The organism is Eudoraea adriatica DSM 19308, from assembly GCF_000382125.1.
Taxonomy (GTDB): Bacteria; Bacteroidota; Bacteroidia; order Flavobacteriales; family Flavobacteriaceae; genus Eudoraea; species Eudoraea adriatica.
Window position 1 is genome coordinate 229,287 of sequence record NZ_KB907548.1, and the last position, 57,671, is coordinate 286,957.

Genomic DNA, 57,671 nt, shown 5'->3' on the forward strand with positions numbered 1-57,671 from the left:
TCCTGGTGGGAAAAAGGTTATGATTTTGCAAGAACTAAAAATGTGGAACTAAGTGCTATTGAACCGGAACAATAATTTATATACTATCAGAAAATTACCAGATTTCTCCAATTTCCTTTTTTACAAAGGCGAGCGCCGTTGCAGAAGGAGATTGTTTTTCCATAGTTTCATTTAGAATGTCTTCACGCAATTTATCAGCAGAGTCAGATTCAGACATACCGGCTTTTCTTATAGCTTGAATGGTTGCGTTTTTAGCAGCCTTTATAATATTCCAACAATCGTCACTCATGTAGATCTGTTGGGATAAATTGTGATCGAATTCGTTTTCAATAGTCCGGATCAATAATTGTTCATATGCATTTTTATCCGCAGATTTTGGTCTTACTCTTACTACAAGACTTGGTATTGCGATGCGTTCTAAAAACAGAGCCATACGCTCATAGGCCTGTAAGCGTATCGGCATGGCATTTTTTTGAGAATCTTTATGAAGTAAAAACCTTCTGCGACCTTCCTCATTTCTTGTATGTAATCTAAAGAAATAGAAAGCTACGGCTCCCGTAACCACAGCAGGCAATAAAAATGCGAAAAGTTGAAAAATTCCGTCCCCAGTCATGTTTTGGTAATTTAGTTTGGTTTATGGATGTAGAACGCTAGAATATTCAAAAAATTATAGCTATGTTTTTATCTCTTTAAGCAAGCTGTATTTAAACAATGCAAGAGCATGCCTGCTTTTATTTCTTCATATTTTGTCTTAACCTTAGGTAGAACAAATTAAAGTCGGGATGTAGCCTGATAAACAAAGATTTAGCCAGATCGGTTTTTCTGGACACTCCGATTCTTTCTGGCTTTATTTCAGCCGTATTTCCGATAATGGCAGTGACAGCCGCAGCCTTAGAATATACATTTTCCCAGCTGTTATCATCCTCTGTGTGGAATTCAAGGGTTACAGCCATTTCAGGATTTGCCTTAACAACTCCGGCTATTTTGTTGAGTATTTCGGTAGCAGCTCCATCTAGTATAATACTGTTTGGGTCAGCACCAAACAAAGTGGTATTATCAAGGATTACCGTTACGGCACCACTTTCTACTTTAATATTTGCGTTTTCACCAAGTGTTTGCTTGAAATTAGTAAGTACCAGTAAAGAAATTGAATCATTGCTAGTCAAAGCGTCATTAATAAACTTCAACTCTCCTTCTTTCTTCCTCAGGGCCTCCATGACAACACTAAGCTTGTCCTGTCTTTGACTAGCCTGCCCCGTAAAGTTATTTAGATTTTCCAGTAATGTAGCGTTATTCTCTTCCAGACCTTTCAATTGGCTTTCAAAGGAATCTGCTCTGGCCTGGCTTATTTTTTCATTTTTTTTAGATTCTATAAGTTCAGCCTTAATACTTTCCAATTCGGCATTCAAACTGTTAACCTGGGCTATAAGTTCCTTCTTATTCTGAGCGTGCAACGTACTTCCAAGCAGCAATAAAAAAACTAATGATAGCGTAATTCTAATCATGGATATTATAAATTAATTATAAAACAGGAATATATTTTTCTTTAAATGAAACACAAAAATAGTCTATTTAAATATTTACCAATTTGTCTTTGTGAATTAATTGTATTTCAAAACAGGTAAGTTATCCAAATAATGTTTTATTCTTTACCGTTGAAATTATTTCAATTAGTCATATTCAGGTAATCAAGACTCATTTCCGTAAGTGTTTTTACTCCCAAAATCAATCCGCTGTCATCAATAATAAAATCCGGGGTATGATGAGGGAATGATTCAGTAGTTCCGGGTGTCATTCCACCTAAGAAAAAGAAAAAACCAGGGATTTCTTCCTGAAAATAAGAAAAATCCTCGGCACCAGTAATAGCTTTTTGAATTTGAATATTTTCCTTGCCACCAACACGTTGCATGGTAGGCAACATTTTAACTACCAGATCCGGATCATTGTATGTAATGGCAGTTGATGATTTAATATCTATTGTGGCATCACCGCCATAAGCTTTGGCTATTGCAGGGACCATTTCCTCCATTCTGCGATTGATCATTTTTTGCATGTCGTAGTCCAGGGTGCGGATAGTTCCAATTAGTTCTGCACTTTCCGGTATAATATTAAAGCGAACCCCGCTTTTAATTTTGCCAACTGAGATAACTGCCGCTTCATTCGTAAGATCAGATTCTCTGCTAATGATTGTTTGCAATCCATCAATTATTTTGGCACTAATAAGGATAGGATCAACACCTAGCCATGGTTGGGAACCGTGACTTTGTTTTCCTTTTACATTGATCACAAAACGCTGTGCGGCAGCCATTGTACCACCCGACTTATATCGAATAACACCTGCCGGGATTTCAGATTTAATATGCAATCCAAAAATTGCATCTACATCAGGGTTTTTTAAAACACCCTCCTTGATCATCAACAGCGCACCACCCTCTTCCCCGGGAGGAGCTCCTTCCTCCGCCGGTTGAAAAATAAACTTTACCGTACCTTTTACCTTGTCTTTGTTTTTCGATAAAACCTCGGCAACGCCCATTAATATAGCGGTGTGCGTATCATGTCCGCAGGCATGCATAACACCCACCTGTTCCCCAAGAAATTCAGATGTGACCGTAGACTTAAATGCAAGATCATTGCGCTCAGTCACCGGTAATGCATCAATGTCTGCCCGTAGTGCCAGAACTTTTCCAGGTTGTCCCCCTTTTAAAATTCCAACAACTCCGGTATGCGCTACTCCGGTCTGCACGGCAATGCCCAATGAATTTAAATGTGCGGCAATTTTTTCCGCAGTCTTAAACTCGCGATTGGATAACTCCGGATTCTGGTGTATTTCCCTTCTCCACCTAATCACTTTTTCTTCAATACGATTATAATCATCGGATAAATCGGTTCCCTGGGCCAGAACCATTGTTCCAATAAGTAGAAATAGTGTACAAATTAAGTTTTTCATAGTATTAAAATTTTATTAGTCGATAACCATCATCCTGCAGCTGAATTAATGCCGTCATGGCAGATAAAGCCAACTCAACGCCATCAATAGTATCTGAAACAGGTACATTACGAGCAATTGACGATTGACCGCAAAGCACAACTGTAACTCCGGCATCCAAAAGTTTTTTAATTAATTCTTCATTCGGATTGTCCGTATCGAACCGACTTCTGTATTCTGAATTTTTCAAAAGATCTTTAGTAGCCATATTGTGAACCACAAGTGCAATTTTTAAATTTGAAAGTGGTACGCCACTTTGTGCATGCATATTTAGAAAGCGAGCCGCAGTTTCAATGCTTCTGTTCAATTGATCAGGAGTTTCAGGGGTATTCATAATATCAAATACCGCCTTGTATTCTTTCGAGGGATAGGTTTTGAAATCTGGGTTCTCAATGCTCCAAACCTCTCCATATCCTGTAATAATGGGGCCAGATTCTTTTATTTGTGAACAAAGAGGCGTGCAGAACAGCAGTAGGACACTTGAGAGACATAAAAAAATGATTTTTACCATATAGTTCATTAGAATTTCTAAATATATTCAAATTGTCTAAAATACGAAGTCAAAGTACATAAATAATGTTCCTCACTTTTTCCTGAGGTTAATTATGGCTAAATTCACACCATAAAATACCAATGTTTTGAATACATTTCTGGATGAATTAAATGATGCCCAAAAGGGTCCTGTTTTACACAAGGAGGGACCCCTAATGGTTATTGCAGGTGCCGGTTCGGGCAAAACCAGGGTACTTACCTACAGAATTGCTCATTTAATGGGGCAAGGTGTTGATCCATTTAATATTCTGGCTCTCACATTTACAAATAAGGCCGCAAGGGAAATGAAGAAGCGAATCGCTGATATTGCCGGAAGCTCTGAAACAAAGAATTTATGGATGGGTACATTTCATTCCATTTTTGCCCGTTTGCTTCGATATGACGGGGATAAATTAGGATATCCAAGTAATTATACTATTTATGACACCCAGGATTCACAGCGATTAATTTCATCGATAATTAAGGAGATGGGATTAGATAAGGATATTTATAAATACAAACAAATTCAGAATCGTATTTCATCTTACAAAAACAGCTTAATTACGGTAAAAGCTTATTTCCAGAATCCCGAATTAATGGAAGCAGATGCCATGGCCAAGCGTCCAAGATTAGGGGATATTTATCAAAATTATGTGGACAGGTGTTTTAAGGCAGGAGCAATGGATTTTGATGATTTGCTTTTACGGACCAATGAATTATTGAGCCGTTTCCCGGAAGTTTTAATGAAATATCAGGAACGGTTCCGTTATATTCTCGTAGACGAGTATCAGGATACCAACCACTCACAGTATCTGATTGTAAAAGCTCTTGCAGACCGGTTTCAGAATATTTGTGTTGTGGGTGATGACGCCCAGAGTATTTACTCATTCAGGGGCGCCAATATCACAAATATCCTGAACTTTCAAAGAGATTATGACGATGTTGCGGTTTATAGGTTAGAACAAAATTACAGATCTACCAAAAACATAGTCAATGCTGCAAATTCTATTATTGCGAATAATAAGAATCAACTGGAAAAAGTTGTGTGGACAGCTAATGATGAGGGCACAAAAATAAAACTTCACAGAAGTATCACAGATGCTGAAGAAGGAAGATATGTGGCAGGTTCCATTTTTGAAAACAAAATGCAAAACCAACGTTTAAATAGTGATTTTGCAGTGCTTTATCGAACAAATTCCCAATCTCGTGCAATAGAAGATGCCTTGCGTAAAAGAGATATTCCGTACAGGATCTATGGGGGACTTTCCTTTTATCAGCGAAAAGAAATCAAGGACTTGTTATCTTATCTTAGGTTGGTAATCAACCCAAAGGATGAAGAGGCCTTAAAAAGAGTTATAAATTTCCCTACTCGTGGAATTGGGCAAACCACAGTGGATAGGCTGACGGTGGCGGCAAATCATTACTCAAAATCTATTTTTGAAGTAATGGAAAATTTGGATAAAATTGATTTAAAAATTAATTCTGGCACGAAAAGAAAACTCGAAGATTTCACCAATATGATTAAGAGTTTTCAAATAATGAACAATAGTGCAGATGCCTTTACCCTGGCCGAGCATGTTGCCAGGAAAACAGGCATACTCCTTGAATTCAAGAAAGATGGGACCCCTGAGGGTATTGCCCGTATGGAGAATATAGAGGAATTACTAAATGGTATCAAAGACTTTGTAGAAGGGCAAAGGGAATTGGCAGATGCAAAAGGAGATCTAACGGAGTTTCTGGAAGATGTGGCCCTGGCCACGGATTTAGATAAAGACACAAGCGATGAGGATCGTGTTGCCCTAATGACCATTCACCTTGCAAAAGGTTTGGAGTTTCCATTTGTTTATATAGTTGGTATGGAAGAGGATCTTTTCCCTTCTGCAATGAGCATGAATACAAGAAGTGAATTGGAAGAGGAGCGCAGGCTATTTTATGTGGCTCTGACCCGTGCCGAGGAACAGGCATATTTAACCTATACGCAAAACCGATATCGCTGGGGTAAATTAATTGATGCCGAACCCAGTCGTTTTATTGAAGAAATTGAGGACAGATATATGGAGAACCTTACTCCTGTAGATTCATATCGGTATAAACCCTTGATAAATACTGATATTTTTGGAGAAATTGATAAGTCTAAACTTCGAACGACCAAGCCGGAAAATGGTGTTCCGCCCGGAATAAAAAAACCAAATGAAAATCAATTACGAAGACTTAGAAAACTTAAACCGGAATTAGCCAAACCTATTGGAAATAGCAACCCTTTAGATCCAAATCTATCAGCTGGGGCTTTGGTAAATCATACCCGTTTTGGCCGTGGCAAGGTATTGAGGGTAGAAGGAGCAGGCAACGACAAGAAAGCAGAAATACAATTTGAAAAGGGAGATATAAAAAAGTTGCTGCTTAGATTTGCAAAGCTTGAAATAATTGGTAATTCGTCTAACGCAAATAGAAATTGATATTTAGGCAGGCATTGCTCCATTAAGAGTGTTATTGCTAATCCATGATTATTTCATGTTATATTTGAAAAGAATCTTTAATTATGTCATTTTATGTATAAGAAGATAATTATTCTTTTTGTAGTTTTCCTGACAGGTTGCAGTAAGAGCAGTGCACAAGAAGAAAATCAGGGAGAGGCATCCGCACCTAGAGATATTGGTGGTGTTCAGGATGTGAATGCACCTGAATATTGGGATAAGGCGGTTTTGGTTTGGCAGGATGAATTTGATGGAGATTTGTTATCAAGGGAGAATTGGGTTAGTGAGACGGGGTCTAATGGTTGGGGCAATAATGAACTTCAGAATTATACGGAAGACGAAAATGTACTGGTAAGTGATGGAACATTAAAAATAATAGCAAAGAAAACAGAGCTAACTCCCGGAACTGTGGGTTACACTTCTGCCAGATTAAACAGTAGATCCAGTTTTAAATATGGCAGAATGGAGATCAGGGCAAAAATTCCGGAACATAAAGGCAATGGTTTATGGCCGGCTTTATGGATGCTGGGTTCAAACATTCAAACTGCCGGATGGCCTGCATGTGGTGAAATAGATATTATGGAGTACGTAAGTTTTGATCCTAATCAGACCCATTTTTCCATTCACAGTGTTGCTAACAATCATAAGGACGGAACCCAGGTAACTTCCGGTCCGGTTTTTCTGGAGACTATAGAAGAAGAATTTCATAATTATGGAATTCTGTGGACAGACAAATACTTGAAATTTTATATAGACGATATAGATAATATTAAGCTTCTATTTCCTCGCCCGGCTATTTCCAATGCGGATAACTGGCCTTTTTCAGGATCATTCTACTTTTTAATGAATATTGCTGTGGGAGGTGATTGGGGAGGATTAGAAGGTGTTGACAATAGTATTTTTCCGGCAATTATGGAGGTAGACTATGTAAGGGTTTATCAGGTAAAGTAATATTCCGGTTTAATATTGGAGCATTAACCACTAATTATTATTCCTTTAAATATCTTTTAAGTAAATGGCCGAATTCATTAAGATATATGAGCAGAACCCTAATCCAAAAGAAATTAATAAGGTGGTATCTATCCTTCAAAAAGGAGGCTTAATTATATACCCTACGGATACCGTTTATGGACTAGGCTGTGACATTACCAACACAAAGGCTATGGAAAAAATTGCCCGAATTAAGGGAATTAAACTGGAAAAGGCCTACTGGTCATTTGTTTGTGCAGACCTTAGTAATCTAGCCGATTATGTCAGGCAATTAGATACTCCAACATTTAAAATCCTTAAACGCGCCCTGCCCGGTCCATATACTTTTGTCTTGCCCGGCAGCAGCAAATTACCCAAAGTATTTAAGAAAAGAAAAACGGTAGGGATAAGGGTTCCTGATAATAATATTGCAAGGGCTCTTGTTATGGGTCTGGGTAATCCTATTATTTCTACTTCCATTCGAGATGAAGATGAGCTTTTAGAATATACAACGGATCCAGAATTGATATTTGAAAAATGGCAAAATTTGGTAGATGTTGTAATTGATGGCGGTTATGGGGGTAATTTAGCATCCACAGTTATAGATCTGTCAGGAGATGAACCAGAAGTAATCAGGGCAGGGAAGGGAGACCCAAATATTATATAAAAAACCGCGGTTCTTAACCGCGGTTTTTTTTAAATTTATTATAAATGAATTTTAATCGTTGATCGCGGGATCTTTCATGCCTTCCTCGATCATGCTATAAAACTGATCAATTTTCGGAAGGACAACAATTCTTGTTCTTCTGTTTTTAGACTTTTCTGTTTGAGAAATCGGAATATACTCAGCTCTACCAGCAGCTGTCATTCTAGTAGGATCTACGCCATAATCGTTCTGTAAAACACGCACAACAGCAGTTGATCTTTTTACACTTAAATCCCAATTATCTAATAACACACCTTTTCTGTAAGGAACATCATCAGTATGTCCTTCAACCATAAATTCAAAGTCTGGTTTATTATTTACAACCTTAGCAACCTTGCCTAAGACTTCTTTGGCTCTTGCGGTAAGATTATAGCTTCCGCTGCTGAATAATAACTTGTCAGATATTGAAACGAAAACTACACCCTTTTCAACACTGATTTCTATATCCTCATCATCAAGATTACCCAAAACTCCTTTCAGGCTTTGAACCAATGCCAGGTTAACCGAGTCTCTTCTTGTTATGGCGTTCTGTAACTTACGGATGGTAAGATCTTTTTCCTGTAGGCTCTCTAAAGATTTCTCAAGGTTTTCTGCACCCTTAGTTGTTAGCGTAGTAAGGTTACCCATATTATTTATCAGTTCCTGATTATTTGCTTTGAGAAAAGCATTTTGATCAGTCAGTGTTTGTAACCGAGCGTCTGCAGTAGCCTTTTCTTCAAGACAGGAATTTAACTTCACTGTCGCTGAATTTAAAAGATCCTGAGTTTCTTTTTGTTTAGTCTCCAATTCAGCATATTTCTTCTGAGATACGCAAGATGACAGAAGAACTGCCATTCCTAAAAAGCCTAGAATAAGTTTTTTCATAATACTGTTTATATAAAATTAATTATTTGTTTAAATCACCTTCCAATTAATACAAGGTAAAATTATAACATTTGATTTCCTTTAATTTTCAAAATTAGTTAATCTTTTACTAAAATGTTAAAATTTCTTATATGATCTACGAAATAGGACCATACAATGGATTTTGTTTTATAATACTTTGTGACAAAATTGGCTTTTTCCCTTTTTCGATACATTTTAACAAAATGCCTGTAATAGCTCAAATGTGCCCTGAGAATAGCCCAACAATGAGCGGGCTTTAATTGGATAATAAATCGAATAGCGGCGATACCATCCAGGATCAGGCGTATAAAAACTATGGGAAAGGCCTTTTTTCTGGGAAGATTTTTAGTTATTGAATAGAGGGAGTTTCTGAAATTTAAAAAGGTTTTTTTGGGGTTCATATTGCTGAGTGTTGAACCTCCAAGATGGTATATGTGCGATGCTCCAACATAGTAGATCTTTAATCCTTTATTTTGTGCCCGCCAACATAAATCCACTTCTTCCTGATGTGCAAAATAATCCTCATCAAATCCACCCAGGGCGTGAAAGACGTCACTTTTAATAAACATACAGGCGCCTGTTGCCCAAAAAATTTCAATAGTGTCATCGTACTGTCCTTCGTCCTTTTCTATCGCCTGGAAAATACGGCCCCTGCAGAACGGGTATCCAAACTTATCTAAAAATCCACCACAAGCTCCTGCATATTCAAAATAATCTCTACGTAATAAGTCGAGAATCTTAGGTTGAATTATCGAAGCTTCGGGAAGTTTCAGAAACGTTTCTTTTACCGGTTCCAGCCAGCCGGGGGTAACTTCCACATCGGAATTTAAAAGGCAATATATATCTGCATCAACCTCTTTTAAAGCGTCATTATATCCTTTGGCAAATCCGTTGTTTGAACTATTTTGTATTAGGTTTACATTGGGAAAGTTTTGCCGCACAAATGCTACAGAGCCATCCGTAGAGGCGTTATCTGCTACATAAATATCGGCATCACCGGAATATTTAACCACCAGAGGTAAGTATCGCTCCAGGAGGGCTTCTCCATTCCAATTAAGTATGACGATCGCAAATTTCAAAACGGTTGCAAATTAACGGCTAAAATCAGGAATTTGCCTTAAAAAAGAATATTTTTCTTCTTCATAGTTCATTTTACAATAAAAATGATCCAAACCATTGGACACCATGAGGTATTCCGACTGCATTTTCAGATTATAGCGAGCGATCTGATCGAAAACTACCTGTGAGATTTTGATATTTGGTGATTTACATTCTACCAAAATATGGATACTACCATCCGTATTGAAAACTACTACATCATATCGTTTTTTTAAACCATTTAATGACAAAGTTTTTTCAACATTAATTAAAGAGGTTGGATATTTCTTATCCATTGTAAGAAAATGAATTACATGCTGTCGAACCCATTCTTCCGGCTGGAGGCTTACAAACTTTTTGCGTATAATATCAAAAATCTGCTGCTTATTTTCGCTACTTTTGAATCTGAAAGGGTAACTCGGAAAGTTGAGAGATAACATGGGACAAATTTGGCAATTTTTTTTGGATGGAAGAAGTAAAGCAGATTGTAAATAGCATCCGAACCGGCATCATAAGCCCTATATATTTTTTAATGGGTGACGAGCCCTATTACATTGATAAAATAGCTCAGTTTATCAGTGATAATGTTCTAACTTCGGAAGAGAAAGGGTTTAATCAAATGGTGCTATACGGTAAGGAAACCTCATTAGAACAGGTTTTGGCGAATGCCAAAAGATACCCAATGATGTCAGAAAAGCAAGTTGTAATTGTGAAAGAGGCCCAACATTTATCAAGAAATATTGAAGACTTATGCCCTTATGCCAAAAACCCGCAAACTTCAACTGTACTTGTATTTTGTTATAAATATAAGAAGTTAGACAAGCGGAAAAAATTACACAAAACTCTTCTTGCCAATGGTAATGTCATTTTTGAAAGCAAAAAGCTATATGAAAATCAAGTTTCAGATTGGATAAGGCTCATGTTAAAACAGAAAGGCTATGCTATTTCACATAAAGCAGCAATTCTGCTGGTTGAGTACCTGGGGACAGATCTCAGCAGAATAAATAATGAATTGGAAAAATTACAATTACTACTGCCGGATAAAACCGAAATTGACCCCGCTCTTATTGAAAAGCACATTGGTATAAGCAAAGACTATAATAATTTTGAATTAAAAAAAGCGATAGGAGAAAGAAATGTTGTTAAAGCTACGCGAATTATAAATTATTTTGCCCAAAACCCAAAGGATAATCCTTTTGTTGTTACGGTGAGTCTTCTGCATAATTTTTTTACACAGTTGCTTCAGTACCATGGATTAGCGGACCATTCTCCCAAAAATGTATCTTCCGCCCTGCGTATTAACCCATATTTTGTTAGTGAGTTTCAAACTGCTTCCAGAAATTATCCAATGAAACGAGTTAGCAATATTATTACGTATTTAAGGGAATTGGACTTAAAAGGAAAAGGGGTAGGGGCATATAATATTTCTCATGCTGATCTTCTGAAAGAACTCCTGGTAAAGATAATCTAGCAAATTTATTTTTTATCTATACTATAGCGACCCGGCCCAAGTAGGATTATCGCAACAAAAATGACCAAATAGATCAGCGCCATTTCTTTCCTTCCGAAGGGATCCGGACCATGTACAATAAATGCCGCAACGGCCATTATAATAACAATTGGCAAGGCTGCCCAACGGGTTTTATAACCAATAATGACAAGAATAGGGCAGATAACCTCCCCAATTGTTGTAATAAACAGAGAAGGAGTAGGGCCTATCCCAATTGGGTCGGCAAATTGAAAATCGCCACCCAATAGTTTTTGTAATTTTGGAATACCATGTGACAAAAGAAAAGCAGAGGACAAAATTCTGAGCAACGCCAGGCCAATATCACTTTTAAGTTTTTTAGTCATTCATTTTAAGATTGGAGTTCTAAATTAAGCTTTTTTTACTAAATCATAATTATATGGTTGTGATAGTCCTTTAAAAACGAGATAGCCAATTGCAATAAAGAAGCCCCTATTTATAAATCACAATTGAAAATACAGGCTAAGTAATAATACCGGTTTGACTTAATAAAATCTTTGACTTTATAAACCAGGTAGCGTATTTCCTGAGGATACCCCTTTAGCGGAGTTTTGGATATTCAACAGGGTTAGCCTCATGCATGATATGATATGCCTTTTCAAATATATCCTCTGCATTAGGTTTAGAAAAATAGTCTCCATCGGAAGCATAGGCCGGTCTGTGAGCTTTTGCGGTTAGGGTTTGTGGAGCGCTGTCTAAAAATTTGTACGCCCCCTGACGCTCCATAATATCCTGCATAAGATATGCAGCACATCCTCCTGGCACATCTTCGTCAATTATCAAGAGTCTGCTCGTTTTTTTAATACTTTCCAGGACAGTATTAGAAAGGTCAAAGGGCAGTAAGGACTGTGCATCAATAACTTCCGCATCAATTCCTACTTCTTTTAACTCCTGTGCTACATTTTGCACTATTCGCAATGTAGAACCGTAAGATAAAAGGGTAATATCTGAACCTTTTTTAACAATTTCAACTACACCAATAGGTGTGCAAATTTCACCAAGATTAATTGGTTTGTCTTCCTTAAGTCTGTAACCATTTAAGCTTTCAATAATTAATGCAGGTTCATCACTCTTCATAAGTGTATTGTAAAAACCAGCGGCTTTGGTCATATTCCTTGGTGCCAGTATATAGATTCCCCTAAGGAAGTGAATAATACCACCCATTTGTGAACCAGAGTGCCAAATGCCCTCTAAACGATGCCCCCTTGTTCTTATTATTAAAGGCGCTTTTTGTTTGCCAACTGAACGATAAAGTAAGGTTGCCAGGTCATCACTAAGAGTTTGCAGGCCATATAAAAGATAATCAAGATATTGAATTTCAGCTATGGGTCGAAGTCCCCTTAGCGCCATTCCAATTCCCTGGCCAATGATAGTTGCCTCTCTTATTCCTGTGTCGGCGATTCGTAATTCCCCATATTTCTGCTGAAGACCTTCCAACCCCTGATTTACGTCGCCAATAGCCCCGCTATCTTCTCCAAAAACAAGGGCTTGGGGATATTTTTCAAAAAGCTTATCAAAATTATCCCTGAGAATAATACGCCCGTCCACCTTTTCTCGCTTGTCACCAAATAAAGGTTTTATTTCCTCAATATTAATTGCTTTGTTGGGTAATTCGCTGTAGAGGTGAGAGCTGAACTTGATTTGAGAGTCCTCAAGGAAATGTTCAACCCATTTGAGTAAGGCATCTTTTTCTTTAGAATTTTCTCCAATCACATAACGAAGGGCCTTCCTTGAATTTTTAGCCAAATCCTTTTTCAGTGGTTCTTCCACAGCGATAAGGTCATTCTTTATTTTAGTTATAAATGCTCTATTTGGAGAATTTAAAGCAACTTTGTTCAACAATTCTATTAATTCTTTCTTAGCCTCTCTGTGTGGAGACAGGAATTCTGTCCAGGCCTCTTTTTTTGCGTTTCTGACCTCCTTTTTAATAGCTGCCTCTATAGCTGATAGAGAGTCATTATCCGTAATTTTGTTTTCAAGTATCCACTCCCTGAATCGTTTGTTGCAGTCATTTTCTTTTTCCCAAAGCAATCTATCCTCACTTTTATACCTTTCCTGTGACCCCGAAGTTGAATGTCCCTGTGGTTGAGTCAGTTCAGTTACATGGATCAATACAGGGATATGCTCTTCCCTTGCCAGCTCTGAGGCATTCTCATAAGCATGAATTAGCGCGGTGTAATCCCAGCCTTTTACCTTTAGAATCTCGAAACCCTTATTATTTTCATCCCGTTGGAATCCTTTAAGGACTTCAGAAATATCTTCCTTGGTAGTTTGAAATTTTGCAGGTACAGAAATTCCATATTGATCATCCCAAACGCTGATAACCATTGGAACCTGCAAAACTCCTGCTGCATTGAAAGTTTCAAAAAAATGTCCTTCAGAAGTACTGGCGTTGCCTATGGTACCCCAGGCTACTTCATTTCCATTTTTGGAAAATTTGGCGCTATCAATTCCTCGGACATTGCGATAGATTTTAGAAGCCTGTGCCAGCCCAAGAAGTCTGGGCATTTGGCCTGCCGTAGGAGAAATATCCGGACTACTATTTTTTTGAGCAGTGAGGTCTTTCCATGTTCCGTCTTCATTAAGGCTATAGGATCCAAAATGCCCGCCCATCTGCCTTCCTGCACTCATTGGCTCCTTTTCAATATCTGTAGTGGCATAAAGCCCATGAAAGAAGTCCTTAGCACTAAGCTGTCCTAAAGCCATCATAAAAGTCTGATCTCTGTAATAGCCGCTTCTGAAATCACCATTTCTAAAAGACCTGGCCATCGCCAATTGCGGCAACTCTTTGCCATCTCCAAAAATTCCAAATTTGGCTTTCCCGGTAAGAACTTCTCTTCTACCTAAAAGACTACACTCGCGGCTGGTGATTGCTATTTCATAATCTTTTAAAATCTGTTCCCTAAAATCCTCAAAGGAAATATCGTCGCTGGTTTGTAATTTTAAACTCATTAAGGAAAGATTTGTAGCAAAAATAGGAAAACAGTATCATTTTTACAATCAAAAAAAATGGTTTTTTGTTAACAGATAAATAAAAAATACGTCAAAAAATCAGATGTAATTACAAATAATTTAAAAAAAAGGAAATATTTTAAGAATAGTATAATTTCTAAAACCACTTTCTGGTGAAAAGGCCTATTAAAGTTTTAGGGCTTAGTGTAATTACAAATCTAATTCTTTCAGCATAGTTCGGTTGTGCAATCTCCCAACCATTACTGGAATAAACAGGGAAATATAATTCAAAATAATCTGTAAGCAAATTAAGACGAACACCGGAGTCGTACACAAATCTAGCAGGCTGATTTTTATTTTTTATGAACCCCAGATCCCCGTACAGTTCTACCCATCTCCAAATATTTACACTAGAATTTGTAGTCGCTATCCAGTCGTTTGAAAAAGGGTTCTCCAACTTAGATTTAAAACCACCTTCCGCAATAATTAGCTGCTGACTCCAAATTCCAGAATCCTCTGATCTTCCCAGATAATTATAGTCAAATAAATAATCTGTAGGCCGGTCCAGGGCAAAACTGAAGTAATCCCCTGTGGTATTGTTTCTCAAAAATTTACCGGCAAAAAAACGAAAGTTAAATTGTGTGTTGTTTTCAAATAGCTTACGGTACTCCAGATTAAAAGCTAATTTGGAAAAATCGCTGGAATACTGGGCGTCTAAAAACCATTTAAAATAATCTATAATCCCGTTATTTGAATTCGTAAATCTTGCATTGAGGACGCTATAATCAGGATCAGTTTCTATATCGAGACTTGGATCTATAGTCCTGAACACATTTACGTATCTAAGTGTAAGTGATTTCCTTTTATTGGATATGAGGTCCGCAGGACGCCAGCCCAGTCTTATGGTTGGCGTAAATGTGCTATACCGGGAATTTGTCTGAAAGTGGGAAGAAGAACCCCGAAGTTCATAGTTAGTAACGTAAAATCCGCTTTTACCGTGATAATGCCGGTAGTTAAGTCTTCCGGATCCCACTAAAGTTTTTTCCCTGAAAGAATAGGCTGGTGCAACATCAAAAATAAACGGCCTTTCTAAAAGGGTTTTGTTTGTAAATCTAATACCCGGACTTAAACCATCATAAATATTAAAGTTTAAAATGGGCATATAAAAGATTTGATTGTAATAAGGGTCTTCTGCATCCTTAAAAAATTGAAATTTTAATTTTTTATTACTGATAAAGAAGCCTTTGAGTGTTTTCCAGTTATCTCGCTGATTGAATTCCGGGATAGTCTGGTCGTAGTTGAGTACTAGTCTTTTTTCCAAATTACGGGGAACGGTAAAAGTTTCTTCCGTTTTAATCCCTGTAAACCAATATTTGGATACCACCTCATTGTCTCTCAATCCAAATAAGGATATTGGAACTTCAGTTCCTGTTTTGTTTTTAAGGGTTATATAAAGAGAATCCTGGGTTTTAACAACATTGGAAATCTTGTAATCAATACGGTCATCTGTCTCCACATAGGTCCTAAAAAACCAATCTATGTCCTTCTCCGAATTCTCTTTTAAAATTTGCTCAAAATCCGAAGGTTTAGCAGGACTCAATTGATATTGTTTATAAAACTCTTTTATGGATTTATCTATGCTTTCAACACTTGTATAATCTGCCAAATAAGCCAGTCCTAAGCCTGCTTTATACGTATTGGCTATTTTTTGATTAAACTTTATTAAAGAATCATTTGGGGTTGTAAGACCTTGATCAAGGTTTTTTCTTGCTGTAAACATGTAAAGAAAGGGATATTGCTCATTGTAATCCATTTGGGCCAAATGAAATCCTTTGATAAGCCAACCCTTTGATAATTTCCCTAATAATTTTTGATCGGGATAAAATTCCTCTACGAATTTGATCATTAAATAATTGATCACTGCATCACTTACCCATTTTTCCTTTCGGGGATTAAGAAAGATCGTTTCTTTTATATAATTGTTCAGTGCAGTTTTTAAAAATGAAATTTCAAACTGAAATTGGTTCTCATAGGGGCGAATAAAAGATGGCAATTGATTTAATCCATAGGTCGGATTCTTATTAAAATCCTCCTCACTTACAAGAAGTTGCTCATAGGGAAAGTCTCCCAGATTGTCATGAATAAAGCGCGAAATCCGATGGATGGAAACCCCTTGTGAAATTTCATCATACTTGGTTCTCCTCAGGTCAGTAACCACTAGCAGTTCTGGTGTGACATGTTTTGTGAACTTCTTTTGTGCATTAAGAATAATATAGCTACTCTTTCTACTTACTCCTTCCAGAGTGGCTACTTGTTTCCCCGGATAAGAAGTAATATCTACCTCCTTAAAATTGGTGCCCAAAAACAAAGAATCAGGATAGCTGAATATAATATTACTATCTGTAATTCCTGTATAGAGGTCTTCAAGATTTTTGTTTGAATATAATTGCCATTCCCCATTGTAAACGGCTGGGGTGAGATACCAATCCTTTAAATAATAGCCACCTATATTGTTATAACCAAACGAAGTATATCTATTTGGAGGCAATTTGACAGTATAGGTAAAAAATAATTTAGTTGAGCCGCCGGGTGCAATAGGAGCGTTCAATTCAACCTTAATTAAATCGCGACCTGAAGTCCGGGTCCAGGAGATTGCCCGGTATTCGTCATCAACTATACTGAAAATAGAAGTCCCGCCCCGATCTTTTTCTTTGGCCAAATGAAGACTTTTCTTAAATTCCTCCGCGAAGCGTTTGGCAAGGGCCGTGCTCTTATCAGAATAAGCGTTTGCCCAATCATTAAAATAAAGAATTTTAAGAGTATCCTTGGAATCATTCAGATATTCAAATTCCTGTTGAATATTAATTTCTTTAGTTTCGGATTCGAGGGAAGCTTTTAAGCGGTTATTATGTTGTGCAGAAATGCCACCAAAACCAAATACAAAATATAGTATGGTAGCGATTTTTAAATAACCTGCAAAGTGCTTTGGAAACATATATGAATTAGAAATTTGGGCTAAGAGTATGGCCTTTGTAGAATGCGTCAATAATTTCCACTACCTCTTCTTCCGTGTCAACAATTCGAATTAAGTCGAGGTCTGTCTCACTAATATTTCCCGCATTAAGCATGGTGTGCTTGATCCACTCTATCAAGCCTTTCCAAAAGGATTTTCCGACCAGGATAATTGGGAATTTACCAATTTTATTTGTTTGAATTAAGGTAATGGCTTCGAATAATTCATCGAGCGTGCCGAATCCTCCGGGTAAAACCACAAATGCCTGTGAATATTTTACAAACATTACTTTTCGAACAAAGAAATAATCAAAATCCAGGCTTTTGTCATCATCAATATAAGGGTTGTCATTTTGTTCAAAGGGAAGTTCTATATTCAATCCAACAGACGTTCCCCCGGCTAAATGTGCTCCTTTATTACCAGCTTCCATGATGCCCGGACCGCCACCTGTAATAATACCGTAACCGGCTTCAGAAACTTTTTTGGCAATACTGACTGTGAGTTGGTAATAATTAGCATCTTCTTTGGTTCTGGCGGAACCAAAAATTGTTACGCATGGTCCAATTGCACTCATTTTTTCAAACCCATTTACAAATTCACCCATAATTTTAAAAATGGCCCATGAATCATTGGTTTTTATTTCAACCCATCCTTTAGGGTGCTTATCTTTCCTCATATTCTTTTTTTTTACTTACAAATAAATGGCATGGAATTATTGATTTAACTTCGTAATTCTAATTTCTGATTTTTTAAATCAAATTCCTTATTAAGGTAAAATGCGGTATAGCTTTTATCATCTTTTGCAACTTCTTCGGGAGATCCAGCTGCAACTATCATGCCGCCACCGCGTCCTCCTTCATAACCAATGTCAATTATATAATCTGCCATTTTTATGACATCCATATTATGTTCTATAACCACAATGGTATTGCCTTTATTTACTAGTTTGTTTAAAACTTCCATTAGCACCCTGATATCCTCAAAATGAAGTCCGGTTGTGGGTTCATCTAAAATATAGAAGGTGTTTCCCGTATCTCGTTTAGACAATTCTGTTGCTAGTTTTACCCTTTGCGCTTCACCACCTGAAAGGGTAGTGGATTGCTGCCCTAATGAAATATAACCCAGTCCAACATCCTGAATGGTCTTTAGTTTTCTATGAATCTTAGGTATTTGATCGAAAAAGATAACTGCTTCATCAATAGTCATTTCAAGAATGTCGGCAATAGATTTTCCTTTGTATCTAATTTCCAGAGTTTCCCTGTTAAAACGCTTACCATTGCAGGTTTCGCATTCAACGTATACGTCTGGCAGAAAATTCATTTCTATTATTCTTAATCCGCCACCCTGACAGGTTTCACATCTGCCACCTTTTACATTGAAACTAAAACGGCCGGGTTTATAGCCCCGAATGGCGGCCTCCGGTGTTTTGGCAAACAGAGAACGTATTTCTCCGAAAACACCTGTGTATGTGGCGGGGTTAGACCTCGGAGTTCTTCCTATTGGCGACTGGTTAATATCTATTACTTTATCAATATTTTCAAGCCCTTTTATAGCGGTATAAGGCATTGGTTTTTTTACACCATTAAAATAATGTGCATTCATTATGGGATAGAGCGTTTCATTAATCAGAGTAGATTTGCCACTACCTGAAACACCTGTCACTGCGATCATTTTTCCCAAAGGGAATTCAACCGATATATTTTTCAGATTATTCCCTGTGCAACCTATCAGACTTATACTTTTCCCATTTCCTTTTCTTCTGGTTTCCGGAATGGGAATCTCCTTTTCTCCAGTAATAAATTGTGAAGTCAATGTATGTTGATCAATAAGTTCGGCCGGAGTCCCTTCTGATATTATTTCACCTCCGTGTTTTCCTGCATAGGGACCAATATCAATGACATGATCTGCATTTTCTATCATATCACGGTCATGCTCAACAACAATCACAGAATTACCAATATCTCTAAGTGATTCCAATGATTTGATAAGACGATTGTTGTCGCGCTGATGCAGTCCAATACTGGGTTCATCCAGGATATATAAAACACCTACCAGCTGAGAACCTATTTGCGTCGCAAGCCTTATTCGCTGCGCTTCTCCACCGGAAAGCGACTTTGAACTCCGATTCAGTGATAGATAATCAAGACCTACGTCTAACAAAAACTTTAATCTGGATTTGATCTCTTTTATGATCTCTTCAGCAATCTTTCTTTGATTTCCTTCTAATTTAGAATCGAGTTGATCAAAAAAGCGTGCGAGATCAGAAATATCCAGTTCACATAATTCTGCAATATTCCTGTCCTCAATTTTATAATAAAGTGATTCAATCTTCAATCTTGAACCATTACAGGCGGGACAGGTTCTTTTATCCATAAAATCCCTTGCCCAGCGCTTAATTGAGCTCGAAGTTGCCTGATGATACTGGTTTTTTATAAAGTTAGCTATACCCTCATAATCTATATGGTAGGACCTTTTTACACCCAGAGTTTTGGAATCAATTTCAAACTTTTCGGAGCCACCATATAAGATGGTCTTAAGGGCTTCATCCGGAATGTTTTTTATGGCATCCGTAAGATCAAATTCGTATCGCTTGGCTATGGTTTCTAGTTGTTTAAATGCCCATGACTTTTTATATTCACCAAGAGGTGCAATACCTCCCGACTGGATAGATAATTTTTTATTTGGAAAAATTTTATTTTCGTTTACCTCAAAAACATGGCCCAACCCATTACATTCTTTGCACATGCCCTTGGGAGAATTAAAGGAAAACGTATTGGGCTCGGGTGTGGGATATGAAATCCCTGTGCTGGGACACATTAAGTCCCTGCTGAAATATCTTGGGATTGATTCGCCTTCTTCTAGAACCAGTAAAACATTATCGCCGCTGTACATGGCCGTATTAATTGATTCAGAAAGTCTTTTGTTTAAATTTTCATTGTTATCGATTTTCAGTCGGTCAATTACGATTTCGATATCATGTGTTTTATACCTGTCTACTTTCATTCCCTTGGTGATATCCATGATATTACCATCAACCCTAACTTTTACAAAGCCCTGTTTTCCAATTTGTTCGAAAAGTTCCCGATAATGTCCTTTCCTTGATTTAATTACCGGTGCAAGTATGTTTATCCTTTTTCCAAAATAACTTTCATTAATCAGTTCTTTAATTTTATCATCACTATAGCTTACCATTTTTTCGCCGGTATTGTAACTATAGGCATCGGATGCCCTCGCAAACAATAATCTAAGAAAATCGTAAACTTCGGTAATTGTTCCTACGGTAGAGCGCGGTGATTTGGAAGTTGTTTTCTGTTCTATCGCGATAACAGGGGAAAGTCCATCAATTTTATCCACATCCGGACGCTCCAGACCTCCTAAAAACTGTCGTGCATAAGAAGCAAAGGTCTCTATATAGCGTCGCTGACCTTCAGCATAAATAGTGTCAAAGGCCAATGAAGATTTACCACTTCCTGAAAGCCCGGTAATTACGACCAGTTTCTCTCTTGGGATGGTTACGTCAATATTTTTCAAATTATGAACGCGGGCACCCTTTACTTCAATATTCTCTTCGTAATTTATCATGGAATCAGACAAAGTTGCAAAGGTACGTTTTTGACGACTAAAAAGGAAGCCTGGTTTATTTTGATTTTGTTAAAGAGTTGTAGATGAGCAATTCCCAATTTCATTCCTGGTAACCTATTCCATAAATAGCCTGGGGTGCGGATATAACATACTATAAGATGACTGAAAATACCGGATGCAATTTTTCCTTGCCTTTAATTTGGCGCAAAAGGTTGTAATGCTTACAGCGGTAAATTACAGATTGGGTATATGGCATAAATAATTTAATATTTCAATAAATAGCTATTTAAGGTTTGGAGCCATTGCTTATTTCACATAAAATATCTTCTAAACTATTACACTGCCTCCAGCTCTTCCTCATATTTCCCGGGCTGTTTGTTTAATTGATGTGTACGTGAATTATCAGAGATTAAAGATTTAACAGGGTTTTTAGCAAAATAAGCATTCCACATCTCAATAGCACCACTTGTATTGGTTTGAAAAGAATTGTTGAAGGCTCCGTAATTCGCAACTATTTCCATTGAATCTAAAGTTATTAATTGAATATTATGAAGGTCATAAAAAAGCCCATAGTTGCGTTTTATGTCATATATTACCCATTGCCTGTCTCTAAAATTAGATCTGAAATGCTTTGATACAAGCGGCAGCAAGTTAAATTCCGGTCTGGAAATACTATAGTGAATTCCATCTGTGGAGACATTAAACCTCATGAATGCCTCCATCTGACTTTTCTTTTTACTCACCATATTTGCCAAATGATTTATTTTAGAAGCCATATCCTCAGCTAAACCCAAATGACCCGGAGAATCTTTAGCTACTATTTCTTTAATGTATGAATAAAGCAAATATTCAATACCAGCTGTCTCGCTCAGAAAGGCAAAATAAATATTTTTCATTACGTGATTGCTTCTTCGGCTTATGCCATCCCAAACGCGTTTTGCTTTGGGAATCTGGGTCAAAATTGTTTGTGTATCCGTAAACAATCCTTTTTGTGCTTCATTTTTTCTTTGAATGTTAACAACATTGATTTTTTCATCAAATGCAATAAACACAGAAGTTAAAAAACCATTAAAACTTCCATCATACACCAAAATTTTTTCTTTTTCCATAACGTTTAAAACAGGCTTAGTTGTTTGCTCATAGAATACTCAGATATATTTTCAGATATCTTAGGTTTAACTCTCAATGGCTTCTTATTTTTTTTTGCTTCTCTAAAACTTATTTTAGCAAAGCTATCATCAACTCCTCTTTGTGCCCACTGGCCAAGTTTTTTGGAAATAATTTCATCTAGCATAACTACGTTAATTTGTATATAATCCAAAAATATGGAAAAAATCCTAAATTAGGAAATATTCCTAATTAATTTTGGATATATTCCAAATTTTGTATCTTTGGGTACCGTGAATTCGAAAATGTTCGGTGATAAGAATACCCAAATGGACTTTTAAAGGGCATTAAGAAAGAATCCGGTTTTCAATTTATGTATATAGGGAAAATATAAAATAAAAAATATGGGTGTAGAAAATGAGCTTACCATTAAGCGATTTATAGAAATAAGACGTGATTTGGGATATACGCAAACCGAATTTGCAAGTATCCTGGGAATTCCCAATACAACGGCCGATATAGAAAGGGGTCGCACCAAACTTTCCGGCAAGGTGGTCGTTGAATTGTTAAAACAATTTAAGGTGAATCCACTGTGGTTGTTCGGGGATAGTAATAATCAACATTTAAATTATTCGGGAACGAGCGTTATCCCAAAAGTTGTTACCGTAGATTCCTCTGATAATGACAATATGATATTGGTAAATGCAAAGGCGGCCGCAGGGTATCCTCAAAATATTCAGGATACAAGCTGGTATAAACAACTACCGGCATTCGATCTTCCGCTTCCTGAATTCAGAAACGCTACCTACAGGGGCTTTCAGGTTGAAGGCGATAGCATGCTGCCTAATTTGCAGCCCGGGGAATGGGTTTTGGCTAAGGCTGTGGAAGGACTGGATGATCTTAATCCAAACAAGATGTATGTGGTGGTTCTTCACGATGCAGTATTGGTGAAGAAGATAGAGAAATTGCCGGGAAACTCAAAGATTCTTTTAATATCACTCAATGAAATCTATCCACCTTATGAAATAGTGGCCGAACAGATTCAGGAACTTTGGCAGGTGAGCAGCAAAATAACTTTTGGTGTAGATGCTACTACGGAAAAAGGCTTGCTTAGACAGTTACAGGAATCTATGGAGGAGTTAAAAAATCAACTTAAAAAATAACCAGCGTAAAAACAGTGTTATTTAGTGGAGAAAAAACTGCGAATCCAAACCTGTTCAGATCTAAAAACCTACCGCAGTATCATCACCCCGTTTATCTGCACCACCTTCAAGACTGCCGTCTGGTAAAACCAAAATTGCATCTACTTTTCCCAAAATTGGTGTTGGCTCTTGATTAATATGGTACCCTTTGGATTCTAGTTCCTTTTTTAACTCTTCAGAAAAACCTTCCGTTTCAAAGACAATATGGTCTGGCAGCCATTGATGATGGAATCTAGGTGCATTTACGGATTCCTGCATACTTAAATTAAATTCATAGGTATTTAGAATGGTCTGGGCAACGGCCGTAATTATGGTAGACCCCCCTGGCGAACCTACGACCATCCACAGTTCACCTTCTTTTTCAACAATAGTCGGCGTCATTGAGCTCAGCATTCGTTTCTCAGGGGCTATGGAATTAGCTTCAGCGCCGATAAGACCAAACATATTTGGCACTCCCGGTTTGGCGCTGAAATCATCCATTTCATTATTTAAGAAGAACCCTAATTCATCACAATAAAGTTTAGACCCATATGCCCCGTTTAAGGTAGTGGTTACTGAAACAGCATTTCCCATCCGGTCAACAATAGAATAATGGGTAGTCTCATTACTTTCCACAATTTCTATTTTGCCGTGCTCTACTTTACCGGAGGGTGTGGCCGCTTCAAAAGAAAAATCCTCCATACGGCTTTTTAAATAATTCTTACTTAATAAAACATCGAGAGGAATAACAACAAAATCCGGATCACCCAGGAAAAAGTTTCTGTCGGCATAGGCTCTCCGTGCGGCCTCGGTAAACAACTGAATAGATTTCGTGGAATTATGACCAAAGTCAGCGATGTCATAGGGCTCAATCATTTTAAAGATTTGATTTATCGTTACCCCGCCACTGCTTGGCGGACTCATTGAAATTATCCTTAAGTCTTTGTAATTGAATACTATAGGTTGTCTCCATTTAGCCTCGTACCTGGCCAAATCCTCCTCGGTTACATATCCGCCTTTTTCCTGTATAAACCTGGCAAGGATTTTGGCAGTTTCTCCTTTGTAGAATTCATCCCTTCCATTTATTGCTATTCTCCTCAAAGTATAGGCAAGGGCAGGATATCTAAGGGTATCCCCTGCATCACATTTATTATAAAATAATGTATTTTCCCCATTCACGCTTATAATCTGATCCCTATACTTCTCAAGTCTGGCGGCTTGTTTTGCCGTAACCTCAACCCCTTGCTCAACAAGTTCTATTACAGGGTCTATAATATCCTTTATAGGTAAAGAACCAAATTTATTATGTACTTCAAAGATTCCGGCTATGGTTCCCGGAACACCCGCACCGCTTGCACCAATGGTACTCATCCCCGGAATAACATTACCCAGAGAATCCAGATACATATCTTTATGAGCCGACAATGGCGCTTTTTCCCTATAATCAATACCGCCTATATTGCCATCATTTTTTCGGTATACCATAAAACCACCACCACCTAGATTGCCGGCAAAGGGATAGGCCACCGCCAAAGCAAGTTCAGTTCCAACCATTGCATCGAAAGCATTCCCTCCTTTTTGAAGTATATCTGAACCTATTTTTGATGCCTCTTTACGCGCGGATACTACCATGGCATTTTTGCTCACCACACCAGTTGGCGGATTTGGTTGCTTTTTACATTGTGTAAAAAGGATTAGCGCGAAGAGCAGAATTAGTATTCGCATATTGAAATATATTTTTGTTTCGAAAAGGCTTCCAATTCCTTAAAAAAAGCGGTGAACTCAAGCTCAAATGAATCATAGTCTTTTTCCAGATCAAGAATGGCATAATTCATTTTACTCCTATTATTGGTCCTTCTGTTCATCCCGCTTAAAACCCTGCTTATCCCATCCATTTTGGCATAATTGAGGAGCCAGTTATCGCTTATCATATAAGGAATCATTCGTTTAGTGCCTTCAGGCAGAATAGTAACATTTTCTTTCAGTAGATCGTAAAAATTTTCTACAAATAGTTCCAAAGGAATATCTGAATATTGCTTCCAGTTCTTCGCTAAAAAATGATCATAAAAAATATCAACTATTACCTGGCTATAGTGACTGTAATTTTTATGTAATCTTTTGCTGCTGGTTTTAGCTACAGGGTGCGAATCCGTATAAGTATCTATTTCCCTGTGTAATAATATACCTTTTTGTATCCTGTCCGGCAGGTGTTTGTATTTATTGCCTCTTATGCTGTCTGCAATAAAGTTTCCAATGGTTATTTCATCATCTCCAAAAGAGAGATATATATGTGCTAAAAAATTCATTTACCACGAATATAATCTTCACAAAGGAATTTACAAATTTGGAATGCAAGTTAATCAACAGGACGTGTATATTTGCAAAAACAATTTAGACGCCTATGACATTAATAAAATCGATATCGGGAATACGGGGAACAATAGGAGGGAAGCCAAATGAGAATCTCACTCCCATAGATACCGTAAAATTTGCGGCGGCATATGGCACATGGCTTAAGGAATATTCCAATTCTGATAGCTTAAAAGTTGTTGTTGGGAGAGATGCCCGTCTTTCAGGGGAAATGATTCAGAATTTGGTAGTGTCTACATTAGTTGGACTTGGAATCGATGTCATAGACCTTGACTTGTCTACTACGCCTACCGTGGAAATAGCCGTTCCTTTAGAAAAAGCACATGGCGGTATTATTCTTACTGCGAGTCACAATCCCAAACAATGGAATGCACTGAAACTATTAAATGAAAAAGGGGAGTTTCTAGATGCCGCTCAGGGGGCAATTATTCTGGAGTTGGCAGAAAAGGAAGATTTTCATTTTTCTGAGGTTGATGACCTTGGAACTATCACCAGAAATAACGCCTATATAGATATACATATCGATGAAGTCCTGAAATTGCCTTTAGTTAATGCAGATACCATAAAAAAAGCCGGCTTTAAGGTTGTTGTAGATGGAGTTAATTCTACCGGAGGTATAGCAATTCCAAAATTACTGGAAACTTTAGGGGTAGAAGTAATCAAATTATATTGTGATCCTACAGGTCATTTTCCTCATAATCCTGAGCCACTAAAAGAGCATTTAGGAGATATTTGTGAGCTGGTTGTAAAGGAAAAAGCCGATTTTGGAATAGTTGTCGACCCGGATGTAGACCGCTTAGCGTTTATTTGTAATGACGGAGAAATGTTTGGCGAAGAATATACCTTAGTGGCTTGTGCAGACTATGTACTTGGAAAAACCAAAGGAAATACAGTATCCAATTTATCTTCTTCCAGGGCACTCAGAGATATTACCATTAAGCATAATGGTATTTATGAAGCTGCAGCCGTGGGCGAGGTGAATGTTGTAAAAAAAATGAAAGCCACCAATGCCATTATTGGGGGTGAAGGTAATGGCGGAATTATTTATCCATCTAGTCATTATGGCAGGGATTCGCTTGTAGGTACCGCCTTATTCTTAATGCTTATGGCGGAGAAAGGAGGTTCGGTCAGAGAACTCAGAGACAGTTACCCGAGTTACTTTATGAGCAAGAAAAAAATTCAATTAACCCCTGCTCTCGATGTTGATAGGATATTGGTTTCAATTTCAGAAAGCTACAAAGACAACGAAGTCTCAACGATAGACGGGGTAAAAATAGATTTTGAAGAAAGTTGGGTGCACCTTAGAAAGTCTAATACCGAACCAATTATTCGAATATATACCGAAGCAAAGACTCAGGCCGAAGCTGATTCCTTAGCAGAGAAAATCATAAGTGAGATAAAGGTCATAGCCGGTATATAAGATAAATAATTTGGACCGGCTTAGTCTGAATCCTCCGTTTTAAAGATATTCTGCAGGTACTTTATCTCTGTGTTTCCACCTGCGGTGTGTCCATAAATAATAAGCAGGATTCTTCAATATTTCTTCTTCGGTAAGGCGCAGGAACTTGTCAGTGATTTCATTCTCTTTGGTCTTACTACCTTCTACTGCAATTGGAACAAATTCAGTATTATAATAACCACGTTTTACCTTGGTAACTTTTGCAAAGACAACGGCATGATTATACTTTCTGGCTAATATTTCAGGGCTATTGTACACGGGAACCTTAATATTCATAAATTCCGTCCAGTATTGCGCAAGGTGCGCCTGCGGGGATTGATCACTCACAATTCCGTATACTCCTTTAATTCCTTTTTGATGATTGCGTGCCATTGTGATTACAGTCTCCCTCTGGGAAATTGGTGTTGTACTCCAAATACCCCTGATTTTTTTAATCAACCTGTCAAAATAGACATTGCCAATTTTTTGATAGATGGCAAACCCCTTAGATTTTAAATAAACATTGACTATGATACTCCACTCCCAATTTCCATAATGCGGAAACAAGACTAGTATACTGCGTTCTTTTTCCAAATCAAGCAGCAAATCAATATTTGGCAACGCGTAACGCTTCTTTAATTCTTCTTCGCTGATATTCATGGTTTTAATGGTTTCCAGAAACATATCGCACATATGCTTATAAAATGCCCTTTGGATACTTTTTTTCTCTTTTTCACTTTTGTCAGGAAAAACCAGGGTCAAATTTTTATACACCACTTTTTTTCTGTAACCCACAACCCGGTAAACCAAAAAGTAAACCAGATCGGAAAAAAAATAAAAAAGCTTGTACGGCAGCACAGATATTAACCATAAAAACGGATAGGCAAGAATATATACAAGAAGTTGCATGCTCGAAATAAATATGGGCAAATATAGCTATATTTGGCGCTTAATTAAATTGGCAATTTTATGAATTTACATCTTGCTACAATTGCAATAATGGTTGTAAATGTTTTGATATCCCTCAAAGGTTTCAACGATGTATTATTCTTTGATCGCTATAAGTTTGCAATTGGGGCCATAAAGGCCGGCCAGCGCGATAGAATGGTTACTTCAGGATTTCTGCATGTAGATATTTCCCACCTCTTCATGAATATGTTTACCTTATATTTCTTTGCACCTGTGGTAATTAGCTGGTTTGGCTGGGAAAAATTTTTAATTATTTATTTCATTAGCTTAATTGCAGGTAGTTTACTGGCGCTTTTCTTTCATAAAGATGAGCCTTTTTATAGTGCTGTAGGAGCCAGTGGGGCGGTCACGGGAATATTGTATGCGGCTATATTGCTTCAGCCAGATATGCGTCTTGGCATTATGTTTATACCAGTACCTGTCCCGGCCTATATTCTGGGTCTGGCCTATATGTTGTATTCCATTTATGGGATGAAAAAACGCCTGGGCAATATCGGGCATACTGCCCACTTTGGTGGAGCCATAGGCGGTTATGCCACAAGTTTGTTATTTAAACCAGATTTAATAATTACAGATACGCTTATGGTGATAATTCTGGCGGTTCCCATAATAATTCTGTTTATTCTCGAAAAATTAGGTAAAATTTAAAAATAGAAGTTCTGAAAAGTAAGTATAAACTTACGCTAATATCAGAAATTACAAGATATCTGCTATAAATCTTACCGTTGGTCGAAAAAAGCCTTCATTTCATATACCTTTTTTGTTCTTTTGTCGTTAATTAATTGCCCAAATTAGTTAAATAACCTACAAATGTTCCATAGAACCCCCTGTTTACTTTTAGTGATAATAGTCTTTTTTGTATCCTGTAGTGACGAAACCACGGTATTCGTTGACGAACAGCAGGAGAATCTCATTCTGGAAAATGATTTTGCTAAGTTAAGCGGCAGTATTAATTTCGAAAATTCCGGGGTACTGGATATTTTTGAAGATGAACAGCTTACAAACAAGCTATACTCGGCTGACAAAGCCGATGAAGCGGGAGATTATCCATTTTCACTCGTTGCGCAGGTAAATCCGCCAAGGATCGGGGGGAGTACGGTTTTGACTGCATCACACGTTGATGTTGAAGGAGATTATGCCTATGTCTCCTACAACAAGGCAGGTGAAGATTATTATGGAGCCATTGATATTGTAAACGTGACAGACCCGCACAATCCTGTGGTAACTTCACGACTCATCTATTTAAATTCCGATATTAACTCGTTAAAATATTCAAACGGATACCTGTATGCGGTTGGGGGTCTTAATAAAGAAGCATCTTTTACAGCTACTTCCAGCTCATTTGTAACTAAAATAAAAATTAATGCCGGAGGCAGGATGGATTTAAGTGCCGGAATTCTTTATGGTTACCAGCCTGGTGATAATGCAACCGATATAGAGGTCAACGGCAAGGAAGTTTATGTTACCAGTGGAAAAAACGGTTCTGTTACTATATACGACGTAAAAGATTTTACTGTTAAAAACGAAGAATTATTCTCAGACTTGCGTTCATTGGCATATGACAACAACAAGGTGGCCATACTGGATGCAGACTTTGGCTTACGCATTCTGGATGATAATTTAAACACGGAAAAGGAAATTCCAATTAGTTCCGACTTCGGCACATTTACTAAAAGAACAGTTGATTTTTTGGATGATAAAATTGTTGTGGCCGAAGGTAGCAAAGGGGTTGGTTTATATTCGTACAGTTCTGGCACACTATTACAGTATATACCAATAAGTATTGATCCCAATAAGGAAGTAACAGGTGATATAGTCAATAATGCCGTTGCTTTTAATAAGGATGTAATATTTATGGCCAATGGTGGTGCCGGACTATCCTTATCTGAAGATAGAGGCCCTGGTGCTTCACCGTACGGAGTTTTAAAGATCGATGGTTCAGTGAATTATGTAGAATCAAAAGGAGACTATGCTTTCGCCGCTTCAGGAGCAGAAGGTCTGCAAATCATTAAATTAAATAGATTGTCACAAAGTCTGGCAGGGACTTGTGCGACGCTAACGGAATATGATGGCACATCTAAACTTGTGATCAACCAGGGGCAGGATATTGCCTTTAGAGGAGCAAAGCGATTTAATTCTATACAAGTAAGCGGTTCCTTATTAATGTGCGGTTCCTGGACAGTTAAGAATGATGTTGATATAAAAAGCAATAGCGGCCTTCTGGAAATGAATGGCAATCTTTTGGTGGGCAGGAATAGGGATAGGAAAGAAATTAATATTGAGGAAGGTGCTACCTTGCGTATTGAAGGAGATCTTACTATTTATGGCGATTTGGATTTAAAAGACGGATCTACAATAGAATTTATTGGTTCTGATTCCGTAGTCAATATTTTTGGCGAGGTTAAAATTGGTGAAAATGTCACAATAGCCGGTGAATTTGACGATGTTCAGAATAAGTTTTAAGACCTATTGGACTCCATTAAAAAACCCTGATGCGATAAGCATCAGGGTTTTTTACTATTTTATATTATAACTAACTATTGAAGTAATTCACTGATTTTATTTTCTAATGCCGTTCCTCTTAAATTTTTAGCAATGATGATTCCATTTTCATCCAGGATGAAAGTTGCCGGGATCGACTTTACATTATAAAGTTCTGCTATTTCATCAAAATATTTGACATTTGAAACATGGTTCCATTCCAAACCATCATCTTCGATGGCCTTAGTCCAGTCTTCAAAGCGCCTGTCTAAAGAAACCCCCAGAATATTCAGACCTTTGTCGTGGTATTTTTTATAAACCTGAACCACATTGGGGTTTTCGGCCCTGCACGGTTTACACCAGGCTGCCCAGAAATCTACTATGGTTACTTTGCCCATCACATCCGTTAAAGCCAATTCATCTCCGGAAGGAGTAGGAGCAGAAAAATTTGGCGCCTTTACACCGATTGAGGTACTTACAAGCTTATCCAGACTAGTCTTAATTCGTTGACCGACAACAGTTTCCTTAATATTAGGAGTAAGCGCATCATACAATTCTTTAATTTCCTTTTCGGGAAGCACTTTTGTTTTCAGGACTTTTTCAATAATCAAAGCAGAAATCAGTGCTTCAGGGTTTTCCTTAGCAAATTTAAGTTCGTAAGTTTTAGCTTCTTCCTGTAATTCAAAATATTCATCCCTTAAGGAGGCCATGGTAGCCGTGTCCTGAATGGCAGAAGCATTCCGCATTTCATCTGACATAGATTTTGCTCTTTGTGACATATCCCTTGACTCTTCTAGAAAATCGGCAAACAGATCATTCTGTAAAGTTCCTTTAATCTTAGCATAACCCAGGCTGTCTTTCTGTGCATTTACTTCTATATTTCCATTTTCAATAACTATTGGGATATTGCCCCGAACACTGTTGATCAATAAATAGTGAAGCTCTGGCATTCCAGAAGAGCCGGTAAAAGTAAACTTACCGTTTTCTATAGTCGTGGTGTCTACTTCAATTAATTGATTGGATTCATCAGTTTTCTTAAGGAAGACCTGGGTTCCATTCTCCACCTCACCACTTAGGGCACCTTCAATCTTAAATCCATCAGGCGTGGTGTTGCACGCTATAAGCATGCCTAATAGCAAAGTTGGTAGTATTAATTTTTTCATCATTTTTAAAAATAAGATGTGCAAAGGTACTTATATAAGACAGAATAAAAAAAGTCCTTAGACATAAGATAATGTTAAGGAAAGATCTATAAAAAAGACTTGTTTCAGAATTGGTAGCGTATCCCCAGGGCGATATCAAAGTCAAAATTATCAGAGAAATCATTATATCCTATTATGCCAAGTTCTGGACGCAGATCAAAAGATAATAAGAGAGGAATGTCAAAATTATATTCTATCCCCACATTACCGGCTGCAAAGACAAATAACCCACCATCGGGAGTAAATGGTTCATTTCCGCCGCTGCCGGGTACTGGTTCAAAACTAGCACTTCCAAGTCCTCCACCCGCGCCATAGTACCAATTAAAATTACCATCAATATGCCTTACCCATTCATAAAGCCCTGATACTTTAAAAGCATCAAATTCCCTGCTGTCTCTCCAACCAAGATTTAATTCTAATCTGTGATATCTGCTTAGTAATCTTTGATAGGAAATTTCAGCGCCAAAACCATCACTGTCGCCCAGACGTAGACCGAGTGCATTGTCAGAAATTTCCTGTGCGCTGATTGTAATAGTAAAAAGACACGATAGTAGTAAAACCGGATTAAAAATTTTCATATGTTCTGATTTTAGTTTAGGTTTAAAATCTATCCCAGCTAATAAAAACTTAATTTTACACCTAAAATTGTTCTAGATTGGATAAAAATCTGTTAATAGATCTTAAGAGCAGCCTGGCCGGCACTTTGCAATTTGACAAGTTATCAAGGGCTCTATATGCAACTGATGCATCGGTATACAGAAAAATACCCTTAGCGGTTGCTTTTCCAAAAGATGAAAGTGACATTATAAAACTTGTGCTTTTTGCAAAAAAAAATGGCATTGGGCTAATACCCAGGACTGCGGGCACGTCACTGGCCGGACAATGTGTTGGAGAGGGTATAGTGGTTGACGTATCCAAACATATGACTAAAATTCTTAAGCTCGATGTTGAAGGAAAAAGAGTTAGGGTTCAACCCGGGGTTATCAGAGATGAACTTAATCAATATCTCAAAGTTCACGGCTTGTTTTTCGGACCAAATACTTCAACTTCCAACCGCTGTATGATTGGAGGTATGGTTGGAAATAATTCAAGTGGTACAACATCCATTCAATATGGTGTTACCCGTGACAAAGTCATTTCTTTAAATACAATACTTTCTGATGGTTCCAGAGCAACCTTTGAGTCCATTACATCTGCAGAATACAAAGAAAAAATCGGCTTAAATAATCTTGAAGGAACCATTTATCGTGCATTATTTTCCGAGCTTCAAAAAAAACAGACGCAGCAAAATATCAAAAAGGAATTTCCAAAGGATAGTATTCACAGGAGAAATACGGGTTATGCCGTTGATGAATTATTGCACAGCAAACTTTTTGGGGGAAATGAGGAGGAAATTAATATTTGTAAACTGCTAAGCGGAAGCGAAGGAACTCTGGCCTTTACAACAGAAATCACCTTGCAATTAGATGATAGTCCACCACCGGTTTCGGCGATGGTAGTAACTCACTACAAAACACTCGAGGATTGCCTCCAGGATGTTGTTCCGGTTATGAAGCATAATTTGCATCTGTGTGAAATGATGGATAAGGTAATTTTGGATTGCACGAAAAATAACAGAGAACAGTTAGCAAACCGATACTTTGTTGAAGGTGATCCTGCAGCTTTACTAATGTTAGAGTTGAAGGATGATTCTGAAGCAGCGCTTGAAGGAAATTTGAAAAAACTATTAAAAACGATAGAGAATTCCGGACTGAGCTATTCCAGTCCCATCCTCAGGGGTATTGATATTAACAAAGCTATTTCACTTAGAAAAGCAGGTCTTGGCCTTTTAGGAAATATGGTAGGCGACAGGAAGGCGGTTGCCTGTATTGAAGACACAGCGGTTTCTTTGCCGGATTTAAAAGCTTTTATTGGGGAGTTCACGACGATTATGAAGGATTATGGCCAGGACGCCGTTTATTATGCCCACGCAGGTGCCGGTGAGCTTCATTTAAGACCAATTTTAAATTTAAAGCGTTCTGAAGACGTCGCACTTTTCAGGGATATTACCACAGATGTAGCTAAACTTACCAAAAAATACGGAGGCTCATTTAGCGGTGAGCATGGAGATGGCATCGTAAGAGCGGAATTTATACCGATGATGCTTGGAGAGGAGAACTATGATTTACTGAAGCGTATAAAATCTTATTTTGATCCTGATCATATTTTTAATCCGGGTAAAATTGTGGATGCTTACCCTATGGACGAATCATTACGTTATGAAATTGATCGGAAGGAACCAAAGATCCGTACAATTTTTGATTTTTCCGATAGCCAGGGAATTTTGAAAGCCGCTGAAAAATGCAATGGCAGCGGAGACTGTAGAAAAACCCATAATTCTTCCGGAGGGATGTGCCCGAGCTATCAGGCAACAAAGAATGAAAAGGACACAACCAGGGGCAGGGCAAATGCATTGCGCGAAGTGCTCACAAATTCAGGTGAACAAAACAGATTTGATTCAGAAGAATTGCTGGAGGTATTCGACCTCTGCCTGAGTTGCAAAGCCTGCGCAAGCGAATGCCCCAGCAATGTCGATGTTGCGACCTTAAAATCGGAGTTTTTATATCAATATCAGGAGGCAAACGGATATAAATTCAGAAATATACTTTTTGCATATAATACCCGGTTAAATGCATTAGGCAGTAAGATTCCTGAATTAACCAATACAATTTATAATTCCCGGCCATTTAGCTATTTGATTAAGAAAATTTCAGGAATTGCTCCCGAAAGGAGGTTGCCAAAAGTTTCGAATATAAATTTAAATAAGCATCTTCAAAAACTTAATAATCAAGTATATAATAAAAATAAAGATGTTGTATTATATATTGATGAATTTACGCGATATCTGGATGTTAATCTTGGAAAAGACGCCATAGATTTATTATGTGGGTTGGGATATGGCGTACGTCTTTATTTTGGTGAAAGCGGACGAACGTTTATCTCAAAAGGATTTTTGAAACAGGCTAAAAAGCTTGCGGATAAAAATATCACAGCATTGCACGAATATGCCTCGCAAGGCACTCCTATATTAGGCTTAGAGCCTTCTGCCATACTGACTTTCAGAGATGAATACAAAAGGTTTCATTTTGATACAAATAAAGTTGAAACAATTGCTGCCGCATCTTTTCTCATTGAAGAATTCCTGTCTGATGAAATAAAAAAAGGTAACATAGGCAAAGAACAGTTTACAAAGTCACCCGCCATTATTAAAATCCACAATCACTGCCATCAAAAAGCACTATCAGATCAAAAAATCACTTTTGACATATTAAACCTCCCGGAAAATTATAAAGTAAGTATCATTTCTTCCGGATGTTGTGGCATGGCCGGGTCTTTTGGTTATGAAGAGGAACATTATAATACCAGTATGCAAATTGGGGAATTAAAGTTGTTTCCCTCCATAAGAAGGTCTGGTGAAGAGGTAATAATTTCTGCTAACGGAACCAGTTGCAGGCACCAGATTTATGATGGCACGGGAAGACAGGCACAACACCCTGTGACTATATTAAAAAATGCGCTATGCATCAATTGATTCGTCTTCTCCTTGTTTTTGCTTTTGTCTGAATTCCTGTTTTGTTTCAAGGGAGTTAATAAGATCGCTTAACTCCATTGATTTCAAATCTTCATCTGCAAAGAAAGGCGAAAGTTTGTCATAGCTATAATTATAGATTTTCCATCGTTTAAACGAATATTCCAAAGCAGTAAGGTTTTCTACCCAGTCACCGGAATTCAGATACGTACATTTTCTATTTTTTTTCTCAAAAGTTTCTTTTTCTGGCTGGTGAATATGCCCACATATAACATAGTCATAACCCCTGTAAAGAGCAGTTTCTACAGCATTTTTCTTAAAGAGATTACTATATTTTTCGGCATTTTTTGCATTGCTTTTTATTTTCCCGCTTAAAGAATATTTTTCTTTTCCCAATTTGGTAAAGAACCAGTTTAGAACCCGATTAGAGTGAAGTAAAATTTGGAATCCGGTATCACCCATTTTAGCAAGCCTCTTTGATTGTGGAATAGAAATATCAAAAACATCTCCATGAAAAATCCAGGCTTTCCTGCCATCCATATTTAAAACTAAGTTGTCTTGAATAGACAAGTTCCCCATCCGGGTATAGCTGAACTTCCGTAGTTTTTCATCTTGGTTGCCGGTAATATAAATGACTTCGGTTCCCTTTGAAGCCATACTTATAATTTTTTTTAGAATCTTTAAATGTGATGCAGGAAAGAAGTGATTGTTAAACTGCCCTACATCAAGAATATCACCATTCAGGACTAGCTTTTTTGGTTCAATGCTACTTAAATAAGCCATTAGCTCCTCTGCATGACAGTTGGGAGTGCCCAAATGCACATCCGATATTACCACTACTTCTAAACGACGCTTTTTCAAGGGATAAGGAAATTTTCTGTAAAATTAAACCCATTGGTATAGTTTCATTTTAAATCAAAGTCATTATTGCTTAAAACTAAGGTTAAGTTTAACCTCATTAATTATTCATTTGTTACCTCACTATTAACTAAACCTGTGTTTTGTTTCCCATCATTTAACATCTATCTTTGGCTATTGAAAAAAGAGTTAGTACTTCTAATTAGATATAAAAGCATCTTGGCTTATGGCAGGCAACACATTTGGAACACTTTTTAGACTCACTTCTTTTGGCGAATCTCATGGGAAGGCAATTGGTGGTGTTTTAGACGGGTGTCCGTCTGGGATAGAGCTGAATATGGAAGCAATACAGGAAGAGCTGGACAGAAGAAAACCCGGCCAGTCCTCTATAGTAACACAGCGTAAGGAGCCGGATACCGTGGTTTTTTATTCCGGAATATTTGAGGGGCGGACTACCGGCACCCCAATTGGATTTGCGATTTATAATACAAATCAGAAATCAAAAGACTACTCACATATAAAGGACTCATATCGCCCGTCTCATGCAGATTATGTTTATGACAAGAAATATGGTTTTAGAGACTATAGGGGAGGAGGCAGGAGTTCTGCTCGTGAAACAGCCAGTCGTGTAGTAGCCGGGGCGATAGCCAAACAATTTTTAAATGAGGTTGTTATAAACGCCTATGTTTCGAGGGTTGGTTCAATTCAACTGGAAAAACCCTATTCAGAGCTGGACCTTAATCTAACCGAAAGCAATGCGGTGCGTTGTCCGGATCCTGATACAGCCGCCCTAATGGAATCATATATTAAAGAAATCCGAAAGGAAGGTGATACCGTTGGTGGAATTATTAGCTGTGTTATCCAAAATGTCCCTGTTGGACTTGGCGAACCTGTTTTTGATAAGCTTCATGCCGAACTTGGCAAAGCAATGTTATCCATTAATGCGGTCAAAGGTTTTGAATATGGCAGCGGTTTTGAAGGAGTTAAAATGAAAGGAAGTCTTCATAATGATCAATTCAAACCAGATGGCAGTACAATTACCAATAATAGTGGCGGAATACAAGGAGGTATTAGCAATGGCATGGACATTTATTTCAATGTAGCCTTTAAGCCGGTTGCAACGGTAATTCAGCCTTATGAAACTATCGATAAAGATGGGAATATGGTTAAAACCCAGGGTAAGGGCCGACATGATCCGTGTGTTGTGCCAAGAGCAGTACCTATTGTAGAAGCAATGGCTGCTTTGGTACTTGCGGATTTTACTTTACTCAATAGAACTATCAAATTATAAACCTTGTTTTTTAGGGGGTTTCCTGTCAAAATACTATCTTTCTAGCCTAAACTTTTTTTATGAAGAAACTGGAATTGCATTGGCAAATCCTGATTGGGATGATCTTTGGTCTTCTTTTTGGCTTCGCAATGACTTATATTGATTGGGGTCGCGGTTTTGTGCAGGATTGGATCAACCCTTTTGGCACTATATTCGTTAAACTTCTCAAATTAATTGCAATTCCTCTTATCCTTGCTTCCTTAATTAAGGGAATTTCTGATTTAAAAGATATTTCAAAATTTAGAAATATTGGGCTTCGGACAATAGCAGTGTACATATGTACTACAATAATAGCCATTAGTATTGGCCTGATTCTGGTTAATATTTTGAAGCCGGGGGATGGCATTTCAGATGAAACTATTACCAAATTAACGGAGACCTATGCTTCAGATAGCGGCGTAACTTCAAAAATAGAAGAAGCATCCAGGCAAAAAGAAGTAGGCCCATTGCAGTTTATGGAGGACATGGTTCCTGATAATGCATTTGGTGCGCTCAGTGATAACAGCCTAATGCTGCAGGTCATCTTTTTTACAATATTCCTGGGTATCGCAATGCTCTTAATAGGTGAAAAAAGGGCTAAACCGCTAAAAAAGTTTTTTGATTCGCTCAATGATGTCGTACTCAAAATGGTAGACCTTATTATGCTTACCGCTCCGGTGGCAGTTTTTGCATTGTTAGCCAATGTTGTCGTGTCTTCCGGGGACCCGGACCTTTTGCTGGCCTTGTTGAAATATGCCGGAGTAGTGGTTTTAGGGTTATTTTTAATGATTGTTTTTTATTGCCTGGTAGTTGCTTCTTATACGCAGAAAAACCCTTTCTGGTTTCTTAAAGAGATAAGTCCTGCGCAACTGTTGGCATTTTCCACAAGTTCCAGTGCAGCTACTCTGCCGGTAACCATGGAAAGGGTAGAAGAACATATTGGGGTAGACAAAGAAGTATCTAGTTTTGTTCTTCCCGTGGGTGCTACGATTAATATGGACGGAACGAGTTTATATCAGGGTGTTGCAGCCGTTTTTATTGCTCAGGCTCTCGATTTTAATCTCTCCCTTGGCGGCCAATTGACTATTGTCCTTACAGCATTGCTTGCGTCCATTGGTTCGGCCGCAGTTCCGGGTGCCGGAATGGTAATGCTGGTAATTGTTTTGGAATCTATTGGTTTTCCATCTGATAAGCTGGCTATAGGTCTGGCACTTATTTTTGCCGTAGATCGTCCTCTGGACATGTGCAGAACTATTATAAATGTTACCGGAGACGCTACTGTCTCAATGATTGTGGCCAAGTCTGTAGGGAAATTAGGGAAACCCCGCATAGAAGACTGGGATGAGTTTTATGAAGAAGTAAAATAAGCTAAATTAAGTCTAATGAACATTTGTTTTCTTATGTATCCTTGGGAGGAGATTGATCCTGAGAATGATACAAGCCTTGCATTAATTCATGAATGCGTTAAACGAAACCATGGTGTAGCTTTGTGCACTCCTGCTAATCTCACAATTCGCAATAGTGTTACCAATGCCTTTTGTACTGTAATAGGCAGAATGGAAAAAGTGCCCGGTAGTCTGAAATCTTTTTATAAAAAAGCAGAAATCAGGGAGGAAATGTTACCGTTGGCAGGTTTTGATGTTATTTTCATGAGAGCCAACCCGCCTCTTGACCCTATAATGTTGAATTTTTTGGATTCCGTAAAGGATGATGTGTTCATAGTAAATTCACTGCAAGGATTAAGAGAGGCGAATAACAAACTATACACAGCGGCTTTTGGTGACAGCCATGATAATATTATTCCGGTTACGCATGTTTCTAAGAATAAAAATTATCTGGTTAAGCAGATCAAGGAATCCAAATCCGATAAAATGATCCTCAAGCCTTTAAATGGCTTTGGTGGTTCAGGGGTAATCCTGATTGAAAAGTCGGCTATGTCCAATATTAAATCGCTATTGGATTTTTATATTTCAAGTTCCGATGAATCCTCCAATTATGTTATTCTTCAGGAATATATTGAAGGGGCAGACCAGGGTGATGTTAGAATTTTGATTTTGAACGGTGAACCTATTGGTGCAATGCGACGCATTCCTGGCTCTGATGATCATCGCTCCAATGTTTCGGCAGGTGGTTCAGTGGCAAAACATACGCTTACCAAACAGGAGAAAGCTTTATGTAAGCAAATAGGACCTAAGCTGGTAAAGGATGGACTCTATTTTGTTGGAATAGATGTTATCGGCGGTAAATTGGTGGAAGTAAACGTTATGTCGCCGGGAGGGATAACTTATATGAACAAAGTCTACAAAACAAAAATTCAGTCTAAAATAATAGACTTCGTAGAGAGTAAGGTAATGGATAAATTACAAGCTTTTAACAAGCGTTCCAGATTGCGAAATGAGGTTGAGAATGCTTAAGCTTTCAGTTGCCGATATCATCTCCAATATTAAATCTGAGATTCCGTTTGAGGCAGTTTCAGATGATTATTCCTTTATTTTAAAAATAAGTGATTATGCCCCCTATGTCTGTGCTGCAGTGCACAATGGACATCAATTCAGAAGATCTCTGTGGGATAATTGCCTCCATACTGAACACGAACGATGGTATGAAGAAGATCCCTGTACAAGCGATATGGTGGCGTCTCACCCTATTGTCTTAACCGGGTGTGACAGCAGATTTGAATATGATCTAAATCGGCCACCGGATGGTGCCATTTATTCAGATGCCTGGGGTAAGCCTTTGTGGAAAACGCCATTATCAGCCGAAGAGTACGATCATAGTATGCTTAAACATGCCTCGTTTTATAGTGTTGTACACGCTCTCATTGAACAAATTGAAAAGAAATACGGCAAGGCTATTGTTTTTGATATGCATAGTTATAACTGGAAGCGCTGGGACCGTGAAGTCCCTACCTGGAATCTTGGAACCAGTAACATAGACAATAATCGTTATGGGGCCATAGTAAAGGGCTGGCAACAAAAGCTGGGAACAATTGAATTGCCGAATAATATAAAATCCGATTGTAAAATTAACGACACCTTTCAGGGCAATGGATTTTTTCTGAAATATATTACAACAACTTTTGGCAATACGCTTGTTTTAGCAACTGAAATTGCAAAGATCTATTGTGACGAGCTCACTGCTATTATTTATCCCGAAGTAGTGCGTGCTGTGGAATTGCAACTAAAAGAAATAGTACCTTTGCAGGCTAAGGAATTTCACGAGAAAGATTTATGATTACGGAAAATCAACGCCTGGCTATTCAATTTGAATATCCCAATGTAATAGAAGTAGATGACAACCTTGATCGTCTTATAAGGAACATTGAGTTGCTTAGCTATGTAAACCCCCTAAATGGTGAAAAGGAAAAACATAAGTTTTTTGCTTCCAAATTTGTAGAAGACCCCAAATTTAAATACCCAAAATTAAAGTTCGATCCTTATAAGCTTCATCGCTTGTTCTATTCACAGCGGTTGGAGCGAATTCAGGATGCAGAACTAAAGAATTTATATACCGATATCATTTATTATTATGCCAATATGGTGCAATGTATCAAGACCATTGGCAAGGGAAAAGAGTTTTATTACAATTCCCTGAATATATATGGAACCCCTACGGAAAAGGATGTTCAAAATGCAAAATTTATTCTTCATTTTGATGATGAACCTGGGGATGTTGAATTGGAAAAAGTCTTTTCAACGGAGGATGCAAAGGCATATTTTGAAGACTTTGCGGCAGCCTATGAATTTCCATTAAATATTAAATTTGCGACCCATATAGCAGCTGACGCAATGGTAAGCAATGCAACAAAAACATTGCTTTTAAAACGCAATAGCAGGTTTAGCCAAAACCAACTGCTAACTTTGGCAAATCATGAAATTGGGGTACATCTGGTAACTACTTTTAATGCTTCACTTCAGCCCTTAAAAATATTTTCAAATGGGTTCCCGAAAAATGTAGAAACTCAGGAAGGTTTGGCAGTTTTTAGTGAATACATGAGCGGTGCACTCACAATTAAAAGACTTAAAGAATTAGCATATAGAGTTTTAGCTTCGGACAGTTTAATTAAAGGTTATAGTTTTGCAGATACTTTTGATTTAATACATAACCAGTACAAATTAAACAGGAATGATGCTTTTTCGATAACTTTAAGAGCACATAGAGGTGGTGGTTTTACAAAAGACCGACTGTATTTAAGCGGATTAAAAAAAATATACAAACGCTATAAAAATGGCGAGTCAATGGATGTATTACTCACCGGAAAAGTTGCACTTAATAATGCTGATCAAATAAAGTATCTGCAAAACTTAGGTTTAGCACAGCCAATTAGCCACAATAATCTGGCGTATTCGGAAAAGAGAAGTTCAAATGCCACGCTCGATTTTATTTTGAATAATTTAAAATAGTCTAATCCAGAAATTTTGACTTTAGTTCCGGGGTTGGTACCATACATTCATTTTGTTTCCCAAACCAGTTATACCTGTTTTTGGCTATCAGATCGTAAACCCAATCTCTTACAGGCCCTGGAACCCATTCAAAAACACCCAACAGGCGCCAGCCACCACCAAAGGTTTTACCAATCTCCAAAGCCGCAGATGATTTGGTGTAATATGCAGTATTAGGATCAATTAGTATGATTGAATCAATTTTTGATGTATCAATCCCCCTCTCTTTAAGAAGCGCTGTGGCTGCATCACTTTGCAAAGCTGCAAACTTGTAGAGGTTTTTCTTATCACGCTTAATTACAAACTGAATGGCACTATTGCAAAGATTGCAAACGCCATCGAACAATATAATTTTTTCTCCCTCCTTTAGTATCACCAGTCAAAAATAAAACCTATTAGCCAGAATCAGATATGTTTTATAACCAATTTAAGAAAGTTGGGGTTTGTTCTTTCCACGAATTTAAATTAGGACAGTAATGAAAAAAAATCTTTCAATATTATTCTATGGGACTACTTTTTGGCTTCAACCAATTCTAACTGATCCACACTTACATTGGTGGTAAACATCCCGTAATTGACAACTGCCTTATTTTTCTCGAGTTTATCAATGCTTCCCACTGCCCGGCCATCATGCATTCGCACCCTGTCACCTATTTTAAATACGGGTCTCGGTTTGTTCTTTTCCTGAATGACGGATTTTCTGCTTTCAATTTTCTTTTTCTCCCGGATTACCTTAACTTTTTTCTGCACCTCTTGCGAAGTTTCCAGTTTCTTTTGCCTTTCTGCTTTGGCCTGAGCAGCAGATTTCTTTTTCCGCTTGCTATTTTCCGTTTCTACAATACGCAAAAGTTCGGAGACAAGTACCCGTTTCTTTTTATCTAAAAAATACTTCTCAGCTACAGTGTTTACTTTATTGCCCAAATGTATCATTCGTTGATCATGATCATACAACTCCTGATAATTCTCTAATTTGGATTTGATCTTCGCATTTAGTTTTTCCAGCCTCATTGATTCATCCCGGGCTTTGGATTCTTCTTCTTTAAGCCGGGATCCGGTTTGGGCCATCTTATTCCGTTCCTTTTGCATTTTGGCAATGGTGGCATCAAATCGCAATTTACCACGTTCAACCTTCTTTTTTGCCTTATTTATCAAGTTGTATGGAATCCCATTTTTCTGGGCCACTTCAAATGTGAAGGAACTACCCGGCTGCCCTAACTCCAATTGAAATGTTGGTTCCAGAGTTTTAGAATTAAAAAGCATATTCGCATTTGTAGTATGTGGCAATTCATCGGCTAAAGCCTTTAAATTGGCATAATGGGTGGTAATAACACCAAATGCACCACGGTCATAAAATACCTCTAAAAATGCCTCAGCAAGAGCCCCGCCCAGTTCAGGGTCACTTCCGGTTCCAAATTCGTCAATTAGGAATAAGGTATTTTTGTTACACTTTCTAAGAAATTGATTCATATTCTTAAGTCTGTAACTATAGGTGCTTAGATGATTTTCAATAGATTGATTATCTCCTATATCGGTAAGTATATTTTTAAACAAGCAAAGAGTACTGCGTTCATGTACAGGAATTAAAAGCCCGCTTTGTAACATAACCTGCAATAATCCAATGGTTTTGAGCGTAATACTTTTCCCTCCGGCGTTTGGACCTGAAATTACAATTATCCTGTTTGCGGGGTGTAACTCAATAGTTTGCGGCCACGTCTTTTGTCCGCTTTTCTTGTTTGTTAAAAAAAGTAAAGGATGGAATGCATCACGCAAATAGAGCTGGCTGTTTTCATTTATTTCGGGTAATAATGCATTCATCTCCCTTGCATATTTTGCCTTGGCAGCGGTAATATCAATCTGCGTCAGATAACTTTGGTAATCACGAAGAAGAGCTCCATAGGGCCTTATTAGGTTTGTCAATTGATTAAGAATCCTTTGAACTTCCTCTTTTTCATCAAATTCAAGGTTATTAAGCTCCCTGCTGTATTTTAATGACGCTTCCGGTTCTATATAAACAATACTACCCGTTTTGGAGGTTCCCATTACAGTCCCCTTTACCTTTCGTCTGTACATGGCTTTAACCGCCAATACACGTCGATTTTCTACTACAGATTCTCTGATTTCGTCTAAAAAATCAGCGGCCTGACTAGTGTTAAGCGCAGTAATAAAACTTTGATTGATTTTACTTTTAACCTGGTTTATTTGCCTGCGTATTATTTTTAAATCGTCTGAAGCATTGTCTTTTACCTCGCCAAAACGATCGATAACCAAATCAATATTCGAATTTATCTCGGAATTGGATTCAATTTCTTCAGTGCACTTATATAATAATGGATAATAATCTTTAAACTTTTTAAAGAACTTCTTATGGGTATTTATCGCAGTACAGATGTGGGCAATCCTCCTGAAACCTGGAATTTCTAATGTTGTGTTCTCTATTTTGAGCAGTTTTAATTCATTGTTTATAGCATCAAAACCGTGATTAGGAATCTTATTTTCATTACTAAATGATGCCAGATATTCTGAAGTTCGCCCAAGGACTTCTAATAAATCTTCTTTTTCTGATATTGGTTGAATAGCAAGGGCACCTTCCTTTCCCAAGTCGGTACTGCAGTGGCCGGACAGTTGTTCTAGCACCAAAGGGAATTCTAAATCTTGTAAGGTTTTTTTATCTATTGTTTGCATTAGCGATAATTGCAGGTGGCAAAGGTATGGAATAGGTGTGATTTTGAAAATTCTAAAGTGCAATGCGCAAAAACAAACCTATAGAAATAAAAACCGAGTGATCCGGGCCTGGTAAAATATGTGGCAATTTCAATGTGAAAGGCAATAATCCTGTATAAACAGCTGTTTAATAGCTAGAGAACATTTATTGTATTGAATTATAAGTGTGCTGTTTTATATGAAAGGAGATTACATTAGTGTTTATTTACTGCTACTACTTCTGATAGTGGTTGGTTGCAGTACTACCAGGAATGTTGATATTCAGACCCTGGAGCCTGCCCCTGTTTCTCTTTCTGATACCATTAAAAGAATAGGTATCATTGGAGGGAAAGTCCATTTAACGGAAGAGAAAGAACAAACGGGTCTACATCAGTTTATTTATAGAGAAGATCAACGGCTTGCAATAGAAGCCAGGGATGCGGCAATTATTGGCCTTTATAATGAACTGGCTGCAGACAAGCGTTTTGACACTATTATATTGATAGAGGACATTGTGCAAAATGAGTCAGATTCTGAACTCCAAGGGAATTATTTAAACTGGGAAACAATTGAAGCTTTATGCCATGAACATATGGTTGATGCCATTTTTTCTATGGCATATTATGATTCGGACACAAGAGTATCTCTAAAAAAGACCACGATGGAGCAATTTAATCTGTTGCGCGTTAAAGAAAAAGTTGCAGCGCACCAGATTACGCTTGAAACTTTAATTGAAAACGGATGGCGAATTTATGACCCGACTAATAAGCTGTTAATTGATGAATTTACGTCTAATAATCAGATTGTTTCCACTGCCAAAGGACTTGATCCTTATGAAGCACTACAGGCAATAGAAGGCAGAACAGAAAATATTTTAGAACAAAGCACAAAAACAGGGAGTTCCTACGGCGCAAGGTTGCAACCCTATGAGCATAGTATTACAAGAGAATATTATGTAAAATGTACGCCGATATTTGAACAGGCAGGGACCTTTACTTCATCCGGTGATTGGGAATCGGCAGCAACCCTGTGGAAAAAAGAAGCGGATAATCCGGATCCGAAAATAAATGGTAAAGCATGTTACAACCTCGCTATCTTAAATGAGCGAAACCATAATTTGACTTCTGCAATGGACTGGGCGACCAGGGCTTATTCTCAATACCAATCCAAGAAATTTGCAGCATATATAGAAGCCCTGAAGTTCCGAATGAAGCAAAATGACTTACTTCAATTGCAACAATCAGAATCCTTCCCTTCCAAATAGTTTTGCCTTAAGACTGGAACTTCACATTAGATTTGGTAAAGTGGTTATTATTGATTTAATTTTATCACTTATACTTAGCCCTTTGTTAAATGAATGTTACTATTGATCCCAGCTGGCATAATCAGCTGCAATCAGAATTCCAAAAACCATATTTTGATACCCTGGTACAGTTTGTTAAGGATGAATATAGTTCAGCAACATGCTACCCTAAAGGAAACAATATATTTGCCGCCTTTGACCACTCTAATTTTGAGTTAACCAAAGTGGTTATTATTGGTCAGGACCCTTACCATGGCCCCAACCAGGCCAATGGACTGTGTTTTTCAGTAAAAGACGGAATCCCGCATCCGCCATCCCTGATGAACATATTCAAAGAATTAGAGCGCGATATTGGGAGACCTTACCCAAAAAGCGGTAACCTCAAACACTGGGCGGATCAGGGTGTTTTGTTGCTGAATGCCACACTAACTGTTAGGGCACATAGTGCCGGGAGTCATCAAAATAAAGGATGGGAAGTTTTTACAGATGCTGTTATACAAAAGCTTTCGGCTGAGAAGGAAGGATTGGTATTTCTGTTGTGGGGAGGATTTGCCAAAAAGAAGATCGCATTGATTGACAGTTCTAAACACCACATTCTTACAAGCGGTCACCCATCGCCTTTAAGCGCCAACAGGGGCCTGTGGTTCGGCAACAAACATTTCAGCAAGACGAATGAATTATTGAAGAAAATGGGTAAAACACCTATAAACTGGTGATCAGCTTATCTATATCAGATTTATTGTCTATCAATTTTAATTTAAACAGATAATCCTGAACCATATCAATTGTTTCAGTGCTTAACTGCGACTGGCTCCATTGGGTCATGCTTAACCATTCCCGCACATCTTCAATTCGTTGTTCATATTTGTTGGCAATTGTCTGGTCAATACGGGGGATATGTTTAAATTCTGTGCTGTAAGTATTAATGACTTCTAAAATATGCCGAAGAGTTCCTTTATGGTTTTTCAGAAAAGATTCAGTAGCTGCCACAACAAAACAAGGCCATGGGGTAGGGCAATCTGCGATTCTTCTGAATATCCCTGAATCAACAATAGGTTTCGTTGTAAAGTGTTCCCACATAAAATAATCTGCTTTACCCAATTTAAGGGCTTCGATGGCACCATCCAGGGTATTTACTACTTGGAAATTAAGTGAAGATGTATCCCATCCATTAGATTTTGCATTTACAAAGGACATTAGGTGACTTCCGCTGCCATATCTGCTGATTGCCACTGTTGCATTTTGCAGTTCCTCTACATTTTGGAATTTACTATCTGTAGCTACATGGATACCCCATTGAAGTGGAGTTCCGATATACTCCTGTACTATTTTTACGGTATTACCTTCAATAATACTTTTCACAATACCTTCTGTAAGAACAATTGCCAAATCTGTCTGTTCAGTTGCCAACAGTTCACTCATCTTCCCGGTACCTTCAGGAACATCTTTCCAAACCAGGTTAATTCCCCTGTTTTCAAAAGCGCCTTCTTCTATAGCCATAAGCCATGGAAGGTTAAAATGTTCGGGCACTCCCGCAATCTTAACAGTTTTCAATAGTCTGTGAGTTTTTCAAGCGTATACTTAATAAGGGCATCGATAGTCTTTACCGGGTCTTTAGAAAATTTACCTGTACTTCTATTGGCCAGAATACAATTCATGGACGCTGCCCTGTGTCCCAGTAATTTGGAAAGCCCATAAATGGCAGATGTTTCCATTTCCAGATTCGTAATCCTCATTCCATTATACTCAAAAGAGCTTAACTTGGAATTCAGGTCATTGTCCTCCAATAGTAATCGCAATCTGCGTCCCTGTGGTCCATAGAAACCAACATTTGTGCCTGTGAAGCCCATAATAACCTTATCTGAGCGTAGTTTTTCAGTTAATTGAACATCAGACTCCACTACGTAGGGAATAGACTTAAAAACAGACCATGCCGTATGGTCTATAAAGGCAAGCTGAATTTCAGGGTATTGAATGTGTTCACTCTCGTAAAAATGAAGCACATTATCAAAACCAATAGCATACTCACTGAGTATAAAGGAATCTGTTTCAATATTCGGCTGAATTCCACCTGATGTACCAATACGGATTATGTCCAGACTGGTTTTATTTTCTTTTATTGTGCGGGTCTCGAAATCGATATTAACCAATGCATCCAGTTCATTGATTACGATATCAATATTATCTGCGCCAATACCTGTGGAAACTACAGAAATTCTGGTTCCGTTAAGCATTCCCGTATGCGTGATGAATTCTCTTTTACCCTTAACTATTTCCAGTGTGTCAAAATATTTGGAAATTAATGGAACCCTGTTTTGATCGCCTACAAGAATAACAGTTTCTGCAAGGTCTTCGGGTAGTAGATTAAGATGGTATATACTGCTATCAGCATTAAGAATGAGCTCGGAAGCACTCAGCTGCATACTACAGTTTTAAAATTCTGTCGGATTCGGTATTATATAGGAAATTATATTTCAAAGCACCTCCAAGGTAGTCTTCATTGTCTCTTATCTGAGAATAATAATTGGTTTGCCCATCTAGTATTTCTTTTCCTTTTGCAGTTAAACGTACAGGATTGAAAGAAGAAAAAAGAGGCCGCAAATTAGAAATTACACGTTCGTACTGTGTATCGCCAAAACCATAAAAACCTTGATTTTCAAGTAGTTTACTCAATAATTGCCTTTTCGATTTCGGTTTTTGTTGAAGGGAATATTCCAGCACGCGGTTCTCCAATTCGTTCAGGCCATTTTTTATAGTGGGAAATCTTTTTAGATGAACTTTAATGGCATCGGCCAGATATTCAAACTGGTAATTGTCAAAATCTATTAGATTTTCTAATCGGATCGGGTTATCGCTGCAATACAATTGCCAGACATAATCCGCATACTCTATATCATTCTGGGAAAGCTTAATCTTGTTTTTGTAAGAGTGCAAAATCTGTTCATCATTAAGTTCGCTAAGCCCGTACAAACGATTTGTTTCATCCTCATCCCCACTGCATACTAAATAGATTTCAGCATATCGCCTGTGTTTCTTTAACCAACTTAAGACAGCGAGCATATTTATCTGGCAAAATAGGTCGTATTCAAACCAAAGTATAATCTGATCTTGTTGTTTATGATTACAAAGAGAACGATATTCTTTTAAGGTCTTCTCAACAAACCAGGACTTACTGACCTTGTAATTTTTATGAAGAAAATCAAAACGAGTTTTCCAAAACGATTCACTACCTACATTAGTTTCCGTTTTTCCCTCACAAAGCATTTCCCGCCAGGTGATTATATCGCCCTTAAGTTTTAGTGATTTTAACTTTTGGGTGAAACTATCCCCGTTGGTGATATGCAATTGGGAACTCATTATGATTAGGTAGTTTAGTTTATAACATTTAAAAGTAACATTTAATCGAAAAAAACAAAAACAAATTAACAGAAAAACCTCTGAAATTATAGTTAAATTTTTTTAACCGGATTATTTGAGAATATAAAAACGTGCTCAAAGTTAACCTCCCACGCGTTTTGTCCTAAAACCCATTTCCTGCAGCAAGGTCATTATTTTGTCTCTGAAATCCCCCTGAATTATTATGGAATTGTTTTTAAATGTACCACCTACACTTAATTTTTTCTTCAAATCCTTTGCTAATTTTTTAAAGTCTTTTTCAGCTCCGTTGTACCCCTCCAAAATAGTGATCGGCTTACCTTTTCTTTTTTCATATTTACAGATTATGGGCTCTTTCTGAAGCCATAGTTCCGGCTTCTTTTCATTTATTTTTTCTGGCTCTGAAGAAATGTGGTCAGGAAATAAGTGCTTTAATTGATCTTTTAAATCCATTTTAAAATTGAAATAAAATCAGGTAAAAAATATGTATAAAAATATTTTAATATTCTGTAAAATAATATATTATATAATACTACTTAAAGTAATAAATCATTTTTTAATTAATCCCAGTTCAACAAGGCGTTCATTCAAAAATTCTCCTGCTGTAATATCCTCAAAGCGCTTAGGGTGTGTCTCATCAATACAATTATCCAGGCAATTTAGAGGCATACTACTTATGGGGTGCATAAAAAAAGGAATAGAATATCTGGAAGTATTCCATAATTCGCGGGGAGGATTAACAACCCTGTGCACTGTAGATTTTAATTTTTCGTTCGACAGGCGCGAAAGCATATCGCCAACATTGATCATTAACTGATCCGTCGTGGCGATTGCATCAATCCATTCGCCCTTATGATTTTGAACCTGAAGGCCTCTGCCATGTGCTCCCATCAGCAAAGTTATGAGGTTTATATCTCCGTGAGCAGCCGCTCTCACTGCATTTTTAGGTTCATTAACAATTGGAGGATAGTGAATTGGTCTTAAAATAGAATTACCATTCTTAATATAACCATCAAAGTAAGTTTCAGGAAGATTCAGATGAAGCGCCAGTGCTCTTAGCACGTATTTGGCAGTCTTCTCCAGCATCTTATAAGTTTCTTTGCCAACTGTATTGAATTTTGGCAATTCTCTTACGATTACATTTTCCGGGTATTCCTTTTCAAGTATTGGGTCATCTTCAACATACTGACCAAAATGCCAAAACTCCTTTAAGTCTCCTTCCTTTCTTCCTTTTGCATGCTCTTTGCCAAAGGATGTATAGCCTCTTTGACCTCCAATACCCTCTATTTCATAAGAATCCTTCACACTCTGAGGTAATTCGAAGAATTTTTTAACTTCCCCATATAAATCTTTGACCAGTTCATCAGAAAGAAAATGACCACTGAGGGCCACAAAGCCAATATTTTCAAAAGCGCTGCCAATTTCTTTCGTAAACTTCTCTTTTCGCACCGGATTGCCGCTAGTATAATCTCTAAGGTCTACACTGGGAATTTTGCTCATGGCTATGGTTTTATAGTCCTTTCAAAGTTACTAATTATTATATGTAAACAAGCGTGGATTTCTGCTGTTTTATTGAACTCAATTTTGTTACATTTATACCCGTTTATAGTGACAATATATTCATTAAATTATGCAATATTTAAGCAAGGGGATTAGCAAGGAAAAGCTGCTTGAGCTCTACCGGGCTATGTTAAAGCCAAGGATGATTGAAGAAAAAATGCTCATACTCTTGCGTCAGGGAAAGATATCTAAATGGTTTAGTGGTATTGGACAGGAAGCAATTTCCGTAGGAGTTGCCAGTGCCTTGAACAAGGATGAATATATTCTTCCAATGCACAGAAACCTGGGAGTTTTTACAACACGGGGCATACCTTTATTTCGATTATTTACCCAATGGCAGGGTAAGTCCAGTGGGTTTACAAATGGCCGTGATCGAAGTTTTCATTTCGGAACTCAGGAATATAAGATTGTCGGCATGATTTCCCATCTGGGACCTCAACTTGGGGTAGCAGATGGTATTGCCCTGGCGGACCTTCTTAAAAAAAGACAAAAAGTAACAGCTGTTTTTACAGGGGAAGGAGCCACTAGTGAAGGTGATTTCCATGAAGCGCTCAATGTGGCCGCAGTGTGGGATTTACCCGTACTATTTTGTATTGAAAACAATGGGTATGGACTTTCTACACCAATTTCCGAGCAGTTTAAATGCGAGCATATAGCAGATAAAGGTAAAGGCTATGGAATGGAAGCCCATATAATAAATGGAAATAATATCCTTGAAGTCTACAGCAAAGTCAATGAGTTATGTGAAAGCATCCGAAAAGAGCCAAGGCCGGTATTATTGGAATTCAAAACATTCCGAATGCGCGGGCATGAAGAAGCTAGCGGCACTAAATATGTGCCTAAGAAAATGCTGGAGGAGTGGGCTGCTATGGATCCAATAGAAAATTATGTAGAATATTTGCACGCACAGGGGGTTCTTTCTGAGGAAAAGGAAGTTGAATTTAAAAAAGAGATTATTCATGAAATAGATGAAAACCTACAGCTGGCATACGCGGAAAGAGAAGTAGAATTTGATGAAAGTAAAGAATTAAATGATGTCTATAAAGAATTTATATATCAAGATATTAAGCCAAATAATGAATCACAAAATATTCGCCTTGTAGATGCAATTTCTGAAGGCCTCAAGCAATCTATGGAAAAGCATGATAATTTGGTAATTCTGGGTCAGGATATTGCCGATTATGGAGGCGTCTTCAAAATAACAGAGGGGTTTGTAGAAGCTTTTGGGGCGGATCGGGTAAGAAATACACCTATATGTGAATCGGCAATTGTATCCGCAGCCATGGGGCTTTCTATTAACGGAATAAAATCTGTAATGGAAATGCAATTTGGTGATTTTGTCAGTTCAGGTTTTAACCCTATTGTCAATTACCTGGCAAAAGTTCACTATCGGTGGAATGAAAATGCAGATGTGGTAATTAGAATGCCATGTGGTGCAGGCGTGGGAGCCGGACCGTTTCATTCCCAGACCAATGAGGCGTGGTTCACAAAAACTCCCGGATTAAAGGTAGTATATCCTGCTTTCCCTTATGATGCAAAAGGGCTTTTGGCAACGGCAATTAATGATCCGAACCCAGTAATGTTTTTTGAACATAAAGCGCTTTATCGCAGTGTTTACCAGGAGGTTCCCACTTCCTATTATACATTGCCATTTGGAAAAGCCACCCTGTTGAAAGAAGGTGAAGAAGTTTCAATAGTCACATACGGTGCTGGTGTTCACTGGGCTCTTGAATGTTTGGAGCAACATCCCGAAATACGAGCAGATCTTTTAGATTTGCGCACACTTCAACCTTTAGACACTCAAGCAATTTATGAATCTGTAAAAAAGACAGGGAAATTAATTATTCTACAGGAAGATAGTATGTTTGGAGGGATTGCCAGTGATATAGCTGCCCTTGTGATGGAGGATTGTTTTGAATTCTTAGATGCTCCGGTGAAACGGGTTGCGAGTATGGAAACTCCGGTCCCATTTGCCAAATCATTGGAAAATAATTATTTACCCAAAGAAAGATTTCGGACCTCCTTAATTGAGTTGATGGAATATTAAAAATATACCCCTGATTTAAAGAACCTGAATCAATAAATTTTTTACTTTAGTTACTTCAAAAATTATTACAAATAATCCTTTATGAAAAATACAGTTTATTTAATTCTGGCAATACTATTGGTTGCATGTTCTGCAACGAATACAGCTACTTCCCAATCTTCTCAAATGAAGAAAAAAACCCTTAAAGGAACCTGGTCTCTGACCAATATTCGTTTTGTTGGAGAAGAAGGGCTTTATAAAACAGATTTGTTTGGAATTGCCGATTCGCCTTGTTATAAAGGAGGTGAATGGATGTTTATTCCAAACAACGGAACGGGCAGATTTTCTATTAACGGGTCTGACAGATGCCAGGAAGGTACGCATCGTATTCTTTGGTCTTTCTATGAGCCAGGAGATGGAAGTACAGAACTCCAATTTAAATTGGTGGACAACAAAAATAAACCACTAAGTGGTGAAAAAAGTGGCTACCGAATGAATATAGAAAGCTTAAGTGAATCTAATGTGGTATTTAGAGTAAAGGTTGATTATAATGGAAAACCCTTCGATGTGGTCCTGACTTTAGACAAGGTTTCAAAAGATGTTACGCTTTAAAAAAAAACGAACTCAAAATAGTATTCAGATGACAAGAAAATTTACAAGTTTCCTATTGGTTGGTATGATGTTCCTTACATTAAACAGCAGTTGTAATGCCATTAAAAATTCCAATAAAACGCAACGAGGTGCTGCCATAGGTGGAGCGGGAGGCGCAGTAGTTGGGGGCCTAATTGGCGGAAATATTGGAGGTGCCTTAATTGGTGCGGCAATAGGTGGAGTTGCAGGGGGTCTTATTGGAAATAAGATGGACAAGCAGGCACAGAAAATTGAAAATGAAATTCCAGGTGCAGATGTAAAACGTGTGGGAGAAGGGATACATATAATTTTTGATGATAAAAGTGGTGTAAACTTTGCTTTTGACAGTTCGGAATTAACAGCTGAAGCCAAGTCAAACCTCGATAAAGTTGCCGAAATATTTAATGAATTTCCAGACACGGATTTAATGATACAGGGATATACGGATAGTGTAGGTAATGATGAGTATAATCTAAAGTTATCAAAAAGGCGGGCCGAAGCTGTTGCTCAATATATAGCCAATGCAGGCGTGGCAAAAAGCAGAATGACCGTTGAGGGATTTGGCGAGGCCTCACCAAGATTTGACAATGCTACTAAAGACGGACAGGCCAAAAACAGGAGGGTAGAAATTGGAGTATCTGCCAATAAACAAATGATTGAAGATGCCAAGGCTCAGGCCAATTAGCTTTTGTTAATCAGTTAATAATTAAGTATAGCCCGACTTATAAGTCGGGTTTTTTTATACAAAAACAGTTATCTTCAAAAAGTGGAACAATTTGATGTAATCATAATAGGGGGAGGATTAGCCGGGCTAACTTCCGCTATTCATCTGGCCGGCGAAGGGTATAAATTGCTTCTTATAGAACGATATCCTTATCCGCATCACAAAGTATGTGGTGAATATGTGTCTAATGAAGTAGTCCCTTATCTTAAAAGTCTTGGGGTAACACTACCCAAAGTGGCTGCTATAGATACGCTTCAATTATCTACAAAACACGGAAAATTACTTCAAACAAAATTGCCCCTGGGTGGTTTTGGAATCAGCAGATATACTTTTGATAATGCTCTCTATAAAAGAGCACTTTCTCTGGGAGTCTCTGTTAAATTTGAAACCGTTAAAAATGTTACATATTTAAATGATTCATTCACCATAGACACAGAAAATGAAAACAGCTATTCGGCCAAAGTAGCAATCGGGGCTTACGGTAAACGATCGGGTCTGGATAAACAGCTGAATCGAAATTTCATATACAAAAATGCGCCATGGATAGGAGTAAAAGCCCATTATGCTTTCCCGGAATTTCCTGAGAACTTAGTGGCGCTGCATAATTTTGAAGGTGGCTACGGGGGCTTATCCAAAACTGAGTCCGGAGCAGTAAATTTTTGCTATCTGACCTCTTATAAAAGTTTTCAAACTGTAAAAAGCATTGAGAAGTTTAATTCCAATATTGTGGCCAGGAACAAATTTTTAAATCACTTTCTAAGGCACGCAAAACCTCTTTTCGACCAACCTATGAGTATTGCACAAGTGTCCTTCGAATCCAAACAGACAATAAAGGACCATATTCTTATGTGCGGCGATACGGCAGGTTTGATCCATCCACTCTGCGGTAACGGTATGGCCATGGCCATACATAGCGCTAAACTTGCATCAGAGAGAATTGACAATTTCTTTAAAGAGTCTGGTTATAACCGAAGTAAAATGGAGTCTGATTACAGCAAAAAATGGAAAAGCACATTCAAACGACGGTTGCAAACCGGCAGGGCCTTACAGGCTATTTTATTAAGTGCACGGGCTTCTGATATCCTTATGGGAACGATCACTAAATCCCCTGGGTTAATCAGATCGCTAATTAAAAGAACACATGGTAAACCAATAGCCTTATGATGGATTTTCAATATAGAAATACAGAGCCCGAATTAATGGACAAACCAAATGTCCCCATTGATATACTCCGGTTGGTTTTTAGGGATATTAATAAAAGTAATCGCTATTTAGGAGGCAATGCAATTACACTGGCTAATGTTTGTAAGCTGATTAAATTATTTCCCGGGAAGCAATATACAATAGCAGACATGGGCTGTGGCGATGGGGAAATGCTTAGGCAAATTGCCGGTCATTTTAGGAATAAGGAGACAGAAGTTGTCTTAATTGGCCTGGATCTCAATGAAAATGCATTAGCTATAGCTCGAGAATTATCAGTTGATTTTCCCGAGATTACATTCTTAAAACAGGACATTTTGGCTTTGAAGCCACAGGATTTTAACTGTGATATACTGCTCTGTACACTTACAATGCATCATTTTAGCAATGCGCAAATACCATTATTCCTGTCTAAATTCACAAAATTGGCCAAAATTGGCATAGTTATCAATGACTTGCAAAGAAGTGCGCTCTCATATTATCTTTTTAAAGGGTTTAGTGCTATTTTTATAAAAACAAAAATTGCAAAACATGATGGTCTCATCTCAATTAAAAGTGGATTTAAGAAAAAAGACTTAATAACTTTTTCAAAAGATTTAACTCATACAACTCATACTATTAATTGGAAATGGGCTTTTAGATATGTATGGGTAATTCAGACATCTCGACTAAGCCAATCATATGAATAATGTACGAATAGCAACTGTGGCTAAAACATTGCCGCCTTACTGCAGGGAAACTAGGCATATTCTTCCTTTTGTTGAGTTATGGCTTAGCGGACAGGAAGATAGGTTCAGAAGAAAAGTAGTGAAGATATTTGAGGGAGCAGCAGTAGACAAGCGCTACGGAATTATGGGGATTGAAGATGTCTTTACCGCTACCAGTCTTGAGGCTAAAAACGATATTTATGTAAGGGAAGTAAAAAAATTAGGGACATCTGTACTTAGGAAAGCATTAAATGAGAGCAACTGGAAGGCAGATTCCCTGGATTATATAATTACGGTAAGCTGCACAGGTATAATGATTCCATCGTTAGATGCGTATATTGTAAATGATCTTGAGCTAAGACAGGATATTGTACGCCTGCCAGTAACTGAAATGGGTTGTGCAGCTGGTGTTTCAGGACTTATTTACGCCGCCAACTTTTTAAGGGCAAATCCAGGTAAACGTGCGGCCGTGATAGCTGTGGAAAGCCCAACGGCAACATTCCAGCTTACAGATTTTTCTATGGCAAACATGGTCAGCGCAGCTATATTCGGGGATGGTGCAGCTTGTGTTTTGTTGACTTCTGAAGAAGATGCCGATGGACCTAAAATTGTGGCAGAAGAAATGTATCATTTTAGGAATGCCACACATATGATGGGGTTCGACCTGACAAACACAGGTCTTAAAATGATTCTTGACCCCTCTGTTCCCGAAACCATTGCAGAGCATTTTCCGAAAATAATACATCCTTTTTTAGAAAAAAACGGCACTTCTATTGAGCAGGTAGATCATTTAGTCTTTCATCCCGGTGGAAAGAAGATTGTCCAGACCGTTGAAGAATTATTCGGAAAGTTAGGGAAAAACATAGATGATACGCGTGAAACGTTGCGTTTGTATGGGAATATGAGCAGTGCAACGGTGCTTTATGTGCTGGAACGCTTTATGTCTAAAGAAATTGGTAAAGGGGAGCAAGGGTTGCTACTGAGTTTCGGACCTGGATTTTCGGCTCAACGTGTTTTGCTGGAGTGGTAAGAACGAAAAATTTAATTAAGTGGACAAACTAAAAACAAAAAATTGGGCACTAATATTGGGAGGCAGCAAGGGTCTTGGTCTTGCATCGGCAATAAAGCTGGCACAGAACGGCTACCATATACTTGTTGTTCATCGGGACCGTAATATGGATATGAAAGGTATAGCCAATGACTTTATGAAAATAACTGCAACGGGAGTGTTGTTTAAGAGTTATAATCAGGATGCTATATTAAAGGACAGCAGAGATAAATTAACACAAAAAATTAAGGATTTTCTTCCTGAAGGTCATAAGATAAAGGTTTTGGTGCACAGTATTGCCAAGGGTAACCTTAAACCAATGCATTCCTCAAAGGAAAAAGAACTAAGTAACCAGGATTTTCAGATTACGATTAATGCAATGGCCTTAAGTCTCTATGATTGGACCCAGGCATTAATTAAGGCGGCTTTATTCGCCGAGGATACAAGGATCATTTCATTTACCAGTGAAGGTTCTACAAAAGCAATAGCTAACTATGGTGCTGTTGGGGCCGCAAAAGCCGCACTAGAAGCTATTTCCAGAAATATGGCTATGGAGTTTGCAACTTTAGGCATAAAAACCAATTGCATACAGGCCGGGGTCACAGATACAGAATCGCTAAGACGTATTCCGGGCAGTGAAATTTTAATAGAACAGGCAAAGTTAAAAAATCCAGGTGCACGGCTTACCACTCCAGAGGATATAGCTGATGTAGTCTATTTGTTATGCACAGAAGAGGCAAAATGGATAA

Annotated in this window: 51 protein-coding genes (2 of these 51 cut by a window edge); 24 read left to right on the forward strand and 27 right to left on the reverse strand. The window is 37.9% G+C overall.

What is annotated here, in order from left to right:
- Nucleotides 1-75, forward strand: the final stretch of a protein-coding gene (locus G504_RS0108030; RefSeq protein ID WP_019669646.1) for a patatin-like phospholipase family protein. It extends 834 nt beyond the left edge of the window; the window shows 75 of its 909 coding nt (coding positions 835-909); its start codon lies beyond the left edge, outside the window; it ends in the stop codon at nucleotides 73-75.
- Between the two features lie 19 nt (nucleotides 76-94).
- Here the strand turns inward: G504_RS0108030 and G504_RS0108035 are convergent, their stop codons facing one another.
- The 4 genes from G504_RS0108035 to G504_RS0108050 all read right to left on the reverse strand — a co-directional run bounded on the left by G504_RS0108035 (nucleotide 95) and on the right by G504_RS0108050 (nucleotide 3,497).
- Complete coding sequence (locus G504_RS0108035; RefSeq protein WP_019669647.1) at nucleotides 95-613, reverse strand: DUF7935 family protein; 519 nt, start codon at nucleotides 611-613, stop codon at nucleotides 95-97.
- A 118-nt stretch (nucleotides 614-731) separates the two neighbouring features.
- The gene (locus G504_RS0108040) at nucleotides 732-1,505 is read right to left on the reverse strand and encodes an OmpA family protein (protein ID WP_019669648.1); all 774 of its coding nucleotides are present in this window, start codon (nucleotides 1,503-1,505) and stop codon (nucleotides 732-734) included.
- Between the two features lie 161 nt (nucleotides 1,506-1,666).
- On the reverse strand, nucleotides 1,667-2,947 hold the full coding sequence (locus G504_RS0108045; RefSeq protein ID WP_026348463.1) for an amidohydrolase: 1,281 nt from the start codon (nucleotides 2,945-2,947) through the stop codon (nucleotides 1,667-1,669).
- A 4-nt stretch (nucleotides 2,948-2,951) separates the two neighbouring features.
- The gene (locus tag G504_RS0108050) at nucleotides 2,952-3,497 is read right to left on the reverse strand and encodes a DsrE family protein (protein ID WP_157473138.1); all 546 of its coding nucleotides are present in this window, start codon (nucleotides 3,495-3,497) and stop codon (nucleotides 2,952-2,954) included.
- A gap of 127 nt (nucleotides 3,498-3,624) precedes the next feature.
- On the opposite strand from G504_RS0108050, the gene G504_RS0108055 reads away from it, so the two are divergent.
- From G504_RS0108055 to G504_RS0108065, 3 genes are all read left to right on the forward strand, one after another.
- Nucleotides 3,625-5,973, forward strand: coding sequence for an ATP-dependent helicase (locus tag G504_RS0108055; protein ID WP_019669651.1), 2,349 nt, complete (start codon nucleotides 3,625-3,627; stop codon nucleotides 5,971-5,973).
- A 93-nt stretch (nucleotides 5,974-6,066) separates the two neighbouring features.
- On the forward strand, nucleotides 6,067-6,942 hold the full coding sequence (locus G504_RS0108060; RefSeq protein ID WP_019669652.1) for a glycoside hydrolase family 16 protein: 876 nt from the start codon (nucleotides 6,067-6,069) through the stop codon (nucleotides 6,940-6,942).
- 64 nt (nucleotides 6,943-7,006) lie between these two features.
- Entirely contained in the window at nucleotides 7,007-7,627 is a 621-nt protein-coding gene (locus tag G504_RS0108065; protein ID WP_019669653.1) for an L-threonylcarbamoyladenylate synthase, read from the forward strand.
- A gap of 51 nt (nucleotides 7,628-7,678) precedes the next feature.
- Here the strand turns inward: G504_RS0108065 and G504_RS0108070 are convergent, their stop codons facing one another.
- The 3 genes from G504_RS0108070 to G504_RS0108080 form a co-directional block, all read right to left on the reverse strand.
- A complete protein-coding gene (locus tag G504_RS0108070) occupies nucleotides 7,679-8,530 on the reverse strand; it encodes an OmpA/MotB family protein (protein WP_019669654.1) in 852 nt (283 codons plus the stop codon).
- 98 nt (nucleotides 8,531-8,628) lie between these two features.
- Nucleotides 8,629-9,630, reverse strand: coding sequence for a glycosyltransferase family 2 protein (locus G504_RS0108075; protein ID WP_019669655.1), 1,002 nt, complete (start codon nucleotides 9,628-9,630; stop codon nucleotides 8,629-8,631).
- 12 nt (nucleotides 9,631-9,642) lie between these two features.
- Nucleotides 9,643-10,089: a type I restriction enzyme HsdR N-terminal domain-containing protein gene (locus tag G504_RS0108080; RefSeq protein WP_019669656.1), complete on the reverse strand. Its 447-nt coding sequence runs from the start codon at nucleotides 10,087-10,089 to the stop codon at nucleotides 9,643-9,645.
- A gap of 26 nt (nucleotides 10,090-10,115) precedes the next feature.
- Here G504_RS0108080 and holA point away from each other — a divergent pair, with 26 nt between their 5' ends.
- Nucleotides 10,116-11,120 carry a DNA polymerase III subunit delta gene (gene holA / locus G504_RS0108085; protein ID WP_019669657.1) on the forward strand — a complete coding sequence of 335 codons (1,005 nt, stop codon included), beginning with the start codon at nucleotides 10,116-10,118 and terminating at the stop codon, nucleotides 11,118-11,120.
- A gap of 5 nt (nucleotides 11,121-11,125) precedes the next feature.
- Here holA and G504_RS0108090 read toward each other — a convergent pair whose 3' ends face one another.
- The 7 genes from G504_RS0108090 to G504_RS0108120 form a co-directional block, all read right to left on the reverse strand.
- Nucleotides 11,126-11,503 carry a DoxX family protein gene (locus G504_RS0108090; protein WP_019669658.1) on the reverse strand — a complete coding sequence of 126 codons (378 nt, stop codon included), beginning with the start codon at nucleotides 11,501-11,503 and terminating at the stop codon, nucleotides 11,126-11,128.
- A 214-nt stretch (nucleotides 11,504-11,717) separates the two neighbouring features.
- A complete protein-coding gene (locus tag G504_RS0108095) occupies nucleotides 11,718-14,129 on the reverse strand; it encodes an alpha-ketoacid dehydrogenase subunit alpha/beta (protein ID WP_019669659.1) in 2,412 nt (803 codons plus the stop codon).
- A gap of 157 nt (nucleotides 14,130-14,286) precedes the next feature.
- Nucleotides 14,287-17,124 carry a gluzincin family metallopeptidase gene (locus G504_RS0108100; RefSeq protein ID WP_019669660.1) on the reverse strand — a complete coding sequence of 946 codons (2,838 nt, stop codon included), beginning with the start codon at nucleotides 17,122-17,124 and terminating at the stop codon, nucleotides 14,287-14,289.
- 7 nt (nucleotides 17,125-17,131) lie between these two features.
- Nucleotides 17,132-17,818 (reverse strand): LOG family protein, encoded by a 687-nt coding sequence (locus G504_RS0108105; RefSeq protein ID WP_019669661.1) that lies wholly within the window; start codon nucleotides 17,816-17,818, stop codon nucleotides 17,132-17,134.
- Nucleotides 17,819-17,862: 44 nt separating this feature from the next.
- Nucleotides 17,863-20,724 carry an excinuclease ABC subunit UvrA gene (uvrA, locus tag G504_RS0108110; protein ID WP_019669662.1) on the reverse strand — a complete coding sequence of 954 codons (2,862 nt, stop codon included), beginning with the start codon at nucleotides 20,722-20,724 and terminating at the stop codon, nucleotides 17,863-17,865.
- A gap of 335 nt (nucleotides 20,725-21,059) precedes the next feature.
- A complete protein-coding gene (locus G504_RS0108115) occupies nucleotides 21,060-21,833 on the reverse strand; it encodes a TIGR03915 family putative DNA repair protein (protein WP_019669663.1) in 774 nt (257 codons plus the stop codon).
- A gap of 5 nt (nucleotides 21,834-21,838) precedes the next feature.
- Nucleotides 21,839-22,018: a hypothetical protein gene (locus G504_RS0108120; protein WP_019669664.1), complete on the reverse strand. Its 180-nt coding sequence runs from the start codon at nucleotides 22,016-22,018 to the stop codon at nucleotides 21,839-21,841.
- 217 nt (nucleotides 22,019-22,235) lie between these two features.
- On the opposite strand from G504_RS0108120, the gene G504_RS0108125 reads away from it, so the two are divergent.
- A complete protein-coding gene (locus tag G504_RS0108125) occupies nucleotides 22,236-22,994 on the forward strand; it encodes an XRE family transcriptional regulator (RefSeq protein ID WP_019669665.1) in 759 nt (252 codons plus the stop codon).
- Nucleotides 22,995-23,054: 60 nt separating this feature from the next.
- On the opposite strand, the gene ggt is transcribed toward G504_RS0108125, so the two are convergent.
- A complete protein-coding gene (ggt, locus tag G504_RS0108130) occupies nucleotides 23,055-24,737 on the reverse strand; it encodes a gamma-glutamyltransferase (protein ID WP_019669666.1) in 1,683 nt (560 codons plus the stop codon).
- Entirely contained in the window at nucleotides 24,725-25,318 is a 594-nt protein-coding gene (locus G504_RS0108135) for an acyl carrier protein phosphodiesterase (RefSeq protein WP_019669667.1), read from the reverse strand. The genes ggt and G504_RS0108135 overlap by 13 nt, the downstream gene beginning before the upstream one ends.
- A 95-nt stretch (nucleotides 25,319-25,413) precedes the next feature.
- On the opposite strand from G504_RS0108135, the gene glmM reads away from it, so the two are divergent.
- On the forward strand, nucleotides 25,414-26,802 hold the full coding sequence (glmM, locus tag G504_RS0108140) for a phosphoglucosamine mutase (protein WP_019669668.1): 1,389 nt from the start codon (nucleotides 25,414-25,416) through the stop codon (nucleotides 26,800-26,802).
- Nucleotides 26,803-26,841: 39 nt separating this feature from the next.
- Here glmM and G504_RS0108145 read toward each other — a convergent pair whose 3' ends face one another.
- Complete coding sequence (locus tag G504_RS0108145; protein ID WP_019669669.1) at nucleotides 26,842-27,729, reverse strand: lysophospholipid acyltransferase family protein; 888 nt, start codon at nucleotides 27,727-27,729, stop codon at nucleotides 26,842-26,844.
- A 60-nt stretch (nucleotides 27,730-27,789) separates the two neighbouring features.
- Here G504_RS0108145 and G504_RS0108150 point away from each other — a divergent pair, with 60 nt between their 5' ends.
- On the forward strand, nucleotides 27,790-28,437 hold the full coding sequence (locus tag G504_RS0108150) for a rhomboid family intramembrane serine protease (RefSeq protein ID WP_019669670.1): 648 nt from the start codon (nucleotides 27,790-27,792) through the stop codon (nucleotides 28,435-28,437).
- Nucleotides 28,438-28,599: 162 nt separating this feature from the next.
- Entirely contained in the window at nucleotides 28,600-30,252 is a 1,653-nt protein-coding gene (locus G504_RS0108155) for an LVIVD repeat-containing protein (protein ID WP_019669671.1), read from the forward strand.
- 74 nt (nucleotides 30,253-30,326) lie between these two features.
- On the opposite strand, the gene G504_RS0108160 is transcribed toward G504_RS0108155, so the two are convergent.
- Complete coding sequence (locus G504_RS0108160) at nucleotides 30,327-31,436, reverse strand: TlpA disulfide reductase family protein (protein WP_240473029.1); 1,110 nt, start codon at nucleotides 31,434-31,436, stop codon at nucleotides 30,327-30,329.
- Nucleotides 31,437-31,537: 101 nt separating this feature from the next.
- The gene (locus G504_RS0108165; protein WP_019669673.1) at nucleotides 31,538-32,050 is read right to left on the reverse strand and encodes a hypothetical protein; all 513 of its coding nucleotides are present in this window, start codon (nucleotides 32,048-32,050) and stop codon (nucleotides 31,538-31,540) included.
- 77 nt (nucleotides 32,051-32,127) lie between these two features.
- Between G504_RS0108165 and G504_RS0108170 the strand changes: the two genes are divergently transcribed.
- The gene (locus G504_RS0108170) at nucleotides 32,128-35,043 is read left to right on the forward strand and encodes an FAD-binding and (Fe-S)-binding domain-containing protein (protein ID WP_019669674.1); all 2,916 of its coding nucleotides are present in this window, start codon (nucleotides 32,128-32,130) and stop codon (nucleotides 35,041-35,043) included.
- Here the strand turns inward: G504_RS0108170 and G504_RS0108175 are convergent.
- The gene (locus G504_RS0108175) at nucleotides 35,029-35,901 is read right to left on the reverse strand and encodes a UDP-2,3-diacylglucosamine diphosphatase (RefSeq protein WP_026348464.1); all 873 of its coding nucleotides are present in this window, start codon (nucleotides 35,899-35,901) and stop codon (nucleotides 35,029-35,031) included. The genes G504_RS0108170 and G504_RS0108175 overlap by 15 nt on opposite strands.
- A gap of 223 nt (nucleotides 35,902-36,124) precedes the next feature.
- On the opposite strand from G504_RS0108175, the gene aroC reads away from it, so the two are divergent.
- Genes aroC through G504_RS0108200 form a run of 5 tightly spaced genes read left to right on the forward strand, consistent with a single transcriptional unit; the run spans nucleotide 36,125 to nucleotide 41,610 of the window.
- A complete protein-coding gene (aroC, locus tag G504_RS0108180) occupies nucleotides 36,125-37,189 on the forward strand; it encodes a chorismate synthase (protein ID WP_019669676.1) in 1,065 nt (354 codons plus the stop codon).
- A 59-nt stretch (nucleotides 37,190-37,248) separates the two neighbouring features.
- Nucleotides 37,249-38,574 (forward strand): dicarboxylate/amino acid:cation symporter, encoded by a 1,326-nt coding sequence (locus G504_RS0108185; protein WP_019669677.1) that lies wholly within the window; start codon nucleotides 37,249-37,251, stop codon nucleotides 38,572-38,574.
- A gap of 15 nt (nucleotides 38,575-38,589) precedes the next feature.
- Nucleotides 38,590-39,621 (forward strand): glutathione synthase, encoded by a 1,032-nt coding sequence (gshB, locus tag G504_RS0108190; protein ID WP_026348465.1) that lies wholly within the window; start codon nucleotides 38,590-38,592, stop codon nucleotides 39,619-39,621.
- Nucleotides 39,614-40,441: an N-formylglutamate amidohydrolase gene (locus G504_RS0108195; RefSeq protein WP_019669679.1), complete on the forward strand. Its 828-nt coding sequence runs from the start codon at nucleotides 39,614-39,616 to the stop codon at nucleotides 40,439-40,441. Before gshB ends, G504_RS0108195 begins: the two co-directional genes overlap by 8 nt.
- The gene (locus G504_RS0108200; RefSeq protein WP_019669680.1) at nucleotides 40,438-41,610 is read left to right on the forward strand and encodes a flavohemoglobin expression-modulating QEGLA motif protein; all 1,173 of its coding nucleotides are present in this window, start codon (nucleotides 40,438-40,440) and stop codon (nucleotides 41,608-41,610) included. Before G504_RS0108195 ends, G504_RS0108200 begins: the two co-directional genes overlap by 4 nt.
- A gap of 1 nt (nucleotide 41,611) precedes the next feature.
- Here G504_RS0108200 and G504_RS0108205 read toward each other — a convergent pair whose 3' ends face one another.
- Both G504_RS0108205 and G504_RS0108210 read right to left on the reverse strand, forming a co-directional pair.
- Nucleotides 41,612-42,025: a thiol-disulfide oxidoreductase DCC family protein gene (locus G504_RS0108205; protein ID WP_019669681.1), complete on the reverse strand. Its 414-nt coding sequence runs from the start codon at nucleotides 42,023-42,025 to the stop codon at nucleotides 41,612-41,614.
- 134 nt (nucleotides 42,026-42,159) lie between these two features.
- Nucleotides 42,160-44,331, reverse strand: coding sequence for an endonuclease MutS2 (locus G504_RS0108210; RefSeq protein ID WP_019669682.1), 2,172 nt, complete (start codon nucleotides 44,329-44,331; stop codon nucleotides 42,160-42,162).
- A 217-nt stretch (nucleotides 44,332-44,548) separates the two neighbouring features.
- Between G504_RS0108210 and G504_RS0108215 the strand changes: the two genes are divergently transcribed.
- A complete protein-coding gene (locus tag G504_RS0108215; protein ID WP_019669683.1) occupies nucleotides 44,549-45,613 on the forward strand; it encodes a DUF6340 family protein in 1,065 nt (354 codons plus the stop codon).
- A gap of 89 nt (nucleotides 45,614-45,702) precedes the next feature.
- Nucleotides 45,703-46,368, forward strand: a complete 666-nt coding sequence (locus tag G504_RS0108220; protein WP_019669684.1) for a uracil-DNA glycosylase — start codon at nucleotides 45,703-45,705, stop codon at nucleotides 46,366-46,368.
- Here G504_RS0108220 and G504_RS0108225 read toward each other — a convergent pair.
- From G504_RS0108225 to G504_RS0108245, 5 genes are all read right to left on the reverse strand, one after another.
- The gene (locus G504_RS0108225) at nucleotides 46,355-47,206 is read right to left on the reverse strand and encodes a substrate-binding domain-containing protein (RefSeq protein ID WP_019669685.1); all 852 of its coding nucleotides are present in this window, start codon (nucleotides 47,204-47,206) and stop codon (nucleotides 46,355-46,357) included. The two genes, G504_RS0108220 and G504_RS0108225, sit on opposite strands and share 14 nt — an antisense overlap.
- A complete protein-coding gene (locus tag G504_RS0108230) occupies nucleotides 47,203-48,075 on the reverse strand; it encodes a nucleoside phosphorylase (RefSeq protein ID WP_019669686.1) in 873 nt (290 codons plus the stop codon). The genes G504_RS0108225 and G504_RS0108230 overlap by 4 nt, the downstream gene beginning before the upstream one ends.
- 1 nt (nucleotide 48,076) lies before the next feature.
- Complete coding sequence (locus G504_RS0108235; protein WP_019669687.1) at nucleotides 48,077-49,009, reverse strand: DUF1835 domain-containing protein; 933 nt, start codon at nucleotides 49,007-49,009, stop codon at nucleotides 48,077-48,079.
- Nucleotides 49,010-49,150: 141 nt separating this feature from the next.
- Entirely contained in the window at nucleotides 49,151-49,480 is a 330-nt protein-coding gene (locus G504_RS0108240; protein ID WP_019669688.1) for a translation initiation factor, read from the reverse strand.
- A gap of 96 nt (nucleotides 49,481-49,576) precedes the next feature.
- A complete protein-coding gene (locus G504_RS0108245; protein ID WP_019669689.1) occupies nucleotides 49,577-50,527 on the reverse strand; it encodes an isopenicillin N synthase family dioxygenase in 951 nt (316 codons plus the stop codon).
- Nucleotides 50,528-50,657: 130 nt separating this feature from the next.
- On the opposite strand from G504_RS0108245, the gene G504_RS0108250 reads away from it, so the two are divergent.
- From G504_RS0108250 to G504_RS0108280, 7 genes are all read left to right on the forward strand, one after another.
- Nucleotides 50,658-52,634 carry an alpha-ketoacid dehydrogenase subunit alpha/beta gene (locus G504_RS0108250; protein ID WP_019669690.1) on the forward strand — a complete coding sequence of 659 codons (1,977 nt, stop codon included), beginning with the start codon at nucleotides 50,658-50,660 and terminating at the stop codon, nucleotides 52,632-52,634.
- A gap of 81 nt (nucleotides 52,635-52,715) precedes the next feature.
- Nucleotides 52,716-53,225 carry a lipocalin family protein gene (locus G504_RS0108255; RefSeq protein WP_019669691.1) on the forward strand — a complete coding sequence of 170 codons (510 nt, stop codon included), beginning with the start codon at nucleotides 52,716-52,718 and terminating at the stop codon, nucleotides 53,223-53,225.
- A 28-nt stretch (nucleotides 53,226-53,253) separates the two neighbouring features.
- Nucleotides 53,254-53,928: an OmpA family protein gene (locus tag G504_RS0108260; RefSeq protein ID WP_040443994.1), complete on the forward strand. Its 675-nt coding sequence runs from the start codon at nucleotides 53,254-53,256 to the stop codon at nucleotides 53,926-53,928.
- 81 nt (nucleotides 53,929-54,009) lie between these two features.
- The gene (locus G504_RS0108265; protein ID WP_019669693.1) at nucleotides 54,010-55,131 is read left to right on the forward strand and encodes an NAD(P)/FAD-dependent oxidoreductase; all 1,122 of its coding nucleotides are present in this window, start codon (nucleotides 54,010-54,012) and stop codon (nucleotides 55,129-55,131) included.
- Nucleotides 55,128-55,856: a methyltransferase domain-containing protein gene (locus G504_RS0108270; RefSeq protein WP_019669694.1), complete on the forward strand. Its 729-nt coding sequence runs from the start codon at nucleotides 55,128-55,130 to the stop codon at nucleotides 55,854-55,856. Before G504_RS0108265 ends, G504_RS0108270 begins: the two co-directional genes overlap by 4 nt.
- Nucleotides 55,849-56,904 (forward strand): type III polyketide synthase, encoded by a 1,056-nt coding sequence (locus tag G504_RS0108275; protein ID WP_019669695.1) that lies wholly within the window; start codon nucleotides 55,849-55,851, stop codon nucleotides 56,902-56,904. The genes G504_RS0108270 and G504_RS0108275 overlap by 8 nt, the downstream gene beginning before the upstream one ends.
- Before the next feature lie 19 nt (nucleotides 56,905-56,923).
- Nucleotides 56,924-57,671, forward strand: partial view of an SDR family oxidoreductase gene (locus G504_RS0108280; protein WP_019669696.1) — the 5' portion only. Its footprint extends 44 nt past the window's final position; 748 of the gene's 792 nt are visible here — the first part of the coding sequence; it begins with the start codon at nucleotides 56,924-56,926; its stop codon lies off the right edge, out of view.

Coding starts and splice junctions, on each gene's coding strand:
- G504_RS0108035 (WP_019669647.1), bottom strand. CDS start 613: ATGACTGGGGACGGAATTTTTCAACTTTTCGCATTTTTATTGCCTGCT.
- G504_RS0108040 (WP_019669648.1), bottom strand. CDS start 1,505: ATGATTAGAATTACGCTATCATTAGTTTTTTTATTGCTGCTTGGAAGT.
- G504_RS0108045 (WP_026348463.1), bottom strand. CDS start 2,947: ATGAAAAACTTAATTTGTACACTATTTCTACTTATTGGAACAATGGTT.
- G504_RS0108050 (WP_157473138.1), bottom strand. CDS start 3,497: ATGGTAAAAATCATTTTTTTATGTCTCTCAAGTGTCCTACTGCTGTTC.
- G504_RS0108060 (WP_019669652.1), top strand. CDS start 6,067: ATGTATAAGAAGATAATTATTCTTTTTGTAGTTTTCCTGACAGGTTGC.
- G504_RS0108065 (WP_019669653.1), top strand. CDS start 7,007: ATGGCCGAATTCATTAAGATATATGAGCAGAACCCTAATCCAAAAGAA.
- G504_RS0108070 (WP_019669654.1), bottom strand. CDS start 8,530: ATGAAAAAACTTATTCTAGGCTTTTTAGGAATGGCAGTTCTTCTGTCA.
- G504_RS0108080 (WP_019669656.1), bottom strand. CDS start 10,089: ATGTTATCTCTCAACTTTCCGAGTTACCCTTTCAGATTCAAAAGTAGC.
- holA (WP_019669657.1), top strand. CDS start 10,116: ATGGAAGAAGTAAAGCAGATTGTAAATAGCATCCGAACCGGCATCATA.
- G504_RS0108090 (WP_019669658.1), bottom strand. CDS start 11,503: ATGACTAAAAAACTTAAAAGTGATATTGGCCTGGCGTTGCTCAGAATT.
- G504_RS0108095 (WP_019669659.1), bottom strand. CDS start 14,129: ATGAGTTTAAAATTACAAACCAGCGACGATATTTCCTTTGAGGATTTT.
- G504_RS0108100 (WP_019669660.1), bottom strand. CDS start 17,124: ATGTTTCCAAAGCACTTTGCAGGTTATTTAAAAATCGCTACCATACTA.
- G504_RS0108105 (WP_019669661.1), bottom strand. CDS start 17,818: ATGAGGAAAGATAAGCACCCTAAAGGATGGGTTGAAATAAAAACCAAT.
- uvrA (WP_019669662.1), bottom strand. CDS start 20,724: ATGATAAATTACGAAGAGAATATTGAAGTAAAGGGTGCCCGCGTTCAT.
- G504_RS0108115 (WP_019669663.1), bottom strand. CDS start 21,833: ATGGAAAAAGAAAAAATTTTGGTGTATGATGGAAGTTTTAATGGTTTT.
- G504_RS0108120 (WP_019669664.1), bottom strand. CDS start 22,018: ATGCTAGATGAAATTATTTCCAAAAAACTTGGCCAGTGGGCACAAAGA.
- G504_RS0108125 (WP_019669665.1), top strand. CDS start 22,236: ATGGGTGTAGAAAATGAGCTTACCATTAAGCGATTTATAGAAATAAGA.
- ggt (WP_019669666.1), bottom strand. CDS start 24,737: ATGCGAATACTAATTCTGCTCTTCGCGCTAATCCTTTTTACACAATGT.
- G504_RS0108135 (WP_019669667.1), bottom strand. CDS start 25,318: ATGAATTTTTTAGCACATATATATCTCTCTTTTGGAGATGATGAAATA.
- glmM (WP_019669668.1), top strand. CDS start 25,414: ATGACATTAATAAAATCGATATCGGGAATACGGGGAACAATAGGAGGG.
- G504_RS0108145 (WP_019669669.1), bottom strand. CDS start 27,729: ATGCAACTTCTTGTATATATTCTTGCCTATCCGTTTTTATGGTTAATA.
- G504_RS0108150 (WP_019669670.1), top strand. CDS start 27,790: ATGAATTTACATCTTGCTACAATTGCAATAATGGTTGTAAATGTTTTG.
- G504_RS0108155 (WP_019669671.1), top strand. CDS start 28,600: ATGTTCCATAGAACCCCCTGTTTACTTTTAGTGATAATAGTCTTTTTT.
- G504_RS0108160 (WP_240473029.1), bottom strand. CDS start 31,436: ATGATGAAAAAATTAATACTACCAACTTTGCTATTAGGCATGCTTATA.
- G504_RS0108165 (WP_019669673.1), bottom strand. CDS start 32,050: ATGAAAATTTTTAATCCGGTTTTACTACTATCGTGTCTTTTTACTATT.
- aroC (WP_019669676.1), top strand. CDS start 36,125: ATGGCAGGCAACACATTTGGAACACTTTTTAGACTCACTTCTTTTGGC.
- G504_RS0108185 (WP_019669677.1), top strand. CDS start 37,249: ATGAAGAAACTGGAATTGCATTGGCAAATCCTGATTGGGATGATCTTT.
- gshB (WP_026348465.1), top strand. CDS start 38,590: ATGAACATTTGTTTTCTTATGTATCCTTGGGAGGAGATTGATCCTGAG.
- G504_RS0108195 (WP_019669679.1), top strand. CDS start 39,614: ATGCTTAAGCTTTCAGTTGCCGATATCATCTCCAATATTAAATCTGAG.
- G504_RS0108200 (WP_019669680.1), top strand. CDS start 40,438: ATGATTACGGAAAATCAACGCCTGGCTATTCAATTTGAATATCCCAAT.
- G504_RS0108210 (WP_019669682.1), bottom strand. CDS start 44,331: ATGCAAACAATAGATAAAAAAACCTTACAAGATTTAGAATTCCCTTTG.
- G504_RS0108215 (WP_019669683.1), top strand. CDS start 44,549: ATGAAAGGAGATTACATTAGTGTTTATTTACTGCTACTACTTCTGATA.
- G504_RS0108220 (WP_019669684.1), top strand. CDS start 45,703: ATGAATGTTACTATTGATCCCAGCTGGCATAATCAGCTGCAATCAGAA.
- G504_RS0108230 (WP_019669686.1), bottom strand. CDS start 48,075: ATGCAGCTGAGTGCTTCCGAGCTCATTCTTAATGCTGATAGCAGTATA.
- G504_RS0108235 (WP_019669687.1), bottom strand. CDS start 49,009: ATGAGTTCCCAATTGCATATCACCAACGGGGATAGTTTCACCCAAAAG.
- G504_RS0108240 (WP_019669688.1), bottom strand. CDS start 49,480: ATGGATTTAAAAGATCAATTAAAGCACTTATTTCCTGACCACATTTCT.
- G504_RS0108245 (WP_019669689.1), bottom strand. CDS start 50,527: ATGAGCAAAATTCCCAGTGTAGACCTTAGAGATTATACTAGCGGCAAT.
- G504_RS0108250 (WP_019669690.1), top strand. CDS start 50,658: ATGCAATATTTAAGCAAGGGGATTAGCAAGGAAAAGCTGCTTGAGCTC.
- G504_RS0108255 (WP_019669691.1), top strand. CDS start 52,716: ATGAAAAATACAGTTTATTTAATTCTGGCAATACTATTGGTTGCATGT.
- G504_RS0108260 (WP_040443994.1), top strand. CDS start 53,254: ATGACAAGAAAATTTACAAGTTTCCTATTGGTTGGTATGATGTTCCTT.
- G504_RS0108270 (WP_019669694.1), top strand. CDS start 55,128: ATGATGGATTTTCAATATAGAAATACAGAGCCCGAATTAATGGACAAA.
- G504_RS0108275 (WP_019669695.1), top strand. CDS start 55,849: ATGAATAATGTACGAATAGCAACTGTGGCTAAAACATTGCCGCCTTAC.